General features: G+C 71.8%; 39 protein-coding genes and 1 pseudogene (1 of these 40 cut by a window edge). 19 read left to right on the forward strand and 21 right to left on the reverse strand.

Going from position 1 to position 57,671, the window contains the following annotated elements; genetic code table 11:
* On the reverse strand, positions 1 to 1,459 hold the 5' portion of the coding sequence (locus AABA78_RS11905; RefSeq protein WP_338263083.1) for an MBOAT family O-acyltransferase. It extends 14 nt beyond the left edge of the window; only the first 1,459 of its 1,473 coding nucleotides appear in the window; its start codon is at positions 1,457 to 1,459; its stop codon lies off the left edge, out of view.
* Between the two features lie 3 nt (positions 1,460 to 1,462).
* The gene (locus tag AABA78_RS11910; protein WP_338263084.1) at positions 1,463 to 4,210 is read right to left on the reverse strand and encodes a GDSL-type esterase/lipase family protein; all 2,748 of its coding nucleotides are present in this window, start codon (positions 4,208 to 4,210) and stop codon (positions 1,463 to 1,465) included.
* A gap of 181 nt (positions 4,211 to 4,391) precedes the next feature.
* On the opposite strand from AABA78_RS11910, the gene AABA78_RS11915 reads away from it, so the two are divergent.
* From AABA78_RS11915 to AABA78_RS11930, 4 genes are all read left to right on the forward strand, one after another.
* Positions 4,392 to 5,453 (forward strand): mannose-1-phosphate guanylyltransferase, encoded by a 1,062-nt coding sequence (locus tag AABA78_RS11915; RefSeq protein WP_338263085.1) that lies wholly within the window; start codon positions 4,392 to 4,394, stop codon positions 5,451 to 5,453.
* Positions 5,454 to 5,686: 233 nt separating this feature from the next.
* Positions 5,687 to 8,140: a protein kinase domain-containing protein gene (locus AABA78_RS11920; RefSeq protein WP_338263086.1), complete on the forward strand. Its 2,454-nt coding sequence runs from the start codon at positions 5,687 to 5,689 to the stop codon at positions 8,138 to 8,140.
* 170 nt (positions 8,141 to 8,310) lie between these two features.
* Positions 8,311 to 9,681 (forward strand): phosphomannomutase/phosphoglucomutase, encoded by a 1,371-nt coding sequence (locus tag AABA78_RS11925; RefSeq protein WP_338263087.1) that lies wholly within the window; start codon positions 8,311 to 8,313, stop codon positions 9,679 to 9,681.
* A gap of 50 nt (positions 9,682 to 9,731) precedes the next feature.
* Complete coding sequence (locus tag AABA78_RS11930; RefSeq protein ID WP_338263088.1) at positions 9,732 to 10,664, forward strand: ROK family protein; 933 nt, start codon at positions 9,732 to 9,734, stop codon at positions 10,662 to 10,664.
* 136 nt (positions 10,665 to 10,800) lie between these two features.
* Here AABA78_RS11930 and AABA78_RS11935 read toward each other — a convergent pair whose 3' ends face one another.
* Together AABA78_RS11935 and AABA78_RS11940 are read right to left on the reverse strand one after the other, a co-directional pair.
* Positions 10,801 to 11,871, reverse strand: coding sequence for a WD40/YVTN/BNR-like repeat-containing protein (locus tag AABA78_RS11935; protein WP_338263089.1), 1,071 nt, complete (start codon positions 11,869 to 11,871; stop codon positions 10,801 to 10,803).
* A 59-nt stretch (positions 11,872 to 11,930) separates the two neighbouring features.
* Positions 11,931 to 12,827: a DUF547 domain-containing protein gene (locus AABA78_RS11940; RefSeq protein ID WP_338263090.1), complete on the reverse strand. Its 897-nt coding sequence runs from the start codon at positions 12,825 to 12,827 to the stop codon at positions 11,931 to 11,933.
* A 103-nt stretch (positions 12,828 to 12,930) separates the two neighbouring features.
* On the opposite strand from AABA78_RS11940, the gene AABA78_RS11945 reads away from it, so the two are divergent.
* Positions 12,931 to 13,989 carry a Rieske 2Fe-2S domain-containing protein gene (locus tag AABA78_RS11945; protein ID WP_338263091.1) on the forward strand — a complete coding sequence of 353 codons (1,059 nt, stop codon included), beginning with the start codon at positions 12,931 to 12,933 and terminating at the stop codon, positions 13,987 to 13,989.
* A gap of 59 nt (positions 13,990 to 14,048) precedes the next feature.
* On the opposite strand, the gene AABA78_RS11950 is transcribed toward AABA78_RS11945, so the two are convergent.
* Positions 14,049 to 14,258 carry a hypothetical protein gene (locus AABA78_RS11950; RefSeq protein WP_171414032.1) on the reverse strand — a complete coding sequence of 70 codons (210 nt, stop codon included), beginning with the start codon at positions 14,256 to 14,258 and terminating at the stop codon, positions 14,049 to 14,051.
* Between the two features lie 143 nt (positions 14,259 to 14,401).
* Complete coding sequence (locus tag AABA78_RS11955; protein ID WP_338263093.1) at positions 14,402 to 15,790, reverse strand: TolC family protein; 1,389 nt, start codon at positions 15,788 to 15,790, stop codon at positions 14,402 to 14,404.
* A gap of 202 nt (positions 15,791 to 15,992) precedes the next feature.
* Between AABA78_RS11955 and AABA78_RS11960 the strand changes: the two genes are divergently transcribed.
* A complete protein-coding gene (locus AABA78_RS11960) occupies positions 15,993 to 16,481 on the forward strand; it encodes a MarR family winged helix-turn-helix transcriptional regulator (RefSeq protein ID WP_338263094.1) in 489 nt (162 codons plus the stop codon).
* 39 nt (positions 16,482 to 16,520) lie between these two features.
* On the opposite strand, the gene AABA78_RS11965 is transcribed toward AABA78_RS11960, so the two are convergent.
* The 4 genes from AABA78_RS11965 to AABA78_RS11980 all read right to left on the reverse strand — a co-directional run bounded on the left by AABA78_RS11965 (position 16,521) and on the right by AABA78_RS11980 (position 19,675).
* Positions 16,521 to 17,312 carry an energy transducer TonB gene (locus tag AABA78_RS11965; RefSeq protein WP_338263095.1) on the reverse strand — a complete coding sequence of 264 codons (792 nt, stop codon included), beginning with the start codon at positions 17,310 to 17,312 and terminating at the stop codon, positions 16,521 to 16,523.
* 17 nt (positions 17,313 to 17,329) lie between these two features.
* On the reverse strand, positions 17,330 to 17,767 hold the full coding sequence (locus tag AABA78_RS11970) for an ExbD/TolR family protein (RefSeq protein ID WP_120529200.1): 438 nt from the start codon (positions 17,765 to 17,767) through the stop codon (positions 17,330 to 17,332).
* Positions 17,768 to 17,770: 3 nt separating this feature from the next.
* Positions 17,771 to 18,463 (reverse strand): MotA/TolQ/ExbB proton channel family protein, encoded by a 693-nt coding sequence (locus tag AABA78_RS11975; protein ID WP_338263096.1) that lies wholly within the window; start codon positions 18,461 to 18,463, stop codon positions 17,771 to 17,773.
* 216 nt (positions 18,464 to 18,679) lie between these two features.
* On the reverse strand, positions 18,680 to 19,675 hold the full coding sequence (locus AABA78_RS11980; protein ID WP_338263097.1) for an aldo/keto reductase family protein: 996 nt from the start codon (positions 19,673 to 19,675) through the stop codon (positions 18,680 to 18,682).
* Positions 19,676 to 19,833: 158 nt separating this feature from the next.
* On the opposite strand from AABA78_RS11980, the gene AABA78_RS11985 reads away from it, so the two are divergent.
* The 11 genes from AABA78_RS11985 to AABA78_RS12035 all read left to right on the forward strand — a co-directional run bounded on the left by AABA78_RS11985 (position 19,834) and on the right by AABA78_RS12035 (position 37,230).
* Positions 19,834 to 21,447, forward strand: a complete 1,614-nt coding sequence (locus AABA78_RS11985; RefSeq protein ID WP_338263098.1) for a hypothetical protein — start codon at positions 19,834 to 19,836, stop codon at positions 21,445 to 21,447.
* A gap of 18 nt (positions 21,448 to 21,465) precedes the next feature.
* On the forward strand, positions 21,466 to 22,464 hold the full coding sequence (locus AABA78_RS11990) for an AAA family ATPase (RefSeq protein WP_171418358.1): 999 nt from the start codon (positions 21,466 to 21,468) through the stop codon (positions 22,462 to 22,464).
* Complete coding sequence (locus tag AABA78_RS11995) at positions 22,457 to 24,271, forward strand: hypothetical protein (protein WP_338263100.1); 1,815 nt, start codon at positions 22,457 to 22,459, stop codon at positions 24,269 to 24,271. Before AABA78_RS11990 ends, AABA78_RS11995 begins: the two co-directional genes overlap by 8 nt.
* Positions 24,268 to 25,254, forward strand: coding sequence for an ABC transporter ATP-binding protein (locus AABA78_RS12000; RefSeq protein ID WP_338263101.1), 987 nt, complete (start codon positions 24,268 to 24,270; stop codon positions 25,252 to 25,254). The genes AABA78_RS11995 and AABA78_RS12000 overlap by 4 nt, the downstream gene beginning before the upstream one ends.
* Positions 25,251 to 26,774, forward strand: coding sequence for an ABC transporter permease (locus tag AABA78_RS12005; RefSeq protein WP_338263103.1), 1,524 nt, complete (start codon positions 25,251 to 25,253; stop codon positions 26,772 to 26,774). The genes AABA78_RS12000 and AABA78_RS12005 overlap by 4 nt, the downstream gene beginning before the upstream one ends.
* Complete coding sequence (locus AABA78_RS12010) at positions 26,771 to 27,631, forward strand: DUF58 domain-containing protein (protein ID WP_338263104.1); 861 nt, start codon at positions 26,771 to 26,773, stop codon at positions 27,629 to 27,631. The genes AABA78_RS12005 and AABA78_RS12010 overlap by 4 nt, the downstream gene beginning before the upstream one ends.
* A 263-nt stretch (positions 27,632 to 27,894) precedes the next feature.
* Entirely contained in the window at positions 27,895 to 29,628 is a 1,734-nt protein-coding gene (locus AABA78_RS12015; RefSeq protein ID WP_338263106.1) for a vWA domain-containing protein, read from the forward strand.
* The gene (locus tag AABA78_RS12020) at positions 29,625 to 32,366 is read left to right on the forward strand and encodes a VWA domain-containing protein (RefSeq protein WP_338263107.1); all 2,742 of its coding nucleotides are present in this window, start codon (positions 29,625 to 29,627) and stop codon (positions 32,364 to 32,366) included. The genes AABA78_RS12015 and AABA78_RS12020 overlap by 4 nt, the downstream gene beginning before the upstream one ends.
* A gap of 612 nt (positions 32,367 to 32,978) precedes the next feature.
* Complete coding sequence (locus AABA78_RS12025) at positions 32,979 to 34,661, forward strand: glycosyltransferase family protein (RefSeq protein ID WP_338263108.1); 1,683 nt, start codon at positions 32,979 to 32,981, stop codon at positions 34,659 to 34,661.
* A gap of 1,484 nt (positions 34,662 to 36,145) precedes the next feature.
* The gene (locus tag AABA78_RS12030; RefSeq protein ID WP_338263109.1) at positions 36,146 to 36,835 is read left to right on the forward strand and encodes a hypothetical protein; all 690 of its coding nucleotides are present in this window, start codon (positions 36,146 to 36,148) and stop codon (positions 36,833 to 36,835) included.
* Positions 36,836 to 36,843: 8 nt separating this feature from the next.
* Complete coding sequence (locus tag AABA78_RS12035) at positions 36,844 to 37,230, forward strand: response regulator transcription factor (protein WP_338263110.1); 387 nt, start codon at positions 36,844 to 36,846, stop codon at positions 37,228 to 37,230.
* On the opposite strand, the gene AABA78_RS12040 is transcribed toward AABA78_RS12035, so the two are convergent.
* The 7 genes from AABA78_RS12040 to AABA78_RS12070 all read right to left on the reverse strand — a co-directional run bounded on the left by AABA78_RS12040 (position 37,213) and on the right by AABA78_RS12070 (position 46,580).
* Positions 37,213 to 38,193, reverse strand: coding sequence for a DUF4438 domain-containing protein (locus tag AABA78_RS12040; RefSeq protein ID WP_338263111.1), 981 nt, complete (start codon positions 38,191 to 38,193; stop codon positions 37,213 to 37,215). The genes AABA78_RS12035 and AABA78_RS12040 overlap by 18 nt on opposite strands.
* 15 nt (positions 38,194 to 38,208) lie before the next feature.
* A complete protein-coding gene (locus tag AABA78_RS12045) occupies positions 38,209 to 39,306 on the reverse strand; it encodes a hypothetical protein (protein ID WP_338263112.1) in 1,098 nt (365 codons plus the stop codon).
* Positions 39,307 to 39,365: 59 nt separating this feature from the next.
* Positions 39,366 to 41,357, reverse strand: coding sequence for a hypothetical protein (locus tag AABA78_RS12050; RefSeq protein WP_338263113.1), 1,992 nt, complete (start codon positions 41,355 to 41,357; stop codon positions 39,366 to 39,368).
* Positions 41,358 to 41,378: 21 nt separating this feature from the next.
* Entirely contained in the window at positions 41,379 to 42,683 is a 1,305-nt protein-coding gene (locus AABA78_RS12055) for a hypothetical protein (RefSeq protein ID WP_338263115.1), read from the reverse strand.
* Between the two features lie 37 nt (positions 42,684 to 42,720).
* Positions 42,721 to 43,791: a hypothetical protein gene (locus tag AABA78_RS12060; protein ID WP_338263116.1), complete on the reverse strand. Its 1,071-nt coding sequence runs from the start codon at positions 43,789 to 43,791 to the stop codon at positions 42,721 to 42,723.
* 138 nt (positions 43,792 to 43,929) lie between these two features.
* Positions 43,930 to 45,114 (reverse strand): serine/threonine-protein kinase, encoded by a 1,185-nt coding sequence (locus AABA78_RS12065; protein WP_338263117.1) that lies wholly within the window; start codon positions 45,112 to 45,114, stop codon positions 43,930 to 43,932.
* 155 nt (positions 45,115 to 45,269) lie between these two features.
* Positions 45,270 to 46,580, reverse strand: a complete 1,311-nt coding sequence (locus AABA78_RS12070) for a hypothetical protein (protein WP_338263118.1) — start codon at positions 46,578 to 46,580, stop codon at positions 45,270 to 45,272.
* A 134-nt stretch (positions 46,581 to 46,714) separates the two neighbouring features.
* Here AABA78_RS12070 and AABA78_RS12075 point away from each other — a divergent pair, with 134 nt between their 5' ends.
* On the forward strand, positions 46,715 to 47,761 hold the full coding sequence (locus AABA78_RS12075) for a hypothetical protein (RefSeq protein WP_338263119.1): 1,047 nt from the start codon (positions 46,715 to 46,717) through the stop codon (positions 47,759 to 47,761).
* A gap of 38 nt (positions 47,762 to 47,799) precedes the next feature.
* Here the strand turns inward: AABA78_RS12075 and AABA78_RS12080 are convergent, their stop codons facing one another.
* Together AABA78_RS12080 and AABA78_RS12085 are read right to left on the reverse strand one after the other, a co-directional pair.
* The gene (locus AABA78_RS12080) at positions 47,800 to 52,542 is read right to left on the reverse strand and encodes a translocation/assembly module TamB domain-containing protein (protein WP_338263120.1); all 4,743 of its coding nucleotides are present in this window, start codon (positions 52,540 to 52,542) and stop codon (positions 47,800 to 47,802) included.
* Positions 52,539 to 54,710 carry an autotransporter assembly complex protein TamA gene (locus AABA78_RS12085; protein ID WP_338263121.1) on the reverse strand — a complete coding sequence of 724 codons (2,172 nt, stop codon included), beginning with the start codon at positions 54,708 to 54,710 and terminating at the stop codon, positions 52,539 to 52,541. Before AABA78_RS12085 ends, AABA78_RS12080 begins: the two co-directional genes overlap by 4 nt.
* A gap of 166 nt (positions 54,711 to 54,876) precedes the next feature.
* Between AABA78_RS12085 and AABA78_RS12090 the strand changes: the two genes are divergently transcribed.
* Positions 54,877 to 55,188, forward strand: coding sequence for a hypothetical protein (locus AABA78_RS12090; RefSeq protein ID WP_171419532.1), 312 nt, complete (start codon positions 54,877 to 54,879; stop codon positions 55,186 to 55,188).
* Positions 55,189 to 55,254: 66 nt separating this feature from the next.
* On the opposite strand, the gene AABA78_RS12095 is transcribed toward AABA78_RS12090, so the two are convergent.
* Positions 55,255 to 56,808 carry a 4-alpha-glucanotransferase gene (locus tag AABA78_RS12095; protein WP_338263122.1) on the reverse strand — a complete coding sequence of 518 codons (1,554 nt, stop codon included), beginning with the start codon at positions 56,806 to 56,808 and terminating at the stop codon, positions 55,255 to 55,257.
* Between the two features lie 329 nt (positions 56,809 to 57,137).
* Positions 57,138 to 57,459 (reverse strand): annotated as a pseudogene (locus AABA78_RS12100) (hypothetical protein).
* Between the last annotated feature and the right edge of the window lie 212 nt (positions 57,460 to 57,671).

Genomic DNA, 57,671 nt, shown 5'->3' on the forward strand with positions numbered 1-57,671 from the left:
ACACGTACGGCCGGGTCTCCAGCGTGGACAGCTGGCGAATCCCCAGGCCCAGGAGCACCAGGACCACGGCCCTCGCGGGCGCGGGCAGCTTGAGGAACGCGAGCGCCGCCGTGTCGTAGAGCTTCATCGGGAGCGCGTGCGCGAGGATCGCGATGGCCAGCATGCTCCACATCAGCGGACCCACGTTCGCCAGGCCCGGGATTCCCGCCAGCATCCGCGCGTAGAACTCACCCGCGTGCGCCATGTCCGGCGCTCGGAACACCACGCGCGTCAACACCACCAGCGTGAACGTGGCCAGCATCCCGAACGCCACTCGCACCGGGCCGGGCTCCTGCTGCTTGCCCTTGAACCACCACCAGCAGCGCACCGCGCACAACGCCACGCCGTGCACGCCACCCCAGACCGCGAAGCGCCAGTCCGCCCCGTGCCACAGGCCTCCCAGCACCATCACCATCATCAGGTTGAAACACACCCGCGGCTTCGAACGCCGGTTGCCGCCCAGCGGGATGTACAGGTAGTCCCGCAGCCACGACGACAGGCTCATGTGCCAGCGGTTCCAGAACTCGAACAGGTTCTTCGCCAGGTACGGCCGCGCGAAGTTCTCCGGGAACTTGAAGCCGAACAGCGACGCCACGCCAATCGCGATGTCCGAGTACCCCGAGAAGTCGTAGTACAGCTCCAGCGTGTACGCGACCGCCGCCACCGCGCACTCCGCCGACGAGTACGCGTGCGGACTGCCGAACACCGGATCCACGATGCCGCTGCCCAGCACGTCCGCGATGACCAGCTTCTTCACCAGTCCCACGGCGATGCGGAACAGCGCCTTGTTCCCGTCATCCGATGACAGCGTGGGCACTTCCCGGAAGTGCGCCATCAGCTCCGACGCGCGGACAATCGGCCCGCTCACCACGCGCGGGAAGAACAGCATGTAGAGCAGGTGCTCCACGAACGAGTGCTCGGAGCTCGCCTTCCCCCGGTACACGTCCACCGTGTAGCTGATGGCCTGGAACACGAAGAACGACAGGCCCACCGGCAACAACAGATGGAAGGGCTCCGGCCGCACCTCCACGCCCCACGGTCCCAGCAGCGACGCCACCGTCTTGCGCAACAGCTCCAGGTACTTGAAGCCCGCCAGCAGCCCCAGGTTGGAGACGATGGACAGCACCACCAGCGTCTTGCGCACGCCGGGCCGTTCCGTGCGCCCCATCCCCTTCACCAGCAGGTGATCCACCGTCACGCCGCCAAGGAAGATGAACAGCGGCACCAGCTTCACGACCAGCTCGCCCACGGGCATCCCGCCCACGAACGCGGACAGCGGCACCTGCAGGAATGACACGTAGACCAGCAGGCTGGCCGTGAGCAGCAACAGCATCCGCGGCCAGTAGTGCCGGTGCACCGCCCAGTAGAGCGCGAACACCGCGATGACGAAGACGACGTACTGGAGGCTGTGGGACAGCACGGCTCAGGGCGCTCCCGCGGCGGAGGCCGTCGGCTCGCCGCCCTTCTTCGTGGACTCGTACGCCGCCATCAGGTCCTTCACGAACGCGTTCGCCAGCACCGCATACCCCTGCGGCGTCAGGTGCACGCCGTCCGCGTTGCCCAGCGGCAACGGCTGCCGCTGCCAGCGCTGCATGGACCGCTCACCGCCCATCGCCGCGCGCGCGGACCAGTACGCGCACCCCGCGTCCTTCGCCACCTGCGGCAACGTGTTCAAGACCTTCGCCAGGGACGGCGCCTCGTCCCACCGTCCGTTCGCATCCTGCGCGAGCCGGTCCGTGGGCCCGATGAGCAGGCACTCCGCGCCCGTTGCCTTGCGCATGCGCGCGATCAGCGCCGCGTAGTCCTGGCGCAGCCCGTTCGCGTCCAGCTCCGGCAGCGCTGCCTCGTTGGTGCCGTACCAGAACACCAGCAGGTCCGGCCGGCGCGCGGTGAGCTGCGCATCCATCGCTGACGCATCCATGTCCCGCGCGGTGAAGGCCGTGGCGCCGGGCAACCCCAGCGCGTCGTACACCAGCCCCGGCGTGTCGTACTCCAGCGACGCGCCCAGCACCGTCGCGCTGCCGCCACCCTCCGGGACCTTCACCTGGACCGAGTGCGCCACGCCCGTCACCGGGAACGAACGGATCCGCACCGTGGGCTGCGTGAGCGGCTCGGGCGGCGGCGCTTCGGGGGCGATTGCCTCTCCGTCCACGATGATGTCCGGCGCCGCGGCCCCGGGCGCATCCAGCGCGTACAGGTCCAGCCGGCCCTGGCGGTTCTTGTCCTCCGCGCAGCCGTCACAGAAGGAGATGCCCAGGCTCGCGCCGGGCGCTCCCACCGCGCGGATGCCGGTGAGCCCCCAGACGTTTCCGGAGGCGCCTCCGGCCGTGCTCTTCGCGTCCTCCACCGTCCACTCGCCGTCCAGCGTGCGCGTGACGTGCGCGGCCTCCAGCCGGGTGGACGGCTTGCCCGCGGCGATGAAGCCCCGGCCCGCGTCGCCGAAGCGCTTCGTCAGCACGTCGCGGACCTTGTCGGAGAAGTAGTGCGCCGCTGTGTGCGATGCGCCCAGCTGGGCGATGCCCACGCGCAGCTTCGCGCCGGACTCGCGGCGGGCCAGCGACTCGAACGTGCGGCGCAGCGCCGGGGTCGCGTTCTGGAGGCCGGTGGTGTCCGTGCCCGGCACGCGCGGCGGATGCGTGCGCGCGAAGGCCCGCTGCATCGCCAGGTCGAACAGGTGGCCCAGCAGGTTGGAGCCGCGCACGCGCGGGTGCACCAGGTCCTCCAGCATCAGGCCGGACTCCAGCCACTTGAGCGCGGAGCCCTCGCCGCCCATCGCCGCCAGCGTGTCGTAGAAGGCGCAGCCTCCCGCGCGCGCCTCCTCGCGGAACACCTCCGACACCTCCGCCGAGTGCCGGCGCGTGACGAGCTCGCCGCTCATCGTGCGCACGCCCGCGTCGATGGGCGACATGACGAGGCACGCCGCGTCCGGCACCGACGTGCGCACGCGCGACACCAGCTCCTTCATCTGCGAGCGGACCTCGTCCAGCGTGGTGCGCTCGCGCGACAGGAAGAACGCCTCGTTGCCGCCCACCATCAACACCACCAGCGACGGCTTGCGGTGCCGGAGCTGCGCGCGGAACGCCTGGGGCTGCGCGCGCAGGTACACCTCCGCCATGCCGCCCAAGAGGCCCACCGTGTCGTAGACGACGCCCGGCGTGCCGGACTCCAGCGAGACCCCGTGCAGCTCCGTCTTGCCGCTCGCGGTGAGTGTCAGCGTCTTCGCGCCCTCGGGGAGCTTCAGCCGCGCGAACGCCGCCTCCGCCTTGGGTCCGAACGCGCGCGTCTGGATGCGCTGCGTGTTCTTGCCGTCCACCGCCACCTGCACGGCGCCGTTGGCCGGCTGGGCCAGGAAGAACAGCTCCGCCTCGCGCGCGCCCTCCACGGAGTAGCGCGTGCCCTGCGCGGGGCCGCTCGTGGAGAAGGCCACGCCCGTCCAGCCCACGCGGTCCTTGGGCCAGTGCGTGTCCACCAGCCGCTCCATCTTCCATCCGTCCGTGCTCGCGGTGCCCGCGCGCGTGGCGCGGCCGGCGCTCGCCAGCCGGTGGATGTAGAGGAAGCCCGGACCGCCCGAACCGAAGCGCTCCTGGAGCCGGTCGCGCACCACGTCCGTGATGTAGTCGGAGGCGATGAGCGAATCGCCCAGGTGCACCACCCGCACCGGCGTGCGCCGCGCGTCCGAGCGCAGGTCCCCGAGCGCCTTCATGAACGGCGCCAGGCCGTCCTCTTCACACGAACCGTCCGCGCGCGTCTTGCGACAGTTGAGCTCGATGTCCACGTGCTTCGCGCCCATGCGCTCGCGCAGCGCTTCCAGCTCCAGTGCGTTCGCCAGCGTGGGGGCGCTCAGCTCCTCCAGGCCGATGCCGGGCACGGCGGGCGCTTCGCCCACCTGCGGGCCCGCCTGCGGATCCGTGTCGGTGACGGCGGTGTCCGCTTCCGCGAGCGCGGAGGGCGGAGCGTCCGGGGCCATGCTGTCGGCGGGCGGACGCGGGGCCTTCACGCCGCGCAGTGACGCGGGCAGCACGAGCGCCGCCAGCTTGGGCCCGAGCGAACCTTCCTGACGGAGGCTGGGGAGGGGGCGGAACTTCTCCGGCAATGGCGCCAGGGACACCCCCACCGCCAGCAGCACGGTGAAGGCCAGCGTCCATCCGGTGGATGTGGGCTTGAGGCTCAACGCCGGGGCATGAGACTGGCTTTTCGGGGGCGGGTCAAAACTCTGCCCACATTGTCGCGCCCCATCCCTCGGGGGGCAGGCGGCCGGGCCCCCTTCCTCGGACGGCGCGAAGCGCTATGGTGCGCCGCCGTTCGCGCCGGGTTCGTGGTCCGGCGTCCCGAGTAGGAGCTCGCACCCGCATATGGCCCTCTATCCCGTCATCATGGCCGGAGGCTCCGGCACCCGCTTCTGGCCGCTGTCCCGCCAGGCCCGTCCGAAGCAGTTCCTCCCGCTGGCCTCCAAGCAGCCGCTGCTCACCGACACCGCCCAGCGCCTCAAGGGGCTGGCGCCGGTGAAGAACACCTTCATCGTGTGCGGTCCCGTGCACGCGAAGACGGCCGCGAAGCTGGTGAAGGGATTGCCCAAGGGCAACCTGCTGGTGGAGCCCGTGGCGCGCAACACCGCGCCCGCCATCGCGCTCGCCGCGCTCCAGGTGGCCGCGCGCGACCCCAAGGGCGTGCTCGCGGTGCTGCCGTCGGATCACCACGTGGCGGACGTGAAGGGCTTCCAGCGCACGCTCGCGGAAGCGGCGCGCATCGCGGAGGGCGGCCACATCGTCACGCTGGGCATCAAGCCCGCGCGCCCGGAGACGGGCTACGGCTACATCCAGGTGGGTGACGCGCTGGACGGCGGTGGCCGGCGCGTGAAGGCGTTCAAGGAGAAGCCGGACCTCAAGACGGCGCAGGAGTACCTGGCCGGCGGCGACTACCTGTGGAACGGCGGCATCTTCGTCTTCCGCGCGGACGTGATGCTGGAGGCCTTCCAGAAGCACATGCCGGAGATGCAGAAGGGCCTGGACGCGCTCCAGAAGGCCGCGGGCAAGCGCACCTTCCCGGCCGTGCTCAAGCGCGTGTTCCCCAAGCTGCCCTCCATCTCCATCGACTACGGCGTGATGGAGAAGGCGGAGAACATCGCGGTGCTGGACGGCGACTTCGGCTGGTCCGACGTGGGCTCCTTCGCCGCCATCCCCGAAGTGCGCCCCGCGGACGCTCAGGGCAACGTCGTCTCCGGCGACGCGGTGCTGGTGGACTGCACGGGCTGCGTGGTGCTCGCGGACAAGCGCACGCTGTCCGTCGTGGGCATGCACGACGTGGTGGTGGTGGACTCCGGTGACGCCGTGCTCGTGGTCCCCAAGGACAAGAGCCAGGACGTCCGCAAGGTCGTCGAGGCGCTCAAGGCCCGGAAGCGCACCCGGCTGCTGTAGGCGGCGCTGTAGGCCTGGGGGCGACTCCGCCTCCTGTTTCCCCTCACACATTTCTTCCCGGGGCTCCCTGTCGTTTCTACAGGGGGCCCTCGTTCGTTTCGGGCAGGTCGCTGGCACCTGCGGGCGGTTGGAGTGTCGCCGCGAGGACGGAGGCGGCCCCCGGGCACGAGGCGCGGAGGTTGCAAGCCCACTCCGGGTCCGCCCCATTTCCGGGGTGACAGGCGGGGATGGCGATGGGCTGCAAGCGCTGCGTAGGCGACCACCGGAACGACGAGGCGTGCCCCGGCGCACGGCCTGGGGTGCCGGGGGATTCGCTGGAGGGCCAGCGGCACGGGCCGCTGCTCTTGAAGCGCCGGCTGGAGGTGGGGGCGGTGGCGTCGGTGTACCTGGCGGAGTACGTGCCCACGGGGCACCGCTTCGCGGTGAAGGTGCTGCACGCGCACCTGGCGGCCCGCCCCGCCGTGCGCGCCCGTTTCATCGCGGAGGCGCTGGCGCAGCGCAACGTCGTGCACCGCCACGTGGCGCGCGTGCTGGACGTGCGCCCCGGTCCCCAGGGCCTGCCCTGCGTGCTGATGGAGGCGCCGGAGGGCGAGTCGCTGAGCGCGCTGCCCCTGCCGCTGTCGCCGGCCGAGGTGGGCGAGGTGTTGGATCAGGCGCTCGCGGGGTTGGAGGCGGCGCACGCGCGGGGGCTGGTGCACGGGGACCTCACGCTGGATTCGATGTTCGTCACGCGCGACGCGAAGGGTGAGCGGCGCGTGCGGGTGCGCGACTTCGGCGCGGGCGCGGTGCGGGAGGCGGCGCTGTCGCAAGAGGAGCGCGCGCGGGGCGTGACGGTGGGCTCGCCCACGTTCATGGCGCCCGAGCAGTGCGCGGGCATGGCTGGCAGCCCTCGCGCGGACCTGCACGCGATGGGCGTGGCGGGCTACCTGCTGGTGACGGGCCGGTTGCCGTTCGGGCTGGGGCGCTCCGCGGATGTGACGCTGTTTCCGCCTCACGCCGTCAACGCGAGCGTGCCGCCCGCGCTGTCCACGGTGCTGCTGCGCGCGCTGGCCGCGAAGCCGGAGGACCGCTTCGACAGCGCGTGGGCCTTCCGCGTCGCGCTCGCGGAGGCGCTGGGTATGAAGGCTCCGGTGCGGAACGCGGCGGCGGATGCGCCCGCGGGCCTGGACTCCCAGGCGGAGCAGGGCGCCGCGTTGAAGGCCGCCCCGTCCCCGGTGGACTCCGACGCGGACGACTTCGACATCGTGGAGGACGTGCCCGAATGGGGCATGGCCGCCACGTCCATGGAGGATGCGGCCCTGCGCGCGGCGGATGGCGCGCCGTCGAGCGCCCGCGCCGGTGAGGTGTCCATGCGCGCGGAGGTGGCCGCGTTCTGGTCCTCGGCCGTGGCGCTGCTGGGCCCGGCCGAACCGGAGCTGCCTGCCGACATGCTGCCGCGGACCGGCGCGTCTGGAGCCGATTCCTCGGGCTCCGCCGCTTCGGGGGCGCCCATCCTCCTGGTGCAGCCGGCGGCCCACGCTCCGGCCGCGACCATGAAGCTCGGCGTCGTCGAGGCGAACCTGCTCCAGTCCGCCGCGCCCATCCTGCTGGTGGATCCGGCCTCGCCCCTGGACGTCACGCCCCAGCCGGCGGCGAACCCCTCGTCCACGCTGGGCGCCGCGGCCATCCCGTTCATGACCCTGGCGCCCACGGTGATTCCGTCGCCCCCGCCCATTCCGCTGGTGGACGTCGTGCAGGACGCCGCGCCCATCCCGCTGGTGAACGCGGTGGCGCCGCTGGAGGCCTCCGCGCCGCGCACGGACGCGCCCGCGGACCTGCGCGTGCGCCTGGGCCTGACGCCGGGTGAGGTCCTCCAGGCTGTCTCCGTGAGCGACGTCGCCCCCGAAGGCCTCTTCGCCGAGTGCCAGGGCAACCTGCCCCCGCTCGCCGCGCGGCTGACGGTGGAGGTGTCCTTCCGGGGGGAGACGGCCCTGGGCGCCTGCGACGTCGTCCGCCACGTCACCTTCGACGAGGCGCGCACCTGGAACGTGCCCGCCGGCGTCTTCGTCCACTTCTCCGACGAGTTCCCCGCCCTGGGCCGGCTGCTCTCCCGCGCCCTCATGGAGGACGCGGAGCCCGCGCCCGACGCGGAGCTGGCGCGCATGCTGTCCCGCGCTGAGGCTGTGGCCCGCGACCCGTACAGCCTGCTGGGCGCGAAGCACGACGCGGACTTCGGCGACATCCACCGCCGCGCCCAGGCCGCCCTGCGCCGCCTGGTCGCCTTCCAGCACCGCCCGCTGCCCACCCCGCAACGCCAGGCCCTGGACGCCCTGCGCGTGCGCGTGCTGGCCGCGCAGCGGATGCTCGGCGACCCGCTCTCCCGCGTGGGCTACGACGCCACCCGGGGCAACCTGGGGGGCCTGGCCCGCTGTGTCGCCGCGGGCGTCCCGGAGCCCACCATGGAGGCCCTGCGCAGCGCCTTCCTGGCCGCCCGGCCGGAGGTGGAGAAGAAGGCCCGCGCCCTCTTCACCCAGGGGCACGCGTTGGAGGTCCAACGGGCCATCCCGGCCGCGCTGGAGCGCTACGCGGAGGCGCTCAAGCTGGACCCGCTGAACACGTCCTGGCTGAAGCACTACCAGTCGCTGCTGCGGCGGGTGCCGGCGGAGGCCGGAGCCGGTGGGGCCCGGAGGCCGGAGGCCATGGCCTGATGGGGGCCATCAGCCGCCCCCCGGGGTAGGTTCCGCCCTCCCGGGGAGGCCCGGGCGTTCAACAGTCAGCCGGGCGCGTTCGGGTGTGTGCAGCCCCCGGGGCCGCTCGTGTAGTGTCCGACGCCTTCCGTTACGCCCTCCCGGTTCCTGTCGAGGGTGGGGACACTGCCATGAACGCGCACATCTTCCGCGAGTACGACATCCGAGGTCTGGTGGACAAGGACCTCACCATCGAGGTGGTGGAGCTCCTGGGCCTGGGCCTGGGCACCATGATCCGCCGCAAGGGCGGCACCTCCATCGTGGTGGGCCGCGACTGCCGCGAGTCCTCCACGCGCTTCCGCGACGCGCTCGCCAAGGGCCTCACCGCCACCGGCCTGGACGTCTACGACGTGGGCGTGGTGCCGACGCCGCTGACCTACTTCGCGGCGAACACGCTGCCCGTGGACGGCCTGGCGATGATCACCGGCAGCCACAACCCGAAGGAGTTCAACGGCTTCAAGATTGGCGCCGGCAAGACGACCTTCCACGGCCCCGAAATCAAGGAGCTGCGCCGCCTCATCGAGGCGAAGGACTTCGCGACCTCGGACAAGCCCGGCAAGGTGACGCCCTACGACATCATCACGCCCTACAACCACTTCATCCGCCAGACGGTGAAGGTGGGCCGCAAGGGGATGAAGATCGTCATCGACGCGGGCAACGGCACGGGCGGCGCCATCGCGGTGCCCCTGTTCGAGAGCATGGGCTTCGACGTGGTGCCCCTGTTCTGCGAGATGGACGCGGACTTCCCCAACCACCACCCGGACCCCACGGTGGTGGAGAACCTCCAGGACCTCATCAAGAAGGTGAAGGAGGTCAAGGCGGAGGTGGGCATCGCCTACGACGGCGACAGCGACCGCATCGGCGTCATCGACGACCAGGGCAACGTGCTCTGGGGGGACCAGCTGATGGTGCTCTTCAGCCGCTACGTGCTGAAGGAGTCCCCGGGCGCGGCCATCATCGGCGAGGTGAAGTGCAGCTACACGATGTACGACGACATCGCGAAGCACGGCGGCCGGCCCATCATGTGGAAGGCCGGGCACTCCCTCATCAAGTCGAAGATGAAGGAGGAGCACGCGGAGCTGGCCGGCGAGATGAGCGGCCACATCTTCTTCAAGCACCGCTACTTCGGCTTCGACGACGCGGTGTACGCGTCCGCGCGCCTGCTGGAGATCCTGACGCAGGAGAAGCAGTCCATGTCGCAGCTGCTCTCCGACGTGCCGAAGACCTTCGCCAGCCCCGAGCTGCGCTTCGACACGACGGAGGAGAAGAAGTTCGCGATGGTGAAGCGCGCCACGGAGATCTTGCGCGACGCGGGCCACAAGGTGGTGGACGTGGACGGCGTGCGCGTGACGTTCCCGGACGGCTGGGGGCTCATCCGCGCGTCGAACACGCAGCCCATCCTGGTGCTGCGCTACGAGGCCAGCACGGAGGCTCGCGTGAAGGAGATTCAAGCGCTCATCGAGAAGACCGTCGCGCAGGCGCAGAAGGAAGTCGGCGCCTAGGCCTTCGGCGCTCCACGCGAAGCACACGCAAGTAAGGGAAGGAACTGGCCATGCCGACGCTGGGAATCGACCTGGGCGGGACGTTCGCCCGGGCCGCGGTGGTGGATGGGAAGGGCGCGATCCTCGCGAGCGCCAAGGTGGCGTTGCAGGACCGCAAGCCGCCGGGCGTGGTGGAGACCATCGCCCAGGCGGCGGAGGAGGCGGTGAAGAAGGCCGGGGTGAAGGTGGAGGGCTGCGGCGTGGGCGCGGCGGGGCAGATCCACAAGGACACGGGCGTCATCTCCGTGGCGCCCAACCTGGGCTGGCGCGACGTGCCGTTTGCTCAGCTGCTGAAGAAGCGGCTGGGCTTCGACGTGAAGGTGGTGAACGACCTGTCCGCGGCGGCGTGGGGCGAGCTGCACGCGGGCGCGGGTCGCGGCGCCCAGGACATCCTGGTGGTGTTCGTGGGCTCCGGCGTGGGCAGCGCCATCATCGCGGACGGGCGGCTGGTGCACGGCGGCGGCGGCGTGGCGGGTGAGCTGGGGCACATCAAGGTGGTGCCTGGCGGGCGGCTGTGCGGCTGCGGTGAGCACGGCTGCCTGGAGGCGTACGCGGGCGGCCACAACCTCATCGCGCAGACGAGGGAGTTGCTGGCGTCGGGCAGCTCGCGCGTGCTGGAGCAGCTGACCGGCGACGACCCGGACACCATCACGCCGGTGACGCTGGAGACGGCGGCGGACGCGGGCGACGCGAAGGCCAAGGAGATCCATGAGCGAGCGGCGCAGTTCCTGGCGCTCGCGGTGGCCAACTACGTGACGGTGCTCAACCCTTCGCGACTGGTGGTGGGTGGCGGCGTGCTGATGCACTGCCCGGGGCTCAAGCGGCAGGTGCTGGACGGCGTGCAGCAGTGGTCGTCCCGCGTGTCGCGCGAGGGCCTGCTCATCGCCGACGCGGAGCTGGGCGACGACAGCGGCATCATCGGCGCGGCGCTGCTGGTGAAGTGAGGCACCCGGCGCGGGTGGAGCCTGCTCCCCCCGCGCCATGCAGGTCCCGTCAGGGCACTCGCGGCGCGAAGCCGCTGCCATGCGATGCGGCTCGCGCCACGCATGGCTGTTCCGCGGTGGCAAGGAGGCCCGAGCGCTACGGCTGCTTCGGCGCTGCCTTCGGAGCCGGCGCCGCGCTCGTGAAGACGAGCTTCGCGATGCGCCCCTCCTCACCCACGGCCCAGGCGGTGTCCCGCGTGCGCGGCGGCGTGGACACGGCGTGGAAGCCCGTGGCGTCCAGCGGCTCCCACGTCCTGCCCGCGTCCTTCGACACGTCCGAGCCCGTGGGCCCTACGGAAACGAGCCACATCTTGCGCTCGCGCGTGAGCGGGGCCACGCAGGAGCGGTAGCCCCCGGGCGGCTTGCCGGGCACGGTCCACTGGCGCTTGCCCGCGTCCAGCGTGAGCGCCGCGTTGCCCGTGGCCACCTCCGGCTGCTTGTAGTTGCCGCCCACCGCGATGCCCGCCATCGGGCTCCAGAAGTAGAGCGAGAACACGCCCGCGCCCTCTCCGGTGGCCAGCGGCGTGGGCGCGATGCCCCAGTGCTTTCCCCGGTCCGCGGAGTGGAGCACGCGCGCGGCGGAGCCCCCCAGCCCGAACCAGACGTGGGACGTGCCGTACACCGCGATGCTCGTGCCGCTGGCGGCGAAGCCCGCCTCGCCCGCGAGCGCGGCCGGCAGGGCGCCCTCCGGCACGGGCTTCCACGTCGCGCCGCCGTCCTCCGTGGTGATGACCACGAAGTGCCCGTCCACAGGATCGCTGAACGCGATGCCGTGCTGTTCGTCCCAGAAGGCCATGCCGTTGAAGAAGGCCCCGGGCATGGCGTTGGTGAACTGGAGCGTCCAGTGCGCGCCCCCGTCCGTCGTCTTGTAGATGCGCGACTTGTCACCCGCGCCAATGGACAGCACGTACGCGGTGCGGTCGCTGAGGGCATCCACGTCGCGGAAGTCCAGCGCCTCCGCGCCCGGCACCGGCGCCTGCGTCCACGTCTTCCCTCCGTCCGTGGTGCGCACGACGGTGCCCTTGTCCCCGCTGGCCCACGCCACACGGCCGTCCACCGCGCTCACGCCGCGAAGCCGCACCGTCGTCCCGCTCGCCTGCGGCTCCCACTTCATGTCCGCGCTCCCCAGGGCCAGCCACGTCGCCAGCCACACCGCTCCCATCGTCATGTCCCGGTGCCTCCCGCGTGTTCCATCCGCGAAGCAGGGACGCTAGCCGAAGGGGCCCGTCAGCGCCGCGCGGCGGTGTTCGCGGCGTCGGGCAGCGACGTGTCCTCGGGGATGAAGTCGACACGGCACCTGTCCAGCTGGGGGCCACAGGCGCGGTCCAGGTCGCCGCGCGTGTCGCAGCCCGGGCGCTCCTCGCAGGTGTCCGGCAGGAAGGCCCAGACGAACTGGAGCACGTTGCCGCCCCGGCCCTCCGGCAGCGCGGCCAGGAAGTCCTGCCTCCGGTCCTGGAACAGGCGCGCCAGGTGCACGGTCTTGTCCTCCAGCTTCACGTGGCGCGCGTCTCCCATGTACCGGCGGCTGGCGTCGTTGAGCTGGGCGTCCAGGAACTCCGGCTGGTAGGGCGCGCCGTCCAGCCGGGGCCCGCCGCGCGTCCCGCGGAAGAGGGCGAAGTGCACGCGCGGGTCGGCGTACTCGCCCAGGAGGACGCGCTGCTCCAGGGCGTACAGCGTCAGCCGCTCACCGCCCACCGGCCACGCGTGGCCCCAATAGAAGCCGCCGAACCAGGACGCGTCCACGCCGTCCGGGTAGCGCTCCACCAGCTGCATCAACACCAGCGCGTTGTACGCGTTGATCCAGTACGCCAGCCCGTCCTCGGGCGAGGGGAACAGCTCCGGCTGTCGGTGCGGCGACACCGCCGCGAGCGACCCGACGAAGCGCTCCAGCGACGCGCGGTCTCGCGACAGGCCCTCGAAGTCCAGGTCCCCGCTGGGCCGCACGTGGCTCAGCGCCTGCGCGTAGTCCGTGTAGCCGAAGGGCTCGGCCGCCGGGGGCACCGGCGCCGGCAGGGCACCCCCCACGTACAGCCCCGCTCCCACGGCGAGCACCACCAGCACGGCCAGCAGGGCCACCACCGCGAGCCAGCGCGTGCGGCGGGGGGAAGGGACGGGGGCGTTCACGGCCTGGCAGTCTATGCCACCCGCGCGGCCCGGCTCCCACCCTTCAGGTCCTGCCAGGACCCACCCGGGGTCCGCCGCGACAGGCCGCTATACTGCCCGCGCCATGGAGCCTACCCCCGACGTCGTCAGGCACTTCCATCCGGTGCTGCCCTCCCGCCAGCTGCGCCGTCAGCCCGTCCGCGTGGAGCTGGCGGGCCATGCCTACGCGCTCTTCCGGGACGCCTCCGGCCAGGCCGCGGCGCTGTCGGACGCGTGTCCCCACCGCTTCGCGCCGCTGTCGAAGGGCACCGTGACGAAGGAGGGCCTGCTCCAGTGCCCGTACCACGGCTGGCGCTTCGACGCGCGAGGGCAGGGCGTCAACCCCAGCCAGCCGGAGCTGCGCCACTGCGAGGCGAAGAGCTTCCAGGTGGTGGAGCGCCACGGCTACCTCTGGCTCGCCCACGCGAGCACGCCCGTGTCCGCGATGCCGGAGCTCGCCGGCGGGGACTACGTCTTCGGTGGGACGTTCTCCACGCTGTTCCAGGCGCCGCTGCACGTGGCGCTCGACAACTTCAGCGAGGACGAGCACACGCCCTTCGTCCACACCCGGCTGGGCTGGAGCGGCGCGCAGGCGGGCGCGGTGCAGTACGAGGCGCACAACCACGAGGACCACACGGAGGTGCACTACCGCGCCCCGCAGCGGCCCGCGCCCATCATGCGGCTGCTCATGGTGGGCAAGGGAGACGTCTTCCACAACGACTGGGTGACGCGCTTCGACCCGGTGCGCAGCGTCTACACGGTCCGCTGGACGACGCCCTCGGGAGCGCCGCGCCCCTTCACCACGCAGGCGCACATCTTCTTCGTGCCGGAGACGGCGCGCACCACGCGCCTGCACGTCTTCTCCTTCCTGCGCACGGCGGTGCCCGCGCTGAGGCCCTTGCTGCCGGTGGCGGCGAAGGCCGCGCTGGGCCTCACCTGGTGGGAGGTGCGCGACGACGCGCGCTTCATCCCCACCGTGGCGGACACGCCCTACAGCCACAAGGGCATGCGGCTGGACAAGTACGACAAGCCGCTCGTGCACCAGCGCAAGCTCATGGAGCGCATCTACTACGCGCACGAGGTGCACGAGGCGCCTGAGCCAGGGCCGGCGCTCCCCCGGGTCCACGACGCCACGGGCACCTGAGCGTCAGGTGCGCCGTCGCATCGCGTGGACCGTTGGGACGGGCTTCCAAGCCTGGGCCGTCAGTGCATCGGCGCGGGTTCCTCGTAGACGGGCACCGTCTCCCCGGTGCGCGCCTCGTAGGCGTTGCAGCCGCTGTCACCGGAGACCACGAGCGCGAACTTCTTGAGCTCGGATTGGTTGCAGCTCTGCGTCTCTTCGTCGCTCGGCTCGTCGCTGTTGCCCGCGAAGAAGCGACAGTTCTTGCAGTTGCCCCATGATGCGTCCGCCATGGTTCCCTCCTCGTGGAAACAGGTCCGTAAGAGGAGGGTGGGGCCGGTGCCGGCCCCCCACAACGAGGCACCTGCTTCCCGCCCGGGAGGGCAGGGGACCCGGCGCCCTGGAAAGGCGCCGGGAATTGCACCTCGCCGCACGCCTACTGCTGGGGCGCGGGCTGCGGCTGGGCCGGCTGCTCCTGGGCCGGCTGCTGCGGCTGCGGAGGCGCGCCCGCGCCGGGCTCCGCGCCCAGGGCGGCCGCTTCCTTGCGCACCGACCCGGACTCGAACGAGCCCAGCGAGTTGAGCAGGCGCAGCGCGGCGAGCGAAGCCTGGAGGCGCTCGGACACGAAGCCCACCTCCGCGTTGGTGAGCGCGGTGTTGGCGTCCGCGACCTCCAGGTAGGTGGCGACGCCCGCCTTGAAGCTCACGTCCGTCAGGCGGTTGGACTCGCGCGCCAGCTCCAGGGCCTCCTCGGCCTTGGCGCGGTTGGCCAGCGCGTTCTCCAGGTCCAGCTTGGAGCGGCGCACCTCTTCCTTCACGCGGGCCTGCGCCAGCGTCTGGGTGACGGTGGCCTCGCGCACGCGGGACGACGCCTCGGAGAGGTTCGCCTCGCGCAGGCCGCCGTCGAACAGCGTCCAGCTGGCGCCGAAGGTGATGGCCCAGGTCTCGTTCTGGCCTGTGAAGCCCGCCGCGTTCGCGATGCGGTAGGCGCCCGTCACGCCCAGCGTGGGCAGGTAGCTCAGGAGCACGCCCGTCTTGTTGATGCGGCTGAGCTTCAGGCCCACTTCGGAGGCCTGCACGTCCGAGCGCTCCTGCAGCGCCTTGTTCACCAGCTCATCCGGCGACGCCTGCGCGGGCACCGTCGGCTCCGGCGGCGCGGCCAGCTCGAAGTCCGGCTCGCGCTGGATGAGCGTGCCCAGCGCCAGCTTCAGGCCCGCGAGCGCGTTCTTCGCGCGCACCAGGTCCTGCTCCGCGCGCGAGCGGTCCAGCTGGGCGCGAAGCAGCGCCACGCGCGTCACCGTGCCCGCGTCGAACCGGGCCTGGGTGTCCTTCTCCCGCGCCTGGTTCAGCTCCAGGAGCCGCTCCTGCGCGCGCAGGGCTTCCTGCTGCGCCGCGGCGCCGTAGTACGCCTGCGCCACGCCGAAGAGCACCTGCCGGCGCGCCGTCTGCGTGTTGAGCTCCGCCAGCCGCACGGACTTGTAGGAGGCCGCGATGCCCGCCCACAGCTGCGGCGCGATGATGGCCTGCCGCACCTCCGCCTGCGCACCCTTCTGGATGAGCGGCTGGATGGTGATGTCCACCGGGGCGATGGGACCCGCGGGGATGACGGCCGCCACGTTGTTGCGCGTGATGGACGCTCCCACGGTGATGTTGGGCAGGTAGCCCGCCCAGGCCTTGCGCGTCGCGAGCGACGCCTGCTCGAAGCGCTCCTGGGCGATCTTCAAATCGAGGTTCTGCTGGCGGGCCGACTCCAACGCCTCATCCAGCGTCAGTACGGGCGCCGCGGCCAGGGTGGCCGACAGGGACAGCGCCAGAAGGGTACTCATACCGCTCGACCTCCTCACCGACTCGCGGGAGCGCGAGGCGGATCCGTCCAATGGACGACTGCGTTGCGTCCTCTACCCGACCTGAAGGCGGCGTTGAAGTAATCCGCACTGTCGGATGTTGGAATATGCGGAATGTAGTAGCGGTCAATGGTTGATGATGTCAATTGTTTATGTGCGCACGATGAATTAACGTAAATTCACTATGAACGGTTTCAACGACGGTCCCAGCGAGCAGGTGATGCGTCGGCCGGCGTCCCACGGAGGCCCGGCCCAGAGCGAGAGTGGGCTGCCCGAGCAGGCGTGGACGCTCCTCTTCGAGCTGCTGCACACCCACATGCGCAACTTCCCCGCCCTGGCGGCGGAGTTCGAGCTGTCCCCGGTGCAGGCGCACGTGCTGCGGCAACTGGGCGAGGGGGCGCTCGCGATGAGCACGCTCGCCAACTACCTGTCGTGTGACGCGTCCAACGTGACGGGGCTGGTGGACCGGCTGGAGGCGCGAGGGCTGGTGGAGCGCAAGAGCAGCGAGCAGGACCGCCGGGTGAAGATGCTGGTGCTGACGGAGGCGGGCGCGGAGCTGCGCGGCCGGCTGATGGCGCGGCTGACGGCGCCGCCGCCCCTCATCGCCGCGATGCCGGACGAGGACCTGGCGGCGCTGCGCGACATCATGCGCCGCGCGCTCAAGACGCAGTAGCGCGCTCGGGCGCCCCAGTCCCCGGGGCGCCCGGACTGCTCAGTCCAGCAGGAAGGTGTACGAGTACTTCATCTCCGTGGCCACCGCCTCGCCGCCCTTGATGGCGGGCTTGAAGCGGAAGCGCCGGATGGCGTCGCGCGCGGCCTCGTTGAGGCCGTAGCCGGGCCCGGAGATGACCTTCACGTTGGTCACCTTGCCCTCCGCGTCGATGGTGATGGACAGCGTGACGGTGCCTTCGATGCCCGCGCGGCGCGCCTCGTCCGGGTAGGGAATCTTCACCTCGGACGCGACCGAGGGCTCCGAGTCCACCTGGTACACGGGCACGTACTTCGGCGCGGAGTAGCCCTTCACGTCCTGGGGGGCCTTCGCGGTGCCGTTGGCCTTGCCGTAGGCGGTGTTGCCCACGGGCGCGGCGAAGGAGCCCGCGCTGGTGGTGGACGACATGGTCATGCCCACCACCAGCGGCGGCGGCTTGGCGTTGGGCTCCGGCGGCGGCGTGTCGTTGGGCGGCGGCGGGGCCTCCGTCGGGGGCGGGGGCTTGGGCGCCTCCGCGACCTTGATGGGCGGCGGCTTCACCGGCTTCACCTTCGGCGGCGGGGGAGGCTTGGGCTCCTCCTTCTTCTCCTCCGGAGGCGGCGGGGGCGGCGGCTTCTGCACCTCCACCATGACCATCTCCACGGGCTTCTGGGCAGGCGTGAGCTTGCGGCCCTCCATGGTGGAGAGGTACCCGAAGGCCAGCCCGTGCAGCGCGAGCGACACGAGGAGGAACACGAGCAGGAACCGCGTGGAGCGGTCGCGCTGGGGGATGGGGTCGAGGACCGCCTGGCTCATCTTCGCGAAGCCTCGGGTCAGGGCGTGGCGGGCGCGGCCCGGGCGGGGGTCGCGTCCTTCTCGATGTTGAGGGCGAACTTCGCGATGCCCTGGCCCTTCACCACGTCGATGAGGCGCATCACGCGGCCGTAGGCGAGCGTCTGGTCCGCGCTGATGATGGCGCGCGTGTCCTTGTCCTTGGCCACGGCCTCCGTCACGCGGCGGGACAGGTCGGCTTCCGTCACCTCCGCGCCGTCGAAGTAGAGCTTGCCTTCCTTGTCCAGGACGACGTTCACCAGGCCCTGCACCGTCTCACCGCCGTTGGCGGCGCGGGGCAGGTCCACCTCCACCGTCTCGCGGACGATGAAGTTCGCGGTGACCATGAAGATGATGAGCAGCACCAGCACCACGTCCACCAGCGGGGTGACGTTGATGCCGCTGATTTCCTCGTCGCTGTCGTTCGCGCCGCCGGCCATGGGCTAGTTGCCTCCCGCGGCGCCCGGCTTGCGCGCCTTCATGGCGCCCACGAGCGCGTGGCCCAGGGCGGTGGTGCGGCTGGTGAGCGTCTTCAACTGGCGGTTGAAGATGTTGAAGGCGACGACGGCGGGGATGGCGACGGCGAGGCCCACGGCCGTGGCGACGAGCGCCTCGGAGATGCCGGCCATCACCGTCTGCTGCATGGCGCCGCCCTTGGCGTTCATGGCGCCCAGGTCGTTGAAGGCCTTGATGATGCCGAGCACCGTGCCGAACAGGCCGATGAACGGGGCGTTGTTGCCCAGCGTGCCCAGGATGGACAGGCCGCGCTCGTACTGGGGGCGCTCGCGGGCGACGGTGGATGCGATGACCTGCTCCACGGTGTCCGGGCCCTGCTGCGCGGAGGCCAGGGCCTCGCGGATGACGGAGGCCTCCATGCCCTTCTGGTTCTTCACCTCGCCGGCGACGGCGTCGAACTCGCCGCGCGCCAGGCGCACCGCCAGCGCCTCCGAGTTGGGCAGCCGGTGGCGCGAGAAGTAGACGGCGCGCTCCAGCATCACCGCGATGGAGACGATGGAGAGCGTGACGAGCAGCCAGAGCACCCACTCGGCGCTGCCCAGCGTCACCCCGAGCAGTTTGCTGCTCAACCAGCCGAGTTCGGGTTGGGCCGCCTGGGCCAGGAGGAAGAAGGACGTCATGTGGGAAATGCCCGGTTCAAGAGTGGGACCGCGTCAACGCGCGGGGCAGTCTCTTGTTCCCCCCGACTCAAAAGTCAAATGGATCGGACGTCCGTTCACCCGGGTGTCACGCGCTGGTGGACGGGCGTGGCGGCCAGAGGGCGCGGATGTCGGATGGCGGGCACCGCGTGAGCCAGCAGGGCAGGCGCTGGAGCGCCTGCCCCGTGTCGCGGATTCTCAGGGCCTGCGAGTCGGGCTGGTGGTCTGCGCGGGGTCGCGCTCCACGACGGGGCCGAGGATGGCGTCGATGCGGCGCAGCAGCTCCGCGTCGAGCTTCACGCCGGTGGCCTTCACGTTGTCGAGCACCTGCTCCGGCTTGGAGGCGCCGATGATGGCGGAGGCGACGCTCTTGTTCTGGAGCACCCACGCGACGGACAGCTGCGCGAGCGACAGGCCGACCTCCTGGGCCAGCGGCTTGAGCTGCTGGACGCGGGTGAGCACGTCGTCGCTCATCAGGCGGCTCATGAACTGAGCCCCCTGCTGCGTGGTGGCGCGGGTGTTGGCGGGCGGCGGCTGGCCGGGGAGGTACTTGCCGGTGAGCACGCCCTGGGCGAGCGGGGACCAGACAATCTGGCCCAGGCCTTCGGCGTCGGAGGTGGGGATGACCTTGGACTCGATGACCCGCCAGAGCATGGAGTACTGGGGCTGGTTGGAGATGAAGGGCACGCGCAGCTCGCGGGCGAGCTTCGCGCCGGCGGCAATCTGCTCGGCGGTCCATTCAGAGACGCCGATGTAGAGGGCCTTGCCCTGGCGGACGATGTCCGCGAACGCGAGCATGGTCTCCTCCAGGGGCGTCTCCGCGTCGAAGCGGTGGGCCTGGTAGAGGTCCACGTAGTCCGTCTGGAGGCGGCGCAGGGAGCCGTGGATGGACTCGATGATGTGCTTGCGCGACAGGCCGCGGTCGTTCTGGCCGGGGCCGGTGGGCCAGTAGACCTTGGTGAACAGCTCGTAGCCTTCGCGGCGCTGGCCCTTGAGGGCGCGGCCGAGCACGGCTTCGGCCTTGGTGCCGGCGTACACGTCGGCGGTGTCGAAGGTGGTGATGCCCGTGTCGAGCGCCGCCTTCACGCAAGCGATGGCGGCGTCCTCCTCCACCTGGGAGCCATGCGTGAGCCAGTTGCCGAAAGAAATCTCGCTGACCTTCAGACCGCTGCGGCCAAGGAATCGGAAGTTCATAGGGGGCGGCAGAGTAATCGCCGCTTGCTGGGGTCGCTCGGGGATTCGCGGTTTCTCGACGGCTGGCGTCGGACGGACGACCGTCCACGGTGGGATTCGACCGTTCCCGGGCGTCGCTTGTGAACGGTGGGCCGGGTGTCCGACACTGGCTTCCACGCATGGCCGCCAGTGACGAACGCCGCTTCCAGTCCCTCGTGCTCGCGCCCATCCGGCGCGTGCAGCGGCGGCTCAACGCGGTCGCCTGGACCGGGGCGGGCATCGCTCCTGTCTGGGCCATCGCCACCGCTTGCGTGCTGTGCCGGCTGCTGCTGCGCGACCTGGCCGTCTGGGCCGTGCCTCCGCTTGTTGTCGCGGGCGTTGCGTGGTGGTTCGTTCGCGCCCGCTCGCGCGGCGTGTCGCTGGAGTACGCGGCGGTGCTCGCGGACCGCTCCGCCAACGCTGGCGGCCTGCTGCTCACGCGCCTGGAGCGCCCCGTCGGCGAGTGGGAGCTGAGCCTCAACCAGTTCGCCCGGCAGGTGAAGCCCCCGGAGGTCCCCTGGCGCCGGCCTGTGGGCGCGTTCCTGGGCGCGCTGGTGTTCCTCGCCGTGGGGTTCCTCGTTCCGCTTCCGGCGCTGCGCGCGTCGAACATCAACGCCGCCGCCGCGACCCAGGTCGCCGCCGTGCAGGCGCAAGCCGAGGCACTGGCCCGCGAGGAGCCCCTGGGTCCCGATGTCGATGAGGAGCTGCGACGGCTGTCCGAGGAAGTCGCCCAGGGACGCTTCGACTCCGCGGACTGGGAGGCCGCCGATGCCCTGGAGCAGCGGCTCGCCGAGCGCGCCTCCGACGCCGCCGCCGAGCTCAACCGCGCTTCCGAGGCCGCTGCTGAATTGGAGGATGCACTTGCCGCCGCTGGCGGTGCGGAAGCTGCCACTCGTGAGCGCGAGTCGCTGGAGCAGGCCTTGATGGCGCTCGATGCTCGCGCCGGCGGGAGCGAAGAGGACTCCGCCGACGGGGAGCAGGAAGGTCCCGCGTCCGAGCGGAACTCTCAGGGCCAGGGCGCAGGTGAACAGGACGGTGAACAGCAGGGCGGCGACAAACAGGGCTCGCAGGGGCAAGGCGCGGACGGACAGAACGGTGGCGACAAGCAGGGCTCCGGCGCTCAGTCCCGCGAGGCCCAGGCCCGTGCTTCCGCTCGCGCCCAGGCCTCCGGTTCTCCTGATCAGATCGCCGACCTGCGCCGCACGCTGGAGCGGCGGCAGCAGTCCCTGGCGCAGCGCTTCGGAGAGGAAAACGCCTCGCGAGGGAACCGCGGTGCCCAGGCCCGGCGTCCCACCCGGCGTCAGCAGTCGTCCGGGCAGGGGCAGGGACAGAAGGGCCAGCGGGGACAAGGCCAGGGCGGACAGGGCGAGGGCGAGGGCGAGGGCGAGGCGGGCGACGGCGAGGGCCAGCAGGGCGGCCAGCACGCGAGCCGGGGCACGCGGCAGGGCGACGGCGCGGGTGTGGGCCGGGGCGGGGACAGTCAGCCGCTCGTCTTCGGCGGCGAGGCGGAGATGGATCCGGAGCGGCTCGCCTTCCAGCCGCTGCCGGAGGGCCATGGCGGCGAGGCGGAGGAACTTTGGGGCCTTCGCGCCGCGGATCCGCGGGCCCGTACGGGGCAGGCGGGGCCGGTGGGCGCGAAGGGCACGGGCGCGAAGGGCACGGGCGCGAAGGGCGATGCGACGGCGGGACCGACCTCCGGTCCGCTGCTGCCTCGCAACCGCGACCTGGTGAAGCGGTACTTCGGTGGTCCGTAGTCCAGAAGGGGGAACGACGTGGCAGCGGAGCTTTTGAGTCCCGCCGAAGCACAGGGCGCGGCGGACGTGGCCTCCCGGCTCAAGGCCGGGCTCAACCAGGTGATGCTCGACCAGGAGTCGGTCGTCGAGCAGGTCGTGACGGCGGTGCTCGCCCGGGGCCACGTGCTCCTGGAGGGCCTGCCCGGCCTGGGCAAGACGGAGCTGTGCAAGGCCCTGGCGCGGCTGCTGGCGCTGCCCTTCCGTCGCATCCAGTTCACCCCCGACCTGCTGCCCGGCGACATCACCGGCACCTACGTCCTGGAGGGCGAGGCCCGCCGCGACTTCGTCTTCCGCGAGGGGCCCCTCTTCGCGAGCCTCGTCCTCGCGGATGAGATCAACCGCTCCAGCCCGAAGACGCAGTCCGCGCTGCTGGAGGCGATGCAGGAGCGCTCGGTGACGGTGCTGGGCCAGACGCGGCCCTTGCCCGACCCCTTCTTCGTGCTCGCCACGCAGAACCCCATCGAACTGGAAGGCACGTACCCGCTGCCCGAGGCGCAGCTGGACCGCTTCCTCTTCCGCATCCTCGTGCCGCCCGTGGGGGCGAAGACGCTGCGCACCCTGCTGACCACGCGCGTGCGCGGCGCTCCTCCCGCGCTGGAGCCGGTGCTGGACGCGCAAGGGCTGTCGCGCCTGTTCGCCGCCGTGGACCGCGTGCACCTGCCCGGCCCGGTGGCGGACTTCATCGGCCGGCTGGTGGAAGCGTCCGACCCGCGCCAGGCCTCCGCTCCCGAACCCGTGCGCCGCTTCGTGCGCTTCGGCGCGAGCCCTCGCGCGGCGCTCGCCCTGGCCGCCGCGGGCCGTGCGCGCGCGCTGCTGGAGGGCCGGCCCAACGTGGGCTTCGACGACGTGGTGGCCGCCGCGCCCGCCGCCCTCAACCACCGGCTGGTGCTGGCCTACGAGGCGTCGCTGGAGAAGGTGTCCGCGCCGGACGTGGTGCGCGAGCTGCTCAAGGCCACTCCCGAGGTGCCCCGTGGCTAGCCGCGCGGCCCTGGCCGGCGCCGTGCTCCTGGGGACCCTGCTCTGGACGGGCCTGCCCGGTGTGCCCGGCGGGACGGTGGCGTTCGCCACCAGCCCGGCGATGGAGGCGGTCGAGGTGGCGGCGCCAGCGCCGGCGGCGACGGCGGCGGTGGCGGTGGAGGAGGCGCGGGAGAAGGCGACCGAAGGCAGCGGCTACCGCGAGGTGACGGAATCGGCGGAGACCTTCCCCGACCACGGCGACCTCAAGGCCACGCTGCGCGCCGTCACGCTCGTGCCGAACCGGGGCTACACGCCCCTCCAGGTCACGGTGCACAACACCGGCGGCCAGCCGCGTCCGGTGCGCCTGTCCATCCACTCGCAGGGGCGCGTCGTGGAGCGCTCGCTGCAACTGGCGCCTCGGGAACGCACCGTCACCTGGCTGCTGCTGCCCGCGGACCTGCAGTCCGGGACGCTCCAGATGGATTCACCCGGCATGGACACCGCGGCCCATGGCTTCTACCTGGACGGCTACCGGGGCGCGCGCGTGATGGTGCTGGGCGACGTGAAGGCCTTCGAGAAGGCGACCGGCTTGAGCCGCACCGCGGAGAACACGGAGCCGCTCGTCGCCACCCGCTTCGTGGAGCCGCGCATCGCGCCCCGGGAGCTGGCCGCCTACGCGGGCTACGACGCGGTGCTGGTGGCGGTGCCGCCGGACCAGGTGCCCGACGATGTCTGGGCGGTGCTGGAGACCTTCGCCGTGAGCGGCGGCCGCCTCGTGCTCGACCAGCCCCCCGCGAATCCGCGCCTGCGCTTCCCGCTGCTCCAGGACCCGCGGGCGGAGCTGTCGCCCTATGGCTTCGGCTTCGTGCGCCAGTTCCGCGAATGCCGGACGCAGACCCCGGGTTGCGGCATCCACCTCTGGGAGGACACGGAGCGCGCGTCCGCCGTCGTGGTGCCCGCGGGCCCGCCACCCCGGTGGGAGCGCAACGACCTGCTGAGCGACGGGCGGCTGCCGCTGCTCGGAAGCGCCCGCGCGCCCGTGGGCCGTTTCCTGCTGCTCATCTTCCTCTTCTCGCTCGCGGTGGGGCCTGGCGGGTGGATGCTCGCCCGGCGCAAGGGGCCGCTCGCGGTGCTCATCGCCGTGCCCACGCTGGCGGCCCTCACGTGTCTGGGATTGGTGGCGTGGTCGGTGCTGGTGGACGGCTTCAGCGTGCACGCCGCGCGCTACAGCCTCACGCTGCTGGACCGCGAGCGGTCGCGCGCGGTGACGGTGGGGCTCAACGCCTGGTACGCCAACCTCGCGGAGGACGGCGTGCGCATGCCCGCCTCCAGCGTGCTGCTGGCCTCGACGGCTCCCGAGGATCCGCCGCGCTTGCTGGACTGGACGAACGGGCTGGCCGTGAAGAACAGCTTCCTGCCCTCGCGCAGCTACCGCGAGTGGGGCGAGGTCGCCGTGATTCCCTCGCGCGCCCGGCTGACGGCGCGCAAGGCGGACGGCGGCGTGCAGGTGCAGAACGCGCTGGGCGCTCCGCTCCAGGGCGGCACGTTGAAGCTGGACGGCCAGCTCTGGACCCTGCCGGAGCTGGCGGACGGCGCGGAGGGGCTGGCCACGCCACGGGACGGCGAGGACGATTCGCTGGCGGTCTTCCATGACGAGGCGCGCAGGCGCTTCCCGGGCGCGGTGACCGCCCTGGGAGATGCGCTGGCCGAGGGGACGTTCGTGGCGCGGCTGGGCGGCAGGGGCTTCACGCCCACGGCGGTGATGGACGTGGAGCTGGAGGCCGCGCAGCACCTGGTGCGCGGTCAGGTCGAGGAGGCACGACGATGAGCCTGCTGGAGGTGAAGGGGCTGCGTCGCGACTACGGGGCGCTGCGCGCGGTGGACGACGTGTCGTTCTCGCTGGAGGCCGGCGGCATCCTGGGGTTCATCGGGCCCAACGGCGCGGGCAAGAGCACCACGCTGCGCATCCTGGCCACGCTGGACGTGCCCACCGCGGGCACGGTGCTGCTGGACGGCACGTCGCTGGTGGACGCGCCGGACCGGGCCCGGCCGCTGCTGGGCTACATGCCGGACCGCTACGGCACCTACGACGACGTCACCGTGAGGGAGTTCCTGGACTTCTTCGCGCGCGCGTACGGGCTGAAGGGCGCGCAGCGAAAGCAGCGGGTGGACTCGGTGATGGAGTTCACGGGGCTGGGGCCTCTGGCGGAGAAGCTCACCACGGAGCTGTCCAAGGGCATGCGCCAGCGCGTGGCCCTGGGGCGCACGCTCCTGCACGACCCGCGGCTGCTGCTCTTGGACGAACCGGCGGACGGGTTGGATCCGCGAGCGCGCATCGAGCTGCGGGAGCTGCTGCGAGCGCTGGCGGATCAGGGCAAGGCGGTCATCATCTCCAGCCACATCCTCACGGAGCTGGCGGAGATCTGCGACAGCTGCGTCATCATCGAGCAGGGGCGCCTCCTGGCCCAGGGCAAGGTGGAGGACCTGCTGCGCCAGAGCGCGGGCCCGTCCCGCGTGACGGAGCTGACGGTGCGGCTGGCGGCGGCGGGCGACGAGGGCGAGGCGCTGTGGGCGCGCACGGAGCGCACGCTGCTGGAGCAGCCGCGCGTGAAGGACGTGACGCGCGAGGGCGGCGCGCTGCGCGTGCGGCTGGAGCTGGAGGCGGACGCGGGGCCGGCGCAGGCGGAAGCCGCCGCGGCGGTGCTGCTCGCGGCGCTGGTGGCGCAGGGGCTGCCGGTGTGCGCGTTCAGCCCGCGCGAGCGCAACCTGGAGGACGCGTTCATGACGGTGACGAAGGGGAGGGTGGCGTGAGCACGCAAGCGAGTCCCGCGTCGGGCGCGGCCGAGTCCGCCCCCTCGCCCGGTGTCCCCGCCATGACGTCCGACCGCTGGGAGAAGTGGGGCGACCGGCTCAACCCGCTGGTGGTGAAGGAGGTGCGGCAGGGGCTGCGCACGCGCGTGTTCTGGGTGTGCTTCGGGCTGTTGCTCGCGGCGTGCCTGGTGCTGTCGCTCATCGCGTTCGGCAACACGCACGCCAGCACGTACACGCGCGAGGGGCGCACGTATTTCTACTCCTTCTTCGTGTGCCTGGCGCTGGTGCACTTCGGCGTCATCCCCTTCAACGCGTACCGCTCCCTGGCGCGCGAGCGCGAGGACGAGACGTGGTCGCTGCTCTTGCTCACGGGGCTGGGGCCCCGGCGCATCCTGGGCGGGAAGGTGGCGTCGTTCCTGGTGCAGGCGGCGCTGTACGCGTCGGCGGTGGGGCCGTTCCTGCTGTTCAGCTACTTCCTCAACGGCATCGACCTGCCCACCATCCTGATGGTGCTGCTGATGGGCGGAGCGTGGCTGGTGTTCCTCACGCTCGTGTCGGTGTGCGCGGCGACGCTGGCGGACAGCCGGATGGGGCGGGCCGCGGTGCGGCTGGGGCTGGTGGGCGTGCTGGTGGTGACGTTCTTCCAGACGCTGACGTTCACCTTCGTGGTGACGCAGGAGCGCGGCAGCGGGTTCTCGTTCGACCGGGACTTCTTCCTGGGGCTGGGCGCGGCGTTCTGGCTGCTCGTGTCGGACGGATGGTTGGCGTTCGAGACGGCGGTGTCGCGGCTGTCGCTCGTGACGGAGGACTACACGCGCCATCCCCGGCGGGCGCTGGTGGTGCAGGTGCTCCTGACGTTCGTGGGGATGACGGCGGTGTGGTGGTTCCTGGACAAGGACGACGACATCCCCGGCGTGATGGGCATCCTCGGCGGACTGCACCTCATCTTCGCCAGCCTCTTCATGGCGACGGACGTGGACGGGCAGTCGCGGCCCCTGCGCGCGGGCACGCGGGTCTGGTCGCTGTTCAAGCCCGGGGCGCTGCGCGGCTTCCGCCTGTCGGTGCTGCTGCTGCTGGGCTGGGCGGCCGGGTGCGCGGTGCTGCTGCGGCTGTCGGACGACTCGACGGGTGGCCTGCGGATGGCGATGTCGATGGTGTCGCTGGCGCTCTACGGGGTGCTGTACCTGTCGGTGGCGTTGCTGCTGGGGCGGATGCCGCGCTCGGGGCGGTTCGCGTCACCGGTGTCCGTGCGGTTGCTCTTCATCCTGGCGGGGACGATTGGAGCCGGGGCGCCGCCGCTGCTGGCGGTGTTCCTGGACCTGGAGGGGCGCGATGAGTTGCTCAACCTGCTCAACCCGGTGCTGGGGACGCTGAACTTCGGCAGGTACGACTACAGCGACCCGAGCGGCCTCAAGATGCCGCCGGAGCTGCTGTTGTGCGTGGCGCTGGCGGCGCTCCTGGCGGCGTTCGCGGCGGACCGGGTGCTCGCGGAGCGCGAGCGGCGGGCCCATCAGCAGTGAGCGCGAGGCTGGATGAGGCGGAGGTGGCGCGGCTGTCGCCGGGGTTGACCCTGGCCTTGCCGCGCCTGCCGCAGCGGGGGCGGGTGGGCGAGGTGCGCGCCACGTCCGCGGGCAGCGCGATGGAGCTGCACGACTTCCGCGCGTACCAGCCGGGGGATGACCTGCGGCAGCTGGACTGGAACGCGGTGGCGCGCACGGGGGAGCTGGTGTTGCGCGTGCGCCAGGACGAGGTGTCGCCGCGCGTGGAGGTGCTGCTGGACGGTTCGCGCAGCATGGGGCTGTCGCCACGCAAGGCGGCGGGGGCGCGCGAGGTGGCGCTGTTGACGGTGGAGGTGGGCGGGCGGCAGGGGCTGACGCCGACGCTGCTGTGGGGCGGGGCGCGGTCGGAGCGGGTGCAGGGGCCGGCGTGCCGCGCGGCGCTGCGGGGCACGGAGTTCGAGGCGCGGGATGACCTGGCGTCGGCGCTGGGGCGGCTGCCGCCATTGAGGCCGTGTGGCCTGCGGGTGGTGGTGAGCGACTTCCTCTTCGAGACGGACCTGGAGGCGATGTGCGCCCGGCTGTCGCGAGGAGCGTCGGCGCTGTTCCTGGTGCAGGTGCTGGACGCGGAGGACCTGGAGCCCACGGGCGGCGAGGGTGCGCGGTTGGTGGACGCGGAGAGCGGCGTGGCGCTGGAGGAGTTGCTGACGGACGGGGTGCTGGCTGCTTACGCCCGCCGCTTCGCGGAGCACCAGCGCGCGCTGCGGAGCGCGGCGGTGCGAGCGCGGGGAACGCTGCTCACCGTGAACGCGGCGGAAGGGCTGCGAGCGCAGGTGGCGGGACCGCTGCGCGCGTTGTTCATCGCGGGAGGCGGGGCGTGAGCGCCGGTGGAAGCCGCGTGGAGCGTGAGGCGCGGAGGCTTGATGGCGGGCGCATTCGCGTGCGGTGCGTCGTGGGAGGCGGGGCGTGAGCGCCGGTGCAAGCCGCGTGGAGCGTGAGGCGCGGAGGCTTGATGGCGGGCGCATTCGCGTGCGGTGCGTCGTGGGAGGCGGGACGTGAGCGTCAGTGCGAGCAGCGTGGAGCGCGAGGCGCGGAGGCTTGGTGGCGGGCGCATTCGCGTGCGGTGCGTCGTGGGAGGCGGGACGTGAGCTTCGGGCTTCCCTGGGGCTTGGTGGCGCTGGGCGCGCTGGTGCCGTTGGTCGCGGCGTACTTCCTGCGCCGCCGGCAGAAGCCGGTCGTGGTGAGCGCGCTGTTCCTGTGGCGCACGCCGCGTCCTCGCGCGGAGGGTGGACCCCGGTGGGAGCGCTTCACTCGCGAGGCGTCGCTGCTGCTGGAGGCGCTCGCCGTGCTCGCCGCCGCGCTGTACCTGGCGGACGTGCGACTGGGCGAGGCTGCTCGCCGCCGTCACCTCGTGCTCGTCGTGGACGGCAGTCTGTCCATGTCGGCTCGGACTCCGGATGGCAGGACGGTGCTGGAGCACGTGCGCACCGAAGCCGCGAAGCGCGTGGAGACTGAGCGCGCCACGCACGTCACGGTGCTCGCGAGCGGTGTGTCGCCCCAGGTCATCGCTGGGCCGGAAGCGGAGGCCTCGCGCGCCCTGGGCGCACTGGAGTCCTTTGAAGCGCGTGGGCCGGACCATGACGTCACGGCTTCGCTCCTGTGGGCGCAGGAACTGGCCGGACCGGGCAAGCGCGTACACTTCTTCACCGACGCGCCGCCCTCCACGGATGTGGCCGTGCCTCCCTCCGTGCGCTGGACGGCGCTGGGCCGCTCCCAGGGCAACGTGGCGCTGGTCTCCGCGCAGCGGCGCGACGAAGGGGGCCGGGCCACGGTGACGCTGCGGGTCGCGCGCTTCGGCGCGGGCCCAGCGGAAGTCGAAGCACGCGTGCGCGCGGCACCTGGACCGGGCGCTCGGGAGGGCACTGAACGCACGGAGCGCATCGCGCTACCGGAGGATGGCGCCGCGACGGTGCGCCTCACGTTCCGCGAGGCCGGCGACGTGGAGGTGTCCCTGCCGGACGACGCGCTCCCCGAGGACGGACACGTGCGCCTGCCCCCGTCCCCCGTGATGCCTGTGGCGGTGGGCCTGACGGAGGGCCTGTCGCCCGCGTCGAAGCAGGCGCTGGAGCGCTTCCTGGCGGTGTCGCCCGACGTGGCGCATGGCACCCCCGTCCCCGGTGCACCGGTGCTGTCCGTGGGCCCCGCGCGCGCGGAGGCCCGTGTGACGCTGGGCGCGGAAGGGCCGCTGCGAACCTTCGTGGGGCCGTTCTTCACGGAGAAGGGCAGCACGCTGATGGACGACGTACAGCTCGCGGGCGTGCGGTGGACGGCGGGCGCGAACCCACCGGGCCGCCCGCTGATGACCGCGGGCGAGGCCGTGCTCGTGTCGGAAGAGGAGGGCGGGCGGCTGCACCTCAACGTGGACCTGGCGCGCTCCAACCTCCAGCGGACCACCGCCTGGCCCGTTCTTCTGGGCAACGTGGTGCGCGAAGCGCGGCGGCTGCGGGAAGGCTTCCCCCGGAAGCAGCTCAACCTGGGCGAAGCGCTCTCCGTGGTGACGGAGGCGGGGGCTCGCTACGCGCTGAAGGGGCCCTCGGGCCACAAGCCCGTGTTCGGCGCGGGCGCGCTGAGCCTGCCCGCGCCCACGAGCCCCGGCCGCTACGTGCTGGAGCGCGACGGCCGTGAAGTGGACTCGCTGGAGGTGCTGGCGCTGGACGCGCGGGAGTCGGACCTGCGCGGCCGGGGCAGCACCGACGTGGCCGCGAAAGAGGCGGGCGAGGACTCGGAAGGAAACGGCGGCCATGAGCGCGCCCGCTGGCCGCTTGTGGTGCTGCTGGCCGCGCTGCTGGCGGACTTCTACGTCACGAGGAAGGCATGACCTTCACCCTTCCCCAGGCGTGGCTGCTGCTGTTGCCGCTGGGCCTCTTCCTGTGGCGCTATGGCCGGAGGCCCGGCCCGCCCATGGTGCTGCGGTGGGCGCTGCTGGTGCTCGGCGTGGGCGCGCTGTCCGGACCGGAGCTGCGGCTGGCCAACGCGGGCAGCGACGTGGCCGTGGTGGTGGACCGCTCGCGCTCGATGCCGCTGGACGTGGACCGCGTGGCGCAGGAGCTGATTGCGCTGGTGGAGTCCCAGCGCCGGCCGGGCGACCGCGTGGGCGTCATCACCTTCGGCCGCGAGGCCCGCGTGGAGTCTCCGCTGTCGGAGGTGGGCCGGTTCGGTGGCTTCACGCGGCCGGTGGACTCGGAGGCGTCGGACCTGTCGGCCGCGCTGGATGCGGCGAGCGCGCTCATTCCCCCCGAGCGCACGGGCCGGGTGCTGGTCGTCTCCGACGGCCGGGCCACGGGCGCGGATGCTCGGGGCGCGACGCGGCGGCTGGCGGCGAGGGGCATCGCGGTGGACTACCGGCAGGTGTCGCGTCCGGAGCCAGCGCTGGACGTGGCCGTCGTGTCGTTGGACGTGCCCGCCACCGTCTCCGTGCGCGAGCCCTTCCAGTTCTCCGCCGTGGTGCAGGCCACCTCCGCCGTCACCGGCACCGTGCGCCTGGAGCGCGACGGAAAGGTGCTGGTGAAGGGGCCGTTCGACTTCAAGCCCGGCCCCAACCTGTTGCCCCTGCGCGACCTCCTGGAGGAGCCGGGGCTCGTGCACTACCGGCTCACGGTGGAGGTGCCCGGCGACGGCGTCCCGGAGAACGACGTGGGCGTGGGCGTGCTGCGCGTGGAGGGCCCGCCGCGGGTGTTGCTGCTCACCGCGCAGCCCTCGGGCACGCTGGCGAAGGCGCTGTCGGCGACGGGCATGGAGCTGGACGTGAAGGCGCCGTTCCACCTGTCGCTGGAGGCGCTCGATGGGGTGGGCGTGGTGGTGCTGGAGAACGTGGACGCCAACGCGCTGGGCGAGACGGGGTTGAACGCGCTGGCGGACTACGTGGACCAGGCAGGCGGCGGGCTGGTGATGACAGGAGGGCGTTCGAGCTTCGGCGAAGGCGGCTACCGGCGCTCGCCCGTGGAGCCGCTGCTGCCCGTGTCGCTGGAGATGCGCGAGGAGCAGCGGCGCGCGTCGGTGGCGATGAGCGTGCTCATGGACTCCAGCTGCTCCATGGGCGTGCAGGTGCCGGACGGCCGCACGAAGATGGAGCTGGCGGCGGAGGGCGTGACGGCTGCGCTCACGCTGCTCAACGCGAACGACGAAGCCTCCGTGCACATGGTGGACACGGAGCCGCACGAAATCTTCCCGCTGAGCCCGGTGAGCGACGGCCTGCCGCTGGGCCAGGTGGCGCGAGGCTTCAGCGGAGGTGGCGGCATCTACGTGGGCGTGGCCCTGAGCGCGGGCCGCAAGGAGATCCTCCGCAGCGACAAGCCCACGCGGCACGTGGTGCTCTTCTCCGACGCGGCGGACTCCGAGGAGCCGGGCGACTACCAGTCGACGCTGGCCGCGCTGCGAGAGGCCAACGTGACGGTGTCCGTCATCGGCCTGGGCAAGCCCACGGATCCGGACGCGGACCTGCTGCGCGAGGTGGCCCGGCGCGGCGAAGGGCGCATCTACTTCGCGGAGGACGCCATGAGCCTGCCGCGCATCTTCAGCCAGGAGACGCTGGCAGTAGCGAGGGCCACGTTCGTGGACGAGCCCGCGTCGATGGAGGCCGCGCCGGACCTGCCGCTGCTGGGGCCGCTGCCGACGACGGGGCTGCCGCAGGTGGGCGGCTACAACCTCACCTACCTGAAGCCCCGGGCGAACGTGGCGCTGCGCACGCTGGACACCAACGGCGCGCCGGTGCTGGCGCTGTGGCCGCACGGCGCTGGCCGCACGGTGGCGCTCACGGCGGAGGTGGACGGCAAGTACACGGGTGAGCTGCGCGAATGGAGCGCGCTGCGGGCGACGCTGGAGGCGGTGGTGCGCTGGTCGATGGGGCGGGCCACGCCGAAGGAGGAGGCGGTGGTGCGCTCGGAGCGTCAGGGCAACCTGCTGCGCGTGACGTTGGACCTGCCGCCGGGTGAGCCGATGCCGGGTGCGCTGCCCACGGCGGTGCTGTTGTCGGACGACGGCCGTCCTGGCGCGGAGAAGCCACTGCACTGGGAAGACGAGGACCGGCTGGTGGTCGAGTATCCGCTGACCGGCAGCGGCACCTGGCACCCGGTGGTGAAGTGGGGCGGGCGGGTGTTGAGGGCGCCACCGGTGGTGCTGCCCTACGCGCCGGAGTTCGAACCGGGCAGCGCGAAGGAAGGGCTCAAGCTCCTGCGAGCGCTGGCGGCGGTGGGAGGAGGCCAGGAGAGGCTGTCGATGACGGGCCTGTTCGCGGAGGCGCCGGAGTCAGACGGCCGAGTGGCGCTGGCCCCGTGGCTGGTCGCGTTCGCGCTGGCTGCGCTGCTGGCGGAGGTGGCCGTGCGCCGGTTCCTCTCCGCGCCCCGCGTGAAGGTTGCCCGGGAGCGGCCCGCGAAGAAGGCCATGGCGCGAGGTCCCACGGTCGCACCCGTCACGGACGCGAAGCGTTCCACGGCGCCGTCCAGCCCCGCCCCGGAGGAGCCCTCGGAGTCGAAGCCCGAACCGCCGAAACCGCCCGCCGGAGTGGACTCCGCGCTGGAGGCCGCGCGCGCCCGTGCTCGGCGTCGCACCGGACGTTGAAGCGCTGAGCTCAAAGTGATGCCGCATCGCAACAGCCCGGACACCCTGTGGGGCACCTCCCGCCCACTGTCGTCCAAACCTGTCCGACTGTCGGACAGGTTCCCGCGGCTCGGCTGAAGCGAACGCCCCCAAGCCGGGTTCTCCAAACCTGTCCGACAGTCGGACAGGTTCCCGCGGCTCGGCTGAAGCGGACGCCCCCAAGCCGGGTTCTCCAAACCTGTCCGACTGTCGGACAGGTTCCCGCGACGAGGGTGAAACGGACGGCCCCCTCGCTGCGGCTCCTCAAACCTGTCGGACAGTCGGACAGGTTCCCGTGACGAGGCTGGAACGGACGCCCCCTCGCTGCGGCTTTCCAAATCTGTCCGACAGTCGGACAGGTTTTTGAGTTGCGCCCCGGACGGCCTGGGCTCCTCCACGGGGACGGACTTCATGTCCGAAGGGGTGGTGAACGGTTGATGCAGGTCCTCTCGAGGGTTGTGGCCGGGGCGCGGTGGGTCGCTGACCTGGAGAGGCGGGGTTGCTCGAACGGAGGCATGGGCCTTGCGTATGCCGTCCGGTCCTTGTTCCCGTGCCCCCTGAAGCCGGGTGGGCTTTCGCGGTATGACGGCGCCGATGACGGAGCCCCGGGCCTTGCGGTGGGGGCTGGGTGTCGTCCTGGGCGTGCTCGCGCTCCAGGCCTCGCGCCTCGCACTGCACAAGGCATTCAGCATCGACGAGTTCCAGTACGCCCACGCCGCGTGGCTCATGGCCCACGGGCAGGTGCCGTACCGCGACTTCTTCGAGGTGCACTTCCCCCTCGTGTACCAGGTGCTGGCGCCGCTGTTCCGAGTGCTCGGGGATGATCCGCGCAATGTGCTCGCCCTTCGCGCGGCGATGCTCGTGCCGCTCGCGGGGGCGGGTGTCTCCGTGTTCCTCCTCAACCGGCGGGAAGGATGCATCGCCGCGCTCCTGGCTCCGGTGCTGCTGCTCTGCACGCCCGGCTTCCTGCACTTCGCCACCGAGGTGCGCCCGGATGCCCTCACCGCCGCGCTCTTCCTGGGCGCTCTCGCGGCGCTGGCCGTGCAACCCGGCTCCGTCCGTTCGTCGTTCCTTGCGGGCGCGCTGCTCGTTGCCTCCGCATGGGGCTCCCAGAAAGCGCTCTTCTTCGGCGGGCTCGTGATCGCGGTGCTCCTGGCGGACCTCCTGGTGCGCAGGGCCACTCCTCCCACGCTCATCGCCGCGCCTCGCGCCTTCTTCGTGGGCATCGCCACCGCGACGGGAGCGGTGGCCGTGTATCTCACGGTGACGGGCTCCTGGGACGCATGGTGGCAGTGGTGCTTCGTCTGGGCCTCCGAACATCAGCGCCACTACCCGGGCTTCTCGTGGCGCGAGTACCTGATGCCGGCCCTGGGCGACCAACCCGCGTTCTTCGTCCTCGCCTCCGCCGGGTTCGGCGCCACGTTCACGCGCCTGCTGAAGCACCCGCGGACCCCCGACCTGCTCCTGGTCGTGGCCGTGCCCGCGACGTTCGGCGCCTTCGCGCTCCAGCGCGCCCCGTTCCCGTACAGCCTGCTGCCCTTCCTGGGTGTGCTCTCGCCCTTCGCCGCGCGCGGCGTCCTCGTGCTGCTCTCCGTACTGCGGACTCCGGTCTGGCGCACCGTGGGGCTCGCCGGGCTTGCAGGCCTGTTCGCCGTCCAGGCCGCGCGGGTGGAGTCCTTGCTGGACGGTGGCGGCAATGCGCGGCAGCTCGAGGTGCTTGCTCGCATCGCGGAACTCACGGGACCGGAGGATGTCGTCTACGACAACTCCGGGGGCTACGTGAGCCGGCCGCATGCCCACTTCTACTTCTATACGGACGCGTATCTGCGCGGCTCGCTCGCGGGCCTGCTGTCCACGGAGATGCCTCGGGCGCTCGTGGAGCAGGGCTGTGTGCTGCGGGTGGATGACCTGCGTACCTCCGGTCTTCCGCTCGCACTGCGCCGCTTCCTCGACGCGCACTACCAGCCCTACGACGGCGACCTGTACCTGTGGGGCCAGCGCTACCGCGTGCCCACGGACTCTGGCGCCCTGGAGGATCACTTCCTCGCGGTGCGCGCCGACCGGTACTTCGTCCAGCCCGCGAGCACGCTCGATACCGGCGCGCTGTTTATCGATGGCGAGCGCATCACCACGCCCGGGTTCACCCTGTCCCGGGGCGAGCACCGCGTCCGCTACGAAGGGCGCGCGGAGTCCTTCCAGTTGCTGTGGTTGCCTCGCGACGCGAAGCGCTGGACGCCGCGTCCGGGGGCGCCGGCCACGTACTCGCGCCTGTTCTGACCACACGCCGAGGGCAAGCAAGCCAGCGTGGAGCCAGCCTTCCGGGACGACCGCACTGTCGCCCTGGCTGTCCGCCGTGGCCCCTCCATCCTGAACTCAACCGTGAAGCCCGGCCCCGGGTCGAACTTCCCGATGCAAGGGCGATTCCTACTGTGCCTGGGCAGGCTGGCTCGCAGGGGGAGGTTGTCGTGGCTGACGATGATTCGGGGCGGAAGCGGAACCGTGCGCCCATTCCCTCCCGGGGCGTGATGTCGCTCCTGGACCGCTGGGTTTCCGACCTCGAACGGGATGCGCCCTTCTCCAGGGAGGATGCGCCGGAGCCACGTCCGCGCAAGCCTGGAGCCTCTCCGCGCGACGGAGAGGCGCCGCTCACGGAGCCCGGGCCTGACGCTCGTCCGGCTCGGGAGCAGCTGCGTCCTCGTCGCCCGGGCGCCGACCCTTTCGCCAGACCGGGCTCCCGTGAACGGACGCCGCGGCACGAACGCGCCATCCCCTCGCGTGCGGTCAGGGAGGAGGGACGGCCTCCGCGTCCCGGAGCCAGGCCCGCCGCCGAGCCGCTGCCTCGCCCGGCCCGCGAAGAACGCGACATCGAGGCAGATCTTTTTGGTGAACAAGCGCGCCGCACCTCCGGCGCCTCGGAACGCGCACCCCGTGAGGCGAACCGCCACTCGCGCACCGGCGCGGATCCGTTCCGGGAGCCCGAAGTGGCTTCCGGTCGCGCGTCCCGCAGCGAAGGCCGCGCCTCTCGCTCCGAAGCGGCTTCGTTCCGGGAGCCCGAAGCGGCTTCTGTTCGCACGTCCCACGACGACGGCCGCGCCTCTCGCTCCGAAGCGGCTCCGTTCGGGGAGCCCGAAGTGGCTTCCGTTCGCACGTCCCGCAACGAAGGCCGCCCCTCGCGCCCTGGCGCGGATCCGTTTCGGGAGCCCGAAGTGGCTTCCGGTCGCGCGTCCCGCAGCGAAGGCCGCGCCTCTCGCTCCGAAGCGGCTTCGTTCCGGGAGCCCGAAGCGGCTTCTGTTCGCACGTCCCGCGACGAAGGCCGCCCCTCTCGCCCTGGAGCGGATCCGTTCCGGGAGCCCGAGGCAGCTTCTGTTCGCACGTCCCGCAGCGAAGGCCGCGCCTCTCGCGCCGATGCGGACCCATTCCGGGCACTTGAGGCTGAGGCCGCTCCTGCGGCCCGTGCGCCGAACCATTCACGCTCCGGCGCGGATCCGTTCCGCGAGCCTGGGCCTCCATCCTCTCACCCGCCCCGTGAGGAGAACCTCCACCTCCGCTCCGGAGTGGATCCCTTCACCGGACCACTGCCTCGCGACATGGAGGCCCAGGGCTCGCCCTTCCGCGCGGCCCGGGAGGAGATCCGATTCCAGGGGCCCGTGGTCACCTTTCCGGATGGCGCGAGGGTCGTCCTGGGCAACGAGGGCGGCAGACCCGTCCATCGCGGCACCGTCGCGGTGCGCGGCCCGTGCTCGCCTTCGCGTGAGGACTTCATGAAGCTCGGGCTGACGGAGGCCCAGGCCCGTGCTTTGGAGTTCGTCCTCACCTGGTTCGGCAGCCCGTTCGACTCCGTCACCTCGGAGTCCCAGTCCAGCGGCGAACCCCGCTGGGGCGCCTGGCCCCTGTCGGGGCCCACGCTCATCACCGCGCTCGCGCACTGGAAGCAGCGTGAGCCCGAAGCGTTCGACGCGCGGCTGGGGCGGCTGGGCCTCGAGGTCACCCCGGCGCAACCACCGGAGCCCGCGTCGCTGCGCTTCCTGGGCTCCAGGAACGCGGCCCCCAGCGAAGGGCGGGACGCCCTGGCCCTGTTCGCGGAAGACCCGAGGTTGCTCGCGGCGCTCGCCCAGGCCGGGCGGGAGCGTGGCGCCCAGTTGGCGCAGCTGGAGGCCCTCGTCACCCACGTGCTCCGCCCGCTCCTGGCCTCCTACACGGAGGACGCGGCCGCTGACAGCGCCTTCGCCTCGGCCCGCGCGCTGGCGCTGCTCTTCCACGCCGAGCTGCGCCTCGGCCGCCGCGGCGTCGCGCGGCTCGTGGCATTCGTGCGCGAACGGCCGGAACCCCCCTTCGCGGGTGAGCACGCGGGTGAGCGCCTCGCGGAGGACCTGCGCACCACCGGTCGCTCGCGCGAGGCCTCCGAGGTCTGGCGCATCCTCACCTCTCCCGAACTCGCGGGCCCCGCCTGACGCACGCCATGCGGACGCCCCTTCCGCCCGGAAGCCATGTCCTGCTCGTGGTCCCCGGCCCCGGCGCCACGGCTCCTGCCCGCGAGCAGAACCAGGTCCTCGCCGGGGAGCTCATCATCAACGGGCAGCGCTACCACCTCGTGCCCGCGGACCCCTCCGTGGGCCCCACCGCGGAGCCCACGTCCGACGCGAGGCTGCTCACGTCGCGCGAGCTGCAGGTCGTCTCCTGCGTCTGCGCGGGCTGGGGCAACAAGCAGATCGCCACGAAGCTCCACATCAGCACGTGGACAGTGGCGGCCCACCTGCGACGCATCTTCGTCAAGCTGGGCGTGGACACCCGCGCGGCCATGGTGTCGCGCTGCCTGGGCACCGTGTCCCTACCCCCCACCCCATGATGGGTCACCCGCCGGCGGCGCCACGCTCTGGCGCAGCCCCAGGACGAGCGCCACGTTCGCCTGGGGGCGGCGCACCAGCCGCACGCACTCCCGCGGAGCGATGAGCAGCGGCGTCACCCCAGGCCCATGCCCCGCCACCTTGCTGTCCGCGTGCACCACCACCCCCACGGTGACGACCCCCGCTTTCCGCGAGGGCCCGAAGCGGTAGTCCAGCGGACACACCGCCACCAGGTCCCCCAGCCGGAGCGCGTGCAGCCGGTGCTTGCGCACCAGCCGCGCATCCGACAGCTGGATGTCCAGGTCCCCCAGCACGCCCTCCGAACGCCCGAACCCCGACCCCATCAGCTCCGCCGGCACCGTGTGCGTCACGGGGATGAGCAGCCGCCCCGCCTCCGTCCGCACGCCCCAGCGCCGCAGCAGCCGGGGCGACAGGTTCAGCGCTCGCACCTGGGGGAAGTCCGGCAGCTCCAGCCCCTGGCCATACGCATCCAGCTGCACCTTGTCCCCGATGCACAGCCGGCGCTTCACGGCGGGCGGGAAGTCCACGATGACGTGGTTGATGCCGCCGTGCTTGCCCACCACCGTCCCCACCGCGCCCGTGACAGGACCGCTCGTCACGCGCGCCCGGTTGCCCACGCACGCGTAGAACATCAGCGCCCGGTTGGAGCCGCCGCGCGGGCCCGCGTGGTCGCGTCCGGGGTTGTTCAGCGACACCCCTGCCTCCATGTGGTCCGCCGCCAGCCCCACCGCGCGGTCCCCCACGCGCCGGTTGAGCACGATGCCGCCGGTCCCCGGCAACAGCCGCAGCACCCCGTCCCGGCCAATGCGGTAGGGCGACACGCGCGCGAGGGGATGGGACACCTGGCCCGCCACCGCCGAGGCGACCATCCGCGACTCGTTGGTGCGCGGCGCCGAGGCGGCCCCCATGCCCGCCTCCATCAAGGGACGCAGTGGGAGGTCCATATGCCGTGCCTCCCTTCAGCGAAACGCCGGCGCGGGGCTGGTGATGCCCAGCGTCGTGCGCAGGGTGGGGGACACGCCCCGGAACGAGCGGCCGTCCGGCGTCATCCGGTACGCGGCGATCCACTCTTCGGCCACCGGGCCCAGCGGCATCACCTCCGTCTGGAAGTCCTTGAAGTCGCGCGTCTTGAACGGGTTGTCCGCGATGAAGTTGAGCAACAGACGCCCCGCGTCCGCCATCTTCGAGCGCTGGGAGATCTCCCCCGTGCCGCCCAGGTAGCGCTGCGACACCACTTCAATCACGTCCCACTTGGTGTTCGCGTCGAAGGCCTTCTTGATGTCCGGCGTCTCCAGCGCGTCGAGGATGGTCTTGAGGTACTCGCCCACCTCCACCGTGAGCGCCAGGATGTTGCCGTAGGTGGCGCGGTCGATCTGCCAGCGGATGTCCGTGCCCAGGCGCTGGATGGTGGCCTGGCTCGCGAAGGGCCGCTCGTTCAGGTGCTGCGAGCCGCGGATGACCTCGCCAATCAGCAGGTCGCGGAAGTACTGCGCGATGGCGGACACGAAGGCGACGAACTCGCGGTGGAAGTTGTTGAACATCACCGCGCCCGCCGGCGCCGCCAGGCTCCCGTAGTTGAACGCGCGCCGGTACGCGAGCTGCCGGTCGCGCGGCTTGTAGCGCAGCGGCTGGTGCTTCTCCATGAGGTACAGCGCGCGCGCGCCGGGGCCCCGTTGGATGCGCATGCGCCCGTCGTGGAAGAGGCGCAGGAGCGCGCCCGCCACCTGGAACACCTTCATCCGTTCGTGCTGGTAGATGTAATAGAGCTCCGCGGTCGCGTGGAGCTGCGTCTCGATGACGGACTCGTCGAAGTCCTGGACGAGCAGCGGCCGGCTGATGGAGTCGAAGGAGGGCGCTCCGTCCTTGCCCAACCCCATCAGGTCCGAGAAGAGCGACGCCGTAGCCCCGTTGGAGGCGCTGGCGAGCAGCTCCTCCTCGCGCAGCGCGAGCTGCTTCTGCAGCTCCGTGCGCTGCTCATCCGACGTGACGTTGGCGAGGACTTCCCGCTTCCACTGCGAGAAGAGACGCTGAAGGGCTTCTGCCGTACCGATGCTCATGGCATGCCACCTGGGTCAATGACGTTGAGGGAAAGGGTTTCAGGCCTTCGCGTGGGTGCTCACGGCTTGCGCGGATGGCGGACGTGGCGGCGCGTGTGGCCTCCCGCCTTGGAGTACCCGTTGACCGGCGTGGGCGGGCCATCCGCGCCGCGGCGCTCCTTGCCGGCGATGATGTGCTCCACGGCCTTGAGCTGCTCGGAGAACGCCTGCTTCAGCTGCCGGCCCAGCTCCTGCGCCTGGTCGTCCAACTGCTGCTTCACGTCCGTCATGATGCGCGCCCGGCTCTGCTCGATGCGCGAGGCCACGTCGTCCAGGCTGGCCCCGGTGCCTGGCGCCGCGGAGGGCGACGCTTCCGGGGGCTCCACGGGCCTGGCTTCCCGTGGGTACTCCGTGGCCTCCGGGTTGATGATGCGCGGCTCCAGGTCCTTCTCGATGCGGTCCAGCGAGACGCGCATCGGCGGCGGCACCGTGAACGGCTCGCCGGTGTTGCAGTGCGCGCCCTGCGGGAAGCCGTACTTGTGGTTGCGGTCGTCTTCAATCTCCTCCGCCTGGCCCGGCGCCTCCTGGGTCAGGGTCTTCGCCAGCTCCAGCGAGTCCTCCTCCAGGCCGCACTGCTCGCGGAGGAACGCGGGGTTCACGTTGAAGACGTCCACGTTCTCATCCAGTTGCTCCAGCATCTCCGAGTGGAAGTCCACGCGGTTGCCGCCCGGCACGACGGCTTCGTCGTAGTCCAGCAGGAACAGGTCGATGATCCGGTCGATGTGGTAGAGCTTGCGGTCCAGCCGGGCCAGCTCCTTCCAGAACTCCACCGACGTGGACGGGTCCATCAAGAGGTCCTCGATGGCCTCCTGGACGTCATTGCGCTCGCGGAACTTGTCGTTGAGCTCCTGCTCCTTGCCCGTCAGGTCCCGGAAGGTCAGCGGGGTGGGGAGCACCAGGTTGAGCAGCCGCGCGCCGGCGTTGGGCCGGTCGAACGCGTCGATGAAGAGCGTGAGCGCTTCGGTGAAGGCGGCCAGGGGCGCGGAGGCTCCCTGGACCTTCGCGTTCAACGCGACGCCCCGCGCGCCGGAGTTGGAGAAGCGGGTGTCGGAGGTGTCCAGCAGCGTGCCGGCCACGTCCCGCAGGCGCCGCAGCTGGATGAGCTCCACGGGCACCGCGGACGCGATGCCGCGCAGGTCATCCGACTGCCGGGGCGCGTTGTTCAGGAGCACGTCCAGCAGCCGCGACATGGCGTCCGGCCGGACGATGGCGCGCAGGTCGGATTGCCCCCGCGCGCGGAGCTGCTCCAGCAGCTTGCCGTAGGACGCCTGGCCGTCACCCCAGTCGTCGTAGCCCTCCTGGAGGGTCGTGGCGGTCAGCTGCTCCAGGGAGTTGATGAGCGCTTCGCGCCGCTGGCGCAGGTCCTGGAGCGCGACCTGGAACACCGTGCCGCCCTTGTCGAAGCCCGCGCGGAAGAGGGCCTCTCCGGCGAGGATGCGCAGCAGCGTGGCGTTGCCGTCGATGGACGCCGCGAGCCGGCCGAACTCCTGGCTTACCCCGGGGTTGATCATTCCCACCAGCCGCGCCACGCGCGCGCAGTCCCCCAGCTTGCGCACGGAATAGAAGGCCCGGTCGCGCGACACGGGGTCTACCGCCAGGTTCGCCGCGGCTTCGCCCTCGTCCACCTCCGCGAGGATGGAGTCGCGCCAGCCGCACACCGGCTCCTTGAAGTCGCGGTTGGAGGCCAGGTTCACCGCGATGTCCAGGTCGTCCGCCAGCGCCTTGCGCTCCTGGCGGAACCGCCGCTGGCCCGGCGAGTCCAGCGTGCCGGTCATCAGGGCCATGGCCGGTTCGGGCGTGGCCTGGACGCGGATGGGCTGGCCGCTGCTCTCATCGTCCAGGCGCGCGGCCGTGGTCGGGTAGAGCTTGCGCAGCGCGTACACTACCGCCTTGGGGTCACGCGCGTCGGACACCCCCAGCTGACGGCGCAGGAACTCGTCGAACTTCGACTTCGCGCTCGAGGTCAGCGCCATGGATGCCGCGGGGCTCTTGCCCTTCATGTTCTCGTACATCGTCCCTCCCTTGAGGTCCTGTCATGCGGCCAGGGTGACGCCCACGGCTGGCATCCGCGCGCTCCGCGAGCCAAGCCTCACCAGATGATTGAGCACCGTCCGAGAGATGCGCTCGGGCGGGGCCAGCCTCCGTTCGAGCGCCTCGCGGCTGGCGCTCACCACGTAGCGCGGCGGCAGTCCCGGCGGGATGTGCCCCCGCGCCAGGGACTCCGCGGCCCGTTCGATGCGCTCCTGATCCGACGGCCAGAAGGGCACCACGTCCACCAGCGCGCGCTGCGCCAGGCCCCGCCGGGGCTGGAAGGCAATCTCATCCACCACGTGGGGGATGAGCCTGGGCGCCGTGGCCAGCAGCATCCGCGGGATGCGGGCGAAGGGCAGCCGCGAGCGGTAAAGCCGGTTCCAGTTGCCGCACACCTCATGGGCCTGACGCTGGAAGCCCATGCGCCGGAGCATCTCCGCCTGGATGAACACCCGCAGGAACGGCGTGGGGTGCGCGCTGAGCGGGTGGAACGTCAGCACCCGCGACGGCGGGTACGCGAGGAAGTCCTTCATCGAGTGCACCGACGCGGGGCCCCCGAGCAGGCACGCCATGAGGTCCGCGAAGATCTCCTTGTGCCAGCGGCCCCACAGGCGCGTGAGCCACGGGTTGCCCGTGGCGTGCAGCACCCGCCGCTGGAGGGCGACTTCCGTCTCCTGCCAGATGCCCAGGTCCGCCTGCAGGTTGTGGCCGATTTCATGGAGGATGACCCCCATGCCCCACGGCGCCTCCACGCGCTCGTAGGGCACGCGGATGAGCGGGAAGGGGTTGCGCTCCCCGAGCAGCCGGCGGAGCAGCACGCCGCGCCGGAAGGTGGCCGGGGAGAAGCCGTGCTCCAGGTAGGTGAGCGGCTTGAGCATGGGGCCTTGCAGCAGCCCCGGCGCGGCCTTCCTCACGGCCTGGAAGCAGTCCACCGCGATGGCGTCGCAGGCCGCCAGGGCCGGCGCGAACCGCGTGCCGCGCTGGCTGAAGACGTCGAAGAAGAGGCCGTAGGCGCGGCGGGCGCGGTCGATTTCGCGCTCCAGCAGCGCGTTGCGCTCCAGCACCTCATGGGGCTTGAGCGGCGCGCCGTGGAGCCGGCCGTTCAGCCGCTCCAGGGCGCGGCGCACGTCGCGGTCAATCTCCATGAGCCGCGCGTTCGCCGCGGCGAAGTGCGCGGTGGAGGGGGCATAGGGGACGTCCCGGGGCCGGATGCCCACGTCCTGCGGAGTGAGGCGCGACAGCCGCCCCGCCCGGAACGTGATGCTCTGGACCTTGGCCCGCAGGAACCGCTGAAGCGCGTCCGCCATTGCCCGCCTCCCCCTCTTTCCGCTCACGCCACCTGGCTCACCGCACGACGATGCGCACCGGCCCCCGGAGCGTGACGGTCCGCAACCGGCGAAGGCCGGGGCCTCCCATCATGGGGTTCAGCCGGCCGCGCTGACCGGGCCGGCGCAGGCCCGCGCGCGCCCGCAGTTGCCGCACGCCCGCGAGCGGCCGGGCCAGGCGGCGCACCACTTGGGGGCTGGAGACGACGCGCCCGCCGATGCGGCGGAGCATCCGCGGCACGGCCTGGGGGCTCGCGCCCTGCTGGCGCACCAGCCGGGTCACCTGACGCACCACGCGCGTCACCGCCGGCAGGGCCCTCGGGCCGTAGCGCTGGCTGATGCGCGAGGCGAGCTGCGTCGTCATCTGCCCCACCGCCCGTCCCAGCGCCCGGGCCTGCTGGGGGTTCTGCCGGCGGCGCGCGGGGGACATCGTGTTGCGCACCACGTGCCGCGCCGCGAGCCCGCCCAGCACGCGGTTGAAGGCGTCCAGGTCCTCTTCACCGGCGTAGTCCCCGGCGGCGTCCGCGAAGGCGTCCATGGCGTCCGCGCGCAGCAGCCCGCCGAGGGTGCGGCCAACCTCCTGGCCCGCGATGCCGCCCAGCCGGGGCGCGGCCTGGCGGATGAGCCGCATGGCGATGGGCATGGCCCGCCGGCGGATGCGCTGGAAGGTGGGCCCGGCCACGGAGGCCAGCCGGCGCGCGCCAGCCCTCAGGCGGCGGAGGAACTCCTCCTCGTCCTGGGCGTCCATCGCGTCGGCGAAGGTGTCCTCCAGGGCGGTGGGGCTTTCCGCCTCGAAGCCCTCGGCCTCGAAGCCCTCCTCCATGCCCTCGGCCTCGAAGCCTTCGGCCTCGAAGCCCTCCTCCATGCCCTCGGCCTCGAAGCCCTCGCCCTCGAAGCCTTCTTCCATGCCCTCGGCCTCGAAGCCCTCGCCCTCGAAGCCCTCCTCCATGCCCTCGGCCTCGAAGCCCTCGCCCTCGAAGCCCTCGGCCTCGAAGCCTTCGTCCTCGAAGCCCTCCTCGCCCTCTGCCAGCAGGTCGGACATCTCATCGCCCTGGCTCGAAAACTCCTCCTCGAAAGGCTGCGGTTGCATGGGTACTCCTCCTTGTCCTGAAGACTTCATGAGTGGATGGGCCCGGGCGCGGCGGACGCTCGGCGACGGAGGCGTCGTGAGCGGGGAGGTCCGGGCATGGCGAACGCGCGCTGTCGGCGACGCCGGGAAGGGCCGGGCCTAGGCGCGGCGGGCGGCCGCGATGCTGACGGCGGCGACGGGGATGCGGCGCAGCACCTGCCGCCGCGCATGCACCCGCTGCGCCGCCACGCGCGGCGGGATGACGCCCAACGTGGGCATCCGCGCCGCGCGCGTGAGCACCCGGCGGCCCGCGCCCTGCACGACCCGGGGCAGGGCCCCGATGGCGCCGCCCGGGCCGCGCAGGCGCAGGTTCCCCGCCGCCAGCCGGGCGATGAGGCGCATCAGCCGCAGCCGCCGGCCCGGGGTGCCCGGCACCTGCAGGGCGAGCCGCATCAGGTGCTGCTCCAGGCCGCGCGTGCGCGAGCGCAGGACGCCCTGGGCGGCGGCCCCGAGCGCGTGGCTCACGGGCACCGCCTGCCGGCTCACCACCCGCGCCGCGAGCCCCGCGCCCAGCGGCAGGGCGACGGCGGGCGGCACCTGCCGCGCATCCGCCATGTCCGCGAGCGCATCCAGCGACGCGTCGTCGTCCGCGCCGTCGCCGCGCAGGAGGGAGGAGGCGATGCGCCCGCCCACGCCGGGGACCAGGCCCCCCACCGCGCCCGCGAGCGCGCCGCGCAGCCCCTGTCCCCGCAGCAGCCCCTGCGCCGCGCCAATGCCCGCCGCGACGACCCGCCCCCACGGCCCCGCGAGCCCCGCCACGCGCTGGACCACCGGCAGCGCGCGCGCGAGCAGCGGCCCCGCGCGGCGCAGCGCCGCGCCCCCGAGCTTGCCCACCCGCCGCACGCCCCGGGCGACGCCGCGCGCGGCGCTGCGCACGCGCCGGGCGATGCCGCCGAGGAACGCCTCCGCGTCATCCGCGTCCATGGACTCCAGGACGAAGGGGTTGAGCGCCCGCGCCAGCGTCACCGCGGCGGGACCGGACACGAGGCGGTTGCTGGGCGCCGGAACGTACAGACCGCTGGCCAGGTCCTGCTCGAACCCGTCGAAGCCGTCCTCCTCCAGGAAGGCGTCCTCCGCCTCGGCCTCGGCGAACAGCTCCTCGAAGCCGTCGTCCTCGAAGCCCTCGGCCCCGAAGGGGTCGTCCTCGAAGCCCTCGGCCTCGAAGGCCTCCAGGTCGCTGAACTCGTCCGCCAGCGCCTCCAACTCCTGGAGGGCATCCGCGCCCTCCCAGGGGTCCATGGCGTCGAGGGACTCCACATCGGACAGGAACTCAGCGCTGGTCATCGCTTCCCCCTCGCATCGCGAGACATCCACCCCTTCACGGGCCCCAAGTTGGAGAAGGCACGCGAGGAGTGGCAGTCACTCGTTTGAGCTAGTGCTGGCGGAAGGCGCGCACGCCAGCACCCGGGAAGCGACGACGCGGGACCTGCTTCAGCGGCTCAGGGCTTCACGCACGCGGCCTGGCCGCCCGCGTCCTTGTAGGCCTTCACGCGCTTCACCAGGTTGCCGCCATCCGTCTCCGGCGTGGTCTGCTCGTAGTTGCCCGCGCCGAAGAGCATGCCCACGCCGCCCGCGGCGGCCACTTCGCCCGGGTGGGTGAGGAAGTAGTCCACGCGGTTGTCGCGCCACTTCTGCTTGCTGTTGGGCAGGGCCATGTTGCCCACCGGCAGCTGCCACCAGATGTGCGGCTTGTTCAGCCGCGTGGACACGGCCTTCGCCCAGGTGAAGGCCTGGTGGAAGTGCGGCAGCTTGCGGTTCTCCGGATCCCACCAGACCGCGTTGCCCGTCGTCTCCTGGTACCAGCCCGCGTCGCGGTCGGACGCCTCCACCGTGACGAAGTCCGTGTCGCCCGCGCCCACGGACAGCAGGAAGTCCGCGACCTTGTTCGCCTCGCCCGCCACGTCGAACGACGCGTCCGTGTTGCCGGACACGTCCGTCTTCGTCGCCCACGCGCTCGCGTGCAGGCCCACCTTCGCGTTGGGCGCGTACTTGCGCACCATGGCGATCATGCACCTGCCCAGGCCCGCGGCGTTGTTCTCCTGGGTGCCGCAGTCCGTGGAGTTCGCCGCCTTCACCGCCACCGGCGTGGACTGCGCCCTGCCGTCGGACGGGAAGAACTGGAGATAGGCCCACATGTCCGGCTCGATCTGCAGCAGCACCTTCTCCTGGCCCACCTGCTTCAGCAGGAACCGCCAGTCCGCCAGGTACCGCCCCAGGAACGCGGCGTCGTTGAGCGCCTTCAGCTGCTCCTCGCCCTCGGTGTAGCCGCTGGCCTGGAACGCCTCGTAGTAGGTGATGAAGGGGAGCTGCCCGTTCGCCTGCGCGGACTTGATGAAGCCGCGCACGTAGTCGCCGGGCGGCTGCTGGACATCCTGCCAGCAGCCCCACCAGTTGCAGCCGCCGTTGGCGCACGACGTGCCGACGGACGTGCACCCGGACGTGCACGACTGGCACGCGTCCTTCGAGTCGAACACGCCCGCCGCGATGTAGAGGTAGCGCACGTCGAAGGGCGCCGCCTTCGCGGTGTCATCCTCCATCTGCGCGCCCACCATCACCGTGCTCTTGCCCAGCGTGCCCAGGAACTTCGCGCCCAGGCACTCCGAGCCGTCACCCGGCGTCACCCCGGGCCCATCCGTGCCCGGTCCGGGCTCCTCACCCGGCGAACTCGAATCCGAACAGCCCGCCACGGCCAGCAGGCCCGCGGCGAGGAACGGCCAACACTTCCGACGAAACAGGGCAGGGGTCCGCATGATGTCCAAAACTCTACTCCGGCCCTGTCCCCGCATGCCTCTCTCTCCTGAGAGGTTGTTCTCGCATTCCAAGGAAGTCTTGAGTCACGCTCGCCCCACCGGCGAACAGCCGGCCTTCCCCCGAGGTGTGCGTGATGAAGCTCCGATGGTGTGTGCTGCTGGTCCCCGCGCTGCTGGCGGCCGGCTGTGGTCCCTTGGATGAAACCCCCGAGCCCGTCATCGACGAGCTGACCGGGCAGGTGCTCCAGGAGGCGACGACGAAGTACGACATGCACCGCCTGCTGGAGGACTCGGACGTCACGGGCGGCACGGGCATCACACCGGCGCAGGTGCAGGCCTTCCTGCAGCAGCAGGGCTCGTACCTGGCGGGGTACACGGACCCGGCCTACGGCAAGACGGCGGCGACGCTCATCGTGGAGCGCTCGCGCGCGTCCAACATCAGCCCGCTGTACATGCTGGCGCGCATCCAGGGCGAGTCCAGCCTCATCCAGAGCGGCACGTCCACGAACCTGAGCAAGGCCACGGGCTGTGGCTGTCCGGACGGCAGCGGCTGTGACGCGCAATACGTGGGCTTCGGCAAGCAGGTGGAGTGCGCGGCGAAGAAGATGCGCGGCTACCTCACGGACCTGGAGGCGGGCCGCGCCACCATCTCCGGCTGGAAGACGGGGGTGACGAAGTCCACGTCCGACCCGTGCTCGGTGAAGCCGGTGAACAACGCCACCGCGGCGCTCTACACGTACACGCCCTGGGTGGGCGCGTACGCCATCCAGTGCGGCCGCACCACGGTGGGCGGCTCGTCGCTGATGGCGTCCATCTACAACCGCTACAAGACGGCGTACCCGTGGACGCTCACCACCACGGAGGGGTGCTACTCCGGCACGGTGGACGCCACGGTGCCGGAAGGCTCGTGCGTGCAGAGCTCGTCGGACGCGCTGTGGCGCCAGTGCTCGCAGGGCGTCTTCATTGGCGGCACCACGACGAAGCCGTCCAACTGCAACGTGTCCTTCCCGTACTGCGTCTCCACGCGCCTGGGCCGCGGCGTGCCCACGCGCACCTGCGTGCAGGCGAGCAGCACCCTCTGGCAGCAGTGCGGCGCGGAAGGGGTGTGGCGGGACGCGCCGGGCGCGGACACCACGGGCGTGGGGCCCGTGGGCACCTGCTACGCCACGTACGCGCTGTAGCCGTCACGCCGCCGCCCGGACATGGCGCGTCCGGGCGGTCAGTATTCCTTCGTCCAGATGAGGTCCAGGCCGCCGGAGCGCGCGTCGCCGTACATGCCCTCCAGGCTCCAGCGCGGGCTGAAGAGGTACTGGAAGCGCACGGCGTTGGCGTTCTCCCCCTTCTGGAGGTTGGCGCCCACGCGGCCGGTGTAGCCGACGTAGATTTTGTCCGTCACGTACGTGCCCACCTCCAGCTTGGTGCCGGCGATGCCGCCTTCACCCGCCTCGATGGAGAGCACGTCCAGGGGCAGCTTCGCGGCGATGGCCTTGCGCGCCTCGTTGGCGACGAATGAGCCCACCACGGAGGCGGCCTGCGCGCCCGCGTTCATGGACGCGCCGGAGCCGCGCTCCAGCGTGCGGCGGCCGGTGGCGAGCAGCGTGTAGATTTCCGACTCCGGCAGGGCCGGGTCGCTCGTGGTCTTCAGCGTCACCTCCTTGCCCTGCCCGCGCACGGTGACGAAGACGGTGACGTTCGCGTTGTCGTTGCGGTGTTCGGCGGTGACGTTGATGTACGGCGTCATCACCGGGCCGGTGAAGCGCACCTGGCTGTCGCGCTGCACGTCGAAGCGGCGGCCCAGCACGTCCACGCGGCCCAGCAGCACCATCACCTCGCCGAACATGCGCGCCTCGTTGGCGTACTCGACGCGGAAGCCCTCGGACAGGCCCAGCTGGACGTTGAGGTCCGTGCCGCGCACCCAGAGGTTGCGGGGCGCGTTGATGTTCACCCAGAACTGGCGCTGCGGCGCCTCCTCCTCCTCGCCGTCCTCCGCCAGGGCCTCCGCCTCCGCCTGTGACGTGGGCCCGCCCGCGTCCCCGCTGCCTCCCACGGTGGGCTGCGGGTTGCCGGGCATGCCGGGCGAGTCCGGGGCGTTGCGCGGGTTCTGCGCCTTCTGCGACGTGGCCACCTGCGTGGGCGCCTTCTCCTTCTTCTTGCGCTTGTCCACGGGCACGCCGTTGCGGACCATCACCACGTCCACGGGGCGCTCCAGCGGCTGCAGGTCCTTGCGCTTGGCCTCCGGCAACTCGACGTGCGCCTCCGGGATGGACAGGTCGCTGATGTTCACCAGCCGTTCGCTGAGGCTGCCCTTCATGGACAGGTTCAGCGTGAGCAGGGCCATCAGCTGGTCCTCCACTACGATGGGCAGGTTCTTGGTGTGGCCCTTGCCCTCCATCACGAACTCGCCGCTCTTACCCTGGCGGTTCGCGGTGGCCGTCAGCTCCAGCGAACCGTTGCCGGACTTCGCGGTGAGCTGCTTGAGCTCGATGCGCTGCTGCGACGCGTTCAGCGCGAGCTGGATGTCGTGGTACTCGCCGTAGCCCATCAGCCCCAGCTTGCCGTCCTTCCACGCCAGGGTGCCCTTGAAGGTGGGCGCGCCCACGGTGCCGCCCAGGTTCGCGTCCGCCTGCATGAGCCCGCCCAGCGAGCGCACGTACGGGGAGATGCCGGAGAGGAACGTCGGGTCGAAGCGGCGCGCGCGCAGCGACACCTCCACCGGCGCCCGGTCCACCTTCTTCGCCGGCCCCTGCGCGGCCTGGAACGCGGGCAGCGACAGGTCCAGCCCCAGCGTGCCGCCCAAGAGCAGCGACCCGCCGCCGGGCGCGGTGAGCATCGCGTCGAAGAGGGACTTCGCCTCCGAGTAGGAGTAGTGCAGCCGCGCCTGCCCCAGCGCCGTCTGCGCGACGCCCAGGCCCTGCAGGCCCGCGTTCAGCTCCAGCTCCGGGGCCTCCGGCGTGCCGCGCGCGATCAGCTCCATGGCCAGCACGCCCTGCGGCCCGCGGTTGCCCTGCCCGGGCTGCCGCACCGCCATGCCGGGAAGCTCGCTCAAGGGCACGGGCCCCACGCGCCCCTTCATGCGGAAGGGCACGCGGCTGACCACCTCCCGGTCCTGGAGCGCGGCCAGCGGCGCCAGCACGCGCGCCTCCAGCGTGGCCAGCGGCCCGTCGGGGCGCTGCACGTCCAGCGTCAGCTTCACGTCCTTGTCGCCCGCCAGCGCCAGCGCGGTGCCGTTGAGGGGCGGCAGGCCGTTGGCGGTGACGCCCTTCGCCTGCAGCTCCACGCGGCCCAGCGGCGCGAGCGCGGAGCCGTTCACGTCCGCCTTCAGCGTCACCGTGCCGTCCGGCTTGTCCACGCCTTCCGCGCCCTGGAGCAGCTTCAGCGGCAGCTCCGCAATCAGCGCCTCCAGGTGCAGCGGCGCCTCCAGCGCCTGCGCGGGCGTGGGCGGCTTCGCGATGACGCCGCCCAGCGTGAAGGGCGTCTTCAGCGCGACGTAGGCCCGCGGCGCGATGCCCTTCACGTCCAGCCGTGCGCCCAGCGTGGCGTCGTTCGCGTCGGAGTTCGCGTGCAGCTCGAAGCCCAGCGCCTGTGCGAAGAGGGCCTCCGGCCGGCCGGGGTAGCGCAGGTCCGCGCCCACCACCTTCAGGTCCAGGCGCGGGTCCTTCGCGGAGCCGTTCACCACCAGCGTGCCGGTAATCTGTCCCGTGGGGCCGGGCGGCTGGGCCGCGAGCTTCAGCGTCTCCGCGACGTCCAGCTTCTCCAGGTTCACCGTCAGGGAGAGGGGCTCGTTGCGGCGGCGGAGCACGCCCTGCACGGGCACGTCGAACCTGGAGGACACGCGCGCCGCGTTCAGCTCCGCGCCCAGCGTGCCGGTGGCGCGGTCCTTCACGTATTGCGCCTTCACCTGGAGCCCCAGGCCCTCGTAGCCCCGCGCCTTGCCGTCCACCAGGGTGAGGTCCACGTCCGCGTCCGGCCGGGCCATGCGCCCCTTCGCCGCGACGTGGCCGGACAGCGTGCCGCCCAGGCCCAGGTCCTGCGGCACCGCGATGCGCGGCAGCTTGGACAGGTCAAAGGCGCCCAGGTCGATGCGCGCGTCCACGCGCTCGCCGTCCTTCAGCGCGGCGATCTTCAGCGTCTGCGGCCCCGACGCGAGCGCCAGCGGCGGCTCCAGCGCGATGCGCCCGCCCCCGAACGCCAGGTGCGTGGGCTGCTGGAGCGTCCAGGTGGCCTCCGGCCAGGACAGCGAGAAGGCGCGCATGGCCAGCCCCTCGTTGTCCGCGTCCACCGTGCCCTCCACGCCCAGCGCGAGCTGCGCGTCGCCGTCCACGCGCACGCTCGCCTTCAGCTCGCGGTTCGCGTCGGTGGTGAGCGCCAGGGACAGGTCGCGGAAGGTCCTGCCCGCGGTCTTCAGCTGGCTCACCAGCACGGTGGCGTCGGTGGTGAGCGGCCGGGTGACGTCCGGCACGCTCGCCTTGAGCGTCAGGTCCGTGATGGCGATGTCGCCGTAGTTCAGCGCGACGAAGTTGCCGTCCGCCTTCACCCCCGGCGAGCGCGGCGGCCCCTGCACCAGCAGCTCCAGCGAACCGCTGCCGGACATGGGCGGCACGGTGCCGCCGGGCAAGAGCTTGTTGAGCGCCTGGGACAGCAGCTTCAGGTTGCCCGCGGACAGGCTGCCGCGCGCCTCCAGCGCCTTCGTGGTGCCTTCGCCGGACGCGATGAACGCCGCGCCCGGCATCATCACGCGCAGGTTGGCCACGTTGTAGCGGCCGTCCTTCGCGCTGGCCTTCAGCTCGATGGGGCCCACCGACTGGCCCCGGTACTCCGACGGGGACACCGTGAGGGCCACGTCGCCGTCCAGCGTGTCCACGCTGTCGCCGCCGCCGTGCGCGACGAGGTCCGCGGCGATGTTGGTGGGGATGCCCCCCTCCATCAGCTCCGCCAGGTTGACCCCGCGCGCCTTCACGGTGGTCTCCGTGGTGCGGTACGTCTTGAGGTTCACGTCGCCCGTCAGGTCCAGCGTGGCCTTGCCCGCGGCCGCGCCCAGCTTCGCCTTCGCGAGGTCGCCGTCCATGGACGCGGTGCCCTTCGCTTCAATGGGCACCACCAGCGGGTACGCGGGCACGAAGGCCTTCACGGGCTCGGGCGGCACCCGCAGGCGGCGCAGCTCCACGGCCGCGGCCGTCTCACCGGACTGCTTCGCGCCCAGGTCCGCCTCGATGCCCGCCAGCGCCAGCTGCGCGTCCACCTGGCGCACCACGTCCTTGCCCTGGCCCTTGAGCACCAGGCGCACCGGGCCCGTGAGCGGACGGGTGAGGCCGCCCGTGGCCTGGAGGTCCGCGGCGAAGTCCATGTCCGCCAGGCCGTAGTGGCCTTCACCCTTCGCGCCGAGCTCCTCCAGGCGCACCTGGCGCTCACCGCCGTCCGGCAGCTCCTGCTGGAAGTCCACGTAGCCGTGGCTGAGCTCGAAGTCCTTGAGGTCGATGCGCAGCGCGCTCTGGCTCTGGGTGGGCGGCTCCTCCGGCTTGGGCTCCTTGGGCTCCAGCGCGCGCATCAGGTTGAGGCCGCGCTCGTCCTGCACCAGGTACAGGCGGGGCGTGTCGATGCGCACCTTCGTCAGGTCCACCTGCTGGCCCAGGAGCGGCGCCAGGTGGAGCCGCGCCTCCACGCGGGCGATCTCCGCCGCCAGGTCGCCTTCGGGCGTGTAGAGCTTGATGCCGGTGAGGACCGCGCCGTTGAAGTCCAGGTCGAACCCGCCCAGCTCCAGCCGGCCGGCGAGCTGCTTGTTCGCCAGGTCGACGCCGAAGCGGGCGATGCGGGCGGAGCCGCCCGGACTGGTGGCGTACACGAGCGCGCCCACCACCAGCAGGACGATGAGCCCCAGCAAGCCAAGCAGGCCCCACAGGATCCGCCGTCCCCAGCGCTTGCGCCGGTGGGGCGGGGCGGGGGCGGGGGTCGTGGGGTCGCTCAAAACGCCTCTCCGATGGAGATATGGACCGCGCAGAGCCCTTCCGGGGCACCCGCGTACGCTGCATCCGCGGACGTCGAGGCCTTGTCGAACTTGCGTCCGAAGCCCAGGCATCCACCAGAGGACGGATAGATGTATCCGGGATCGCTGACGGGCAATCCCCGCCCGATGTTCAAGCGCCTCGCGATGTCCAGTCGGATGGGGCCCACCACCGTGAGGTAGCGCAGCCCGGCGCCCACGGCGTGGTAGTGCTCGGGACCGAACAGCTTGGGGGCGTTCTTGCCAAACAGCGCCTCCGTGCCCACGAGGCCGGAGTCGTAGAAGACCGCCACCATCAGGGCGTCCGTCAGCATGTAGCGCAGCTCCACGGAGGTCTCGAAGAGGCTGTTGCCGCCCACGGGCACCGTGTCCCACGAGTCCAGGATGGGGTTGCCGTTCGCGTCCAACAGGACGTTGCCGTCGTCGTCCTTCTTGTAGGTGGGAGCGAGCGGCGTCATGGGGGACAGCCGCTGGCCGTTGAAGCCGCGCATCGCGGTGGCGCCGCCGGAGAAGAAGCGGGTGACGATGGAGCTCTGGCCGCCGCCCGCCGGGTCCAGCGTGCCCATGCGCAGCTTCACCGCCATCGTCAGCTCCTTCTTCTCCCCGATGGAGTGGTAGTAGCGCAGGTCCGGCAGCAGCCGGACGTAGTCGTAGTTGCCGAAGAAGGGACCGCCGCCCTTCTGCACGGACAGGGCCGCGTAGTAGCCGTCGCGCGGCTCGGTGCGGTCGTCGCGCCGGTCCCACGCGAACGCGACCTCCAGGAAGCTCAGCGCCACGTCGCACTTTCCGGACGGGTCGTTGCAGCCCAGGATGATGGGCGGGACGGTTTCGTCCGCGGTCACCTGCCCCTTCAGCCGGTAGAGCTGCAGGTTGTACGAGGGGAACACGGAGAAGGACGGGTGGGGCGTCCAGATGACGCCCGTCTTGAGGTAGCCGCCGTAGAACGAGTACGCCTGCTGCAAGCCCTTCTCCGCGGTGACGGAGGCCTGCAGGGCCACGTCGCGGAAGAGGAAGCGCGGCTGCTCGAACTCCGTGGTGAGGGTGAAGACCGGGCCGGACTGCGAGCCCTCGTCGTTGCGGAGGCTCGCCAGCACGTTGGGGATGAACGCGTAGCCCAGGCGCCCGCGCAGCGTGAGCCTTCGCAGGCCGCCGCGGAAGTTGCGGTTGGTCCACTCGCCCAGGATGCGGCCTTCCTGCCGCGCGGCGTCGATGCCGATACCGCCGCCCAGCTTGATGGAGTGGAAGGGCGACTCGCGCACGTCCACCACCACCGGCACGGTGGCGTTCTGCCGGTCCGGCGCGCCCCGGTTCACCTTCACCGCGCCGAAGACGCCCATGCGGAAGACGCGCGCCTGGGCCTCCGCCAGCGCCGCTTCACTGAAGTACGCGCCCTTGGTCACGGCGCCCTGCGCCTGCTCGATGATGCGGCGGGGCGGCACCTGCGGGTTCGCGTCCGTGGCGATGAAGATGTTGCCGAAGCGGTAGCGCAGGCCCGGGGCGATCTGCAGGTCCACCACGGCCTTCTGCGTGGCCACGTCCACGCGCACCTCGCCGCCGACCTCGGCTTCCGCGTACCCCAGGTCCTTGAGCCGCTGGAGCACCAGCTCCTTGGTGGCGACCCACGTGTCCTCGCGGAACACGTCGCCGGCCTTCACCGGCAGCTCCTCCAGGATGCGCTCGCGCTCGCGCTGCGACGGCTGGCCCTCGCCCTGGCTCAGCGCCTCCAGGCCGTGCGTTTCGACGCGGTCGATGAGGGTGGGCGCGCCCTCGTTGACCACCACCTTGAGGCGCACGGCCTTGTCGCCGTCGGGGATGACCTCGTTGGACTCCACCTGCGCCTGGTAGAAGCCCTCCGCCTGGTAGAAGCGCTCGATGCGGCGCAGGTCCGCCTGCCACGCGTTGGTGTCGAAGTAGTGCGCCTTGCCGAAGGGCCAGAACGCGTACCAGGGGGTGGAGGACGTGAGGATGCGGTCCTTGATGTCCCCCTCGTCCACCTGCTTCGTCCCCTCGATGTCCAGGGACTTCACCTTCGGCCCGGTGGGCTGATTGGAGGTGGTGGCGCACGCCGTCAACAGCACGGCCAGCGCGAGGGGCACGGCGGAGCGGAATCGAAGGAGTCGGACGTCGGCCACGCCATGTTTCTTACCGGAAGGCCAGCCCCTGACGCGTTTCGCAATGTTTCTTTGTGGGGCGAATGTCGCATTCCACGACCTCGGGGGCGGGGGCAGTGTCCTCCATCCCCCGGGCCCCGCCGTGGCGCGTGCAACCGGGCCCGGGGTGCGTCAGATTCGGGCCCCTATGGTCCGGCGAATCGCGATGTTGCTGTCGGCCACGCTGGTGCTCGCCACCGGCTGCGGCGTGAGCGAAGACGAAGTGGTCCAACTCAAGGAAGGGGAGAACCTCTCCGACACGCCCTACTGCGGCTCGATCGGGTGCGCGGATCCGTTCCGCTTCTGCGCGGAGCTGTTCCTGGAGTTCGGCCGCTCGCCCCCCCTGTGCGTCGTGGAGAACATCTGCGACCGGCTGGAGTGCGTGAAGGCCGGCCGGCGCTGCGCCGTGTTCGACGGCTTCCCCGGCCAGGTGAAGTGCATCGAGGACAACGGCCAATAGCCGCGCCGTCACCCGTCCCGCGCCCGGGGCGGCCGCGTGTCCGGCGGCCCCGGGGGACGATTCACGTCAGCGGCGCGACGAGGCGGTGAGCCACGCCAGGCGCTCCGCGGCGTCCTTCGTCTGCGGCTCCGTGAGCAGCGCGTCCGTGTTCTGCGCGATGCGGTAGGCCCAGTTGGCGTCGCCCATGGTGCCGGGCAGGTTGATGCGGTCGCGCGTGCCCAGCACGTCCTGCCACGGCAGCACGCACAGGTCCGAGCCCGCGTTGAGCGCCGCGGCCAGCGTGGCGCGGTGGATGTCCGGGGTGAACTCGCGCGTCACCGCCACGCCCTGGAACTCCGGCCACGTGCGCGCGGCGCTCTGGCGCTCGTCCTCGCGCGCCTGCTCCCACCACTCCGCCTGCGGCTCCGTGTCGTGCGTGCCGGTGGTGACCAGCGACACGGCGGGGAACCGGTGCGGGTCGCGGTAGGTGTTGTCGTCGCGCTCCCAGCGCAGCACGCGGTAGCCGGGCAGCTTCAGGTCCGCCAGGATCTGCCGCACGAACGGGGGAATCACGCCCAGGTCCTCGGCGACGATGCCCGCGCCCTCCGACAGGAGGCGGAAGTGCTTCTCGCCCTGGCGGCGCCAGGTGGCCTCGTCCGCGGGGACGAAGTAGCCGGTGGGGTTCTTCTCGTCGCGGATCCACTGGCGGAAGTAACCCACCGCGTGGTCCACGCGGCGCAGGTCGTAGTAGCTGGCCGCCTTGGCCGCGCGCTTCTTCAGCCACGCGTAGTCGTCCTTCTCCATCGCGGCGAAGTCGAAGTAGGGCAGGCCCCAGTCCTGGCCCGTGGCGGAGAAGTCGTCCGGCGGCACGCCCAGGCGCGCGTCGCGGCGCAGGATGTCCGGGTGGGCCCAGCAGTCGGAGCTGTCCTGCCCGATGATGAAGGGCTCGTCCCCGCACAGCAGCACGTCCTTCGCCTTCGCCTGCGCGCGGACCTGGTTCCACTGGACTTCGGCCAGCCACTGGAGCCACGCGTGGTAGCGCACGCGGCGCTCCAGCCCCTGTGCCTGGACGGCGCGCAGCGCCTCCGGCTGGCGCGTACGCAGCCCTTCGGGCCACTGCCACCAGGGACGGCGGTCCTCCTTCTCGCTGATGGCGGTGAAGAGGGCGTAGCTCTCCAGCCACTCGCCCTGCGCCTCGCGCCACTTCTGGAACTCCTGGGAGCGCGGCGTGCGCGGGGTCCACTCGTGCTGCTCGAAGTGGTCGAAGGCGCGCGCGAACGCGGCGTCCTTGAGCGGGAACACCAGGTCGTAGCGCACGCGCGGCGCGCCCCGGGCCTCCGCCAACTGCTGCTTCTGCGTGTCGCTGAGCGCGCCCTCGCCGCCGGTGGCCTGGAACTCCGGCACCTGGTTCAGGTCGATGAAGAGCGGGTTGAGGCCGAACGCGGACCGGGTGGCGTAGGGGCTGGGGTCTCCGGGCGCGGTGGGGAGCAGGGGCAGCACCATCAGCAGGCGCTGACGCGCGGCCTTCATCCAGGAGAACAGGCCATCCATGGCGCCGAAGTCGCCAATGCCGAAGTCTGTCCGCGAGCGAAGGGAGAACAGGGGAAGCAGGAGACCGGAGAGCCGGCCAGGAGTGGACATGCGGCGCAATCTGCCCCAGCCCCGCCCCGGTGTGAACTGCCGTCGCGACGCAGTGCACACACGCCTGCCTGTCAGCCGGCGGAGAACGGTGGTTTTGGACTCCGGGCCGATGCGAGCGCTCAATGGTTGACGGAGTGCTCCATGAGGACGGAGGGACATCGCTTCGTGGACCGGCTCCCTGTCCCCCGGCGGCCGGTCCACTGAAGGTGGAGGTTCGGCGGGTGGAATGACGAGGTGTGTCATCGTCGTGGAGGACGAGCGAAGGGCAGGGGGTTGGCGGCGAGGAATCGCCCGTGGAGGGCCGTGAATGGGCGTCCCCTGACCCGACATCAGGCTTCCTCGTCGGGGAGGAGTGTCCGAAGAAGCTCGTCGTTGGGGCCAAGCGGGCGCCAGCCGGGCTGAGGAGGGTTCGCGCACGAGCACGTCGCGCACGAAACGTGTGACCTGCTTGCGCTGCTCTGCCTCGGCATGCAATCCGCCCAACACCTGCACCCCCGCGATGTCGTCCTTGCCAGGTTCCTCGGCGAGTTGGTTCAGTGGAACGGCTGGGTGCGCTTCGGCAAAAACAGTGAGCGAATCGTAACCGCGCTCGCGGACGCGCTCATACAGGCGGGCCTTCCAGTTGCCCTGCCAGGAACGTCCGTCGGTCATCGCGGTCCCCCTTGAACGAACCTCATTGGGATGTCGTAGCGCCTGGCGCTCTCAAGCGGTCGTCGCAACAGCTGACGCGAATACTTCGGCAGGCGGTGGCCTGAAACCCGGCCACCGCCCTCGGGTCGCCCGCGGCCCCCATGACCGAAGCGCGCGAGGAGCACACCGCCGATGTCGTAGACCTGTGACTGCGGAGCGCTGAGCGGAATGGC

Origin of the sequence: Corallococcus caeni, assembly GCF_036245865.1 — a bacterium.
Taxonomy (GTDB): Bacteria; Myxococcota; Myxococcia; order Myxococcales; family Myxococcaceae; genus Corallococcus; species Corallococcus caeni.

Excerpts from the sequence above, each read along its gene's own strand:
- AABA78_RS11915 (WP_338263085.1), top strand. The coding sequence starts at position 4,392 with ATGGCCCTCTATCCCGTCATCATGGCCGGAGGCTCCGGCACCCGCTTC.
- AABA78_RS11920 (WP_338263086.1), top strand. The coding sequence starts at position 5,687 with ATGGGCTGCAAGCGCTGCGTAGGCGACCACCGGAACGACGAGGCGTGC.
- AABA78_RS11925 (WP_338263087.1), top strand. The coding sequence starts at position 8,311 with ATGAACGCGCACATCTTCCGCGAGTACGACATCCGAGGTCTGGTGGAC.
- AABA78_RS11930 (WP_338263088.1), top strand. The coding sequence starts at position 9,732 with ATGCCGACGCTGGGAATCGACCTGGGCGGGACGTTCGCCCGGGCCGCG.
- AABA78_RS11935 (WP_338263089.1), bottom strand. The coding sequence starts at position 11,871 with ATGACGATGGGAGCGGTGTGGCTGGCGACGTGGCTGGCCCTGGGGAGC.
- AABA78_RS11945 (WP_338263091.1), top strand. The coding sequence starts at position 12,931 with ATGGAGCCTACCCCCGACGTCGTCAGGCACTTCCATCCGGTGCTGCCC.
- AABA78_RS11950 (WP_171414032.1), bottom strand. The coding sequence starts at position 14,258 with ATGGCGGACGCATCATGGGGCAACTGCAAGAACTGTCGCTTCTTCGCG.
- AABA78_RS11955 (WP_338263093.1), bottom strand. The coding sequence starts at position 15,790 with ATGAGTACCCTTCTGGCGCTGTCCCTGTCGGCCACCCTGGCCGCGGCG.
- AABA78_RS11960 (WP_338263094.1), top strand. The coding sequence starts at position 15,993 with ATGAACGGTTTCAACGACGGTCCCAGCGAGCAGGTGATGCGTCGGCCG.
- AABA78_RS11965 (WP_338263095.1), bottom strand. The coding sequence starts at position 17,312 with ATGAGCCAGGCGGTCCTCGACCCCATCCCCCAGCGCGACCGCTCCACG.
- AABA78_RS11970 (WP_120529200.1), bottom strand. The coding sequence starts at position 17,767 with ATGGCCGGCGGCGCGAACGACAGCGACGAGGAAATCAGCGGCATCAAC.
- AABA78_RS11975 (WP_338263096.1), bottom strand. The coding sequence starts at position 18,463 with ATGACGTCCTTCTTCCTCCTGGCCCAGGCGGCCCAACCCGAACTCGGC.
- AABA78_RS11980 (WP_338263097.1), bottom strand. The coding sequence starts at position 19,675 with ATGAACTTCCGATTCCTTGGCCGCAGCGGTCTGAAGGTCAGCGAGATT.
- AABA78_RS11985 (WP_338263098.1), top strand. The coding sequence starts at position 19,834 with ATGGCCGCCAGTGACGAACGCCGCTTCCAGTCCCTCGTGCTCGCGCCC.
- AABA78_RS12000 (WP_338263101.1), top strand. The coding sequence starts at position 24,268 with ATGAGCCTGCTGGAGGTGAAGGGGCTGCGTCGCGACTACGGGGCGCTG.
- AABA78_RS12020 (WP_338263107.1), top strand. The coding sequence starts at position 29,625 with ATGACCTTCACCCTTCCCCAGGCGTGGCTGCTGCTGTTGCCGCTGGGC.
- AABA78_RS12025 (WP_338263108.1), top strand. The coding sequence starts at position 32,979 with ATGACGGAGCCCCGGGCCTTGCGGTGGGGGCTGGGTGTCGTCCTGGGC.
- AABA78_RS12030 (WP_338263109.1), top strand. The coding sequence starts at position 36,146 with ATGAAGCTCGGGCTGACGGAGGCCCAGGCCCGTGCTTTGGAGTTCGTC.
- AABA78_RS12035 (WP_338263110.1), top strand. The coding sequence starts at position 36,844 with ATGCGGACGCCCCTTCCGCCCGGAAGCCATGTCCTGCTCGTGGTCCCC.
- AABA78_RS12040 (WP_338263111.1), bottom strand. The coding sequence starts at position 38,193 with ATGGACCTCCCACTGCGTCCCTTGATGGAGGCGGGCATGGGGGCCGCC.
- AABA78_RS12045 (WP_338263112.1), bottom strand. The coding sequence starts at position 39,306 with ATGAGCATCGGTACGGCAGAAGCCCTTCAGCGTCTCTTCTCGCAGTGG.
- AABA78_RS12050 (WP_338263113.1), bottom strand. The coding sequence starts at position 41,357 with ATGTACGAGAACATGAAGGGCAAGAGCCCCGCGGCATCCATGGCGCTG.
- AABA78_RS12055 (WP_338263115.1), bottom strand. The coding sequence starts at position 42,683 with ATGGCGGACGCGCTTCAGCGGTTCCTGCGGGCCAAGGTCCAGAGCATC.
- AABA78_RS12060 (WP_338263116.1), bottom strand. The coding sequence starts at position 43,791 with ATGCAACCGCAGCCTTTCGAGGAGGAGTTTTCGAGCCAGGGCGATGAG.
- AABA78_RS12065 (WP_338263117.1), bottom strand. The coding sequence starts at position 45,114 with ATGACCAGCGCTGAGTTCCTGTCCGATGTGGAGTCCCTCGACGCCATG.
- AABA78_RS12070 (WP_338263118.1), bottom strand. The coding sequence starts at position 46,580 with ATGCGGACCCCTGCCCTGTTTCGTCGGAAGTGTTGGCCGTTCCTCGCC.
- AABA78_RS12075 (WP_338263119.1), top strand. The coding sequence starts at position 46,715 with ATGAAGCTCCGATGGTGTGTGCTGCTGGTCCCCGCGCTGCTGGCGGCC.
- AABA78_RS12090 (WP_171419532.1), top strand. The coding sequence starts at position 54,877 with ATGGTCCGGCGAATCGCGATGTTGCTGTCGGCCACGCTGGTGCTCGCC.
- AABA78_RS12095 (WP_338263122.1), bottom strand. The coding sequence starts at position 56,808 with ATGTCCACTCCTGGCCGGCTCTCCGGTCTCCTGCTTCCCCTGTTCTCC.